Genomic DNA, 57,671 nt, shown 5'->3' on the forward strand with positions numbered 1-57,671 from the left:
TAAAATGACGTTTGCTTCGTTCACGTCTTCTGTCGCTTCATAACCTAAACTTTCAAAAATACCAGCCATTACTTCTGTATCGTGGACATTCATTTGGCAACCGAACGTACGGATTAAAAATTTACGACCATTCCCCATACCTTCAAACTGTGGGTTGATATTAAATTTTTCGTACTCGACTTCTTCTTTACCGCGCTTTTTCGCATCTTTTAATGAAGGTGCTTGAAAATACGCGCTATAGTCTTTCGTCGGTTGTAGTGGTTTGAACGGCTTCGCCTGATCGTTCAATTTACGTTGTTCTTCGTTCATCGTTTATATTCCCCCTCAAATCATCCTTCTTATTATACGGAATTCGTGGGCGTTTGGAAACGATTTAAGTCAAGTACGCCTGTTGCATCGCTTTGTAGTCAAGCTTCCCTGTATGCAAATGAGGCAATTCCTCTACGCTATAAACGGCGACTTGGCTGTCATGTAATGTGTAGCGCTGTGTTAAAAACTGTTGAATGACGAATTCATTCGCACCGACGACGACGGCAACGAGTTGCGTATCATTGCCGACACATGCCACAGTTACACCGAATTTTTGCGCAATCGTTTTTTCCACGTCATGTAAATTGATACGCAATCCTTTAATTTTAATAAAACTTTTCAACCGTCCGATAAGCGTCGCATATCCTTCGTCATCAATCGTCGCAACATCGCCTGTCGCCAAACGACCTCCGTACTCATCATCTTTTGCTAAATCTTCTGCACCTAACGCATAACCCATCATGACATTTTTACCGTAGTAAATTAATTCCCCATTTTCCGCCACTTCAAATCGACCACCTGGTATAGGAACACCAATCGTCCCAATTTTGTCCGCTAGTCTGTCATACGGCACATACGCGATACGTGGAGATGCTTCAGTTTGACCGTACATCACATAAAAACGACGATTCGTTTGCATCGCATATTGATTAAATTTATCGACTAAATACGTATCTAAATGACCGCCCGCTTGTGTCATCACTTTTAACGATGGCAGTGACATATCAAAAAAGCCAAGGCGATTCAACATTTGATACGTGAACGGCACACCTGCAATTGATGTACCTTCGAACTCTTTTAAAAAATACCAAAATGACGGTAGTTTCACACTTTTTGTCGTTAGTAACATCGTCGCCCCGACTTGCAAGTGACTGTTTACAATCGAAATACCGTATGAATACGATAGCGGTAAATTAATAACGGGACGATCTTCGTCTGTTATTTGTAAATAGTCGACAATTGATTCCGCGTTTGCTTGTATATTTTGATACGATAAGCGCACATATTTCGGACTACCCGTCGTCCCAGATGTACTCAATAGTAACGCTAACTGCGGATGCACATCGTATGTCGGTAAAACGCGTTTTTTCCAAAATTGCTCCGTAATTTCATCGTATGCATCATGGCTCACTGCTCCGAGTAAAAATGCAGGTGCGTATCGGTCGACGATTTGTGCTAACACATCTGCCTCTATTCCATCGTTTAATAACATGACCGCATGCCCTGCTTGTAACGCTGCCACGTAATGGACAATCGTTTTATAATCATTGCGGCAAACGATGCCGACAAGTCCTTTTTGCGGCAATGTTAACATGCTGACGATATGTGCAGCATCTGCAGCTAAATCAGCATATGTATAACTAGCCGTCGCTTTTTGTACGGCTATTTTATTTGAAGCTTCAATTTCAAAAAACATACGAATCCCCCATTCATTCAATATGTACATTTTAAGTCAATTTTCTTAATTTTCATACTTTTATCTATATAAAAAAACTGAAACCCCGAAAGATTTCAGTTTTGACGTTATACACTTGCCATTGATGTCGCACGCATTTGCTTGTACATATGCACCCCGTAACGAATCGTTACATACGTCACAAGTGCAAAGGCAATGAATATTTCTACGCTGACGAGTAATTGTGCCACGACATTCGTCACTTCTAAATACGACAAAACATTCATTAACGCTGTCGCACTAATGACGAATGGAAATGTTAATGCCGCGTACGTTGGGAAAAATGGTAGTTTTAAAATGTTCGGTAGTTGTGTTAAAACGTAGCCGTACAATAGTTGTGCACACGTAATACCGATTATGACGACCACCGCTTTTGGTGCTGAAGCATGGGCGATATAACCTGCTGTAATGAGCGAGGCTGGTGCTGCTAAAATACCCATTAGCGGACGTGTTGGCGTCGGTAACCCATATGTCGCTATTCGCTTGAATAATAGCGGAATGAATAGTAGCGCAAAGCCAATACAAGCCCACGTCACAAAGGTCATCAGCATCGATAAACGGTCTCCTGCTGTAAGCGGCATGACGCCCATTCCGATATACATAATGAACCAACTTGGATAAACATCTTTTAAATGCACTTCTACTTTGACGACGAAGCGGTACGTAAAGTAAATCATCAGTGCAAAATGGGCGAACATCGCTGCATACCAAATGACTTCCCAAAACGTGTGTGTCATCCATAAACTACTTAACACCATGAAGGCCATCGTCCACGTTGGCATGACTGCCACGATCATCGCATTGTACATATCGTTTAAAATGGCCTCAGGTGCCAAGACGATTTTTAATATTAATCCTATAACAATGACACTACCGACGGCAATCATCACGTAACTAACGGTCGTCATATTTATTGATAATAATAATTTAGCAAATGAAAAGAGAGCGAGTACAACGCCTCCGATAGGCAATGGTAAACATTGAATTTTTTCTTTCATCATCGTTCAATCCTTTCTCGTTGCCTTTAGTATATAAGTTTTTCTTTCATTTGAAAAATACATCATTTAAATTATAATTATTGGAAAAGCCAATAATTAAGAGGTGCATACATGCTAGAACATTTAAAGATATTCATTAAAGTATATGAACAACGTAATTTTACGAAAGCATCAGAGTTGTTGTTCATTTCACAGCCGACGATTTCTACACGCATTAAGCAACTCGAACAACAATTGCAAACGCATTTTTTTATTCGAAAGGGGCCAAAAAGTATCGTGCCGACAGAAGCTGCGCATACGTTTTATCAATATGCTTTAAAAGCTGTTGATGATTTCAATCAAACAGTTGAGGCACTTCACGAAGAACCACGCACGCGTTGTCATATCGCTTGTTCGAATACGATTGCCATTCATTATTTCCCGCAAACTTTCCCATCGCTCGTCGCACAATTTCCGGCGGTCGATTTTAAATTATCGCTCTACAACTCTGCTGAAGTCGTAGAAGGCGTTAAACAACACCACGTCGACATTGGACTGATTGAAAAACCGATCGACACTTATCCGCTTCAAAAAACAGCATTAACGACTGATGAACTCGTATTAGCAGGTAATGTTGATAGTCCGTATTGGCTCATGCGCGAAACCGATTCCGGCGTTCATTTTTTTAATGAGTTGTACATTGCTGAACATAATATGAACGTGCAATTTATTTATTTAAATAGCAATGAAGTAATCGTCGAGTTGTTGAAACAAGGTTTTGGTAAAACGATTTTATCGAAAAAAGGATTACCAACGTCCATTCCGACAGAGAAGCTTTCTGAACGTTATTTGCGAACGCTTTACGTATTGTCACGCGAAGACTTACCACCACAAACAGCCGATGTATACAACGCTATCGTACAAGCGTTTTCAAGCATATAAAAAGGCACTGCGCTAATAATGCGCAATGCCTTTTTTTCGTCTTACATAAATTCTTTCATTAACTCGTCAAGTTTATCTTCGCCTAGTTCAAGGTCCGCATATGTTAATGCTTCTTCTGAATAGCCGATTGCTTTATCTTGATAAGAAGTTGTTTCTGTATCTTGATAAATGATACCTGTTACAAGACCTTCATGTTCCATCACCGTTTGCATCGCTTGCTCACGGTTTGAATTGTCATAGCCTTCGATATCTGCTAATTTTGTTAAGTTTTCTTTGAACCAATCGTATGTGTTTACTTTGTTGTATGTTACACATGGTGAGAATACGTTGATGAATGAGAAGCCTTTATGTTTCATACCTGCTTCGATCATCGCTGTCAGTTCTTTTAAGTCTGTTGAGAAGCCTTGTGCCACGAATGTCGCACCTGCAGAAAGTGCCACTTCAAGTGGTTTTAACGATGGCTCAATTGCGCCACCTGGTGTTGATTTCGTAATGAAACCAGCAGCAGAACGTGGAGACGTTTGACCTTTCGTTAAACCGTAAATTTGGTTATCCATGACGATATATGTCACGTCGATGTTACGACGGATTGAGTGAATTGTATGACCCATACCGATAGCGAAACCATCACCGTCACCACCAGTGGCGATAACGTTTAAGTCACGGTTCGCAAGTTTAAGTCCTTGTGCGATTGGTAACGCACGACCGTGAATACCGTGTAAGCCGTAAGCATTAATATAGCCTGATAGACGACCTGAGCAACCGATACCTGATACGACCGCAAGTTCATGCGGTTGTAGTTCTAAGTTTGCTGCTGCACGTTGAATCGATGCTTGTACCGAGAAATCACCGCACCCTGGACACCAGTTTGGTTTAATTGTATTACGGAAATCTTTAAATGTTACCATCTGTTAGCAACTCCTTTACGCGACCTAACAGTTCGTTCGGTAAGAATGGTGTACCATCATATTTTGTTAGGCTCACAATTTTGTCGTGGATACCCATGTTCATTTTCATAATGCTCGCAAGTTGACCTGTCGCATTGTTTTCAACGACAACAACCTTTTTCGCTTTGTCAGTTAATGCTTTTAGTTCTTCCACTGGGAATGGGTGAATTAAACGAATGTGGGCATGGTTCGCACGAATGCCTTGTTCGTCTAATACTGGACGAATTTCTTCAATCGCCCCACGTGTCGAACCGAAACCGACGATTAATACGTCTGCTTCGTCATTTGGCGCATCTGTGTAAACAGGTGTTTCAAATTCGACGTAGTTTAATTTACGGAAACGTTTGTCCATTTGCGCTAAGCGATTTGCTGGCGCTTCAGAAGGTGTACCGATTTCAGAGTGTTCAACACCTGTTACGTGGTGAATACCGTATTGTTGACCTGGTACGACACGTGGTGATACACCGTCTTCTGTTACTTCATAACGTTTGAAGTATGCTTTTTCTTCAAGCTCAGGAAGTTCTCCTAAGTTTAATTTACCGCGTTTAATTGATACTTTGCTGTAATCAAATGGTTCTACTGTTTGCTTACCAAGTGATAGTTGTAAGTCAGATAGTAAAATAACCGGTAATTGTAATTGATCAGCGATGTTAAACGCTTGAATTGTATCGTAAAATGCTTCTTCACCTGTAGATGGTGCGATAATTACTTTCGGAATTTCACCATGTGTACCGTAAAGCATTGCGAATAAATCTGATTGTTCTTGTTTTGTTGGTAAACCAGTTGATGGGCCACCACGTTGCGTATCAACGACAACGAGTGGTGTTTCTGTCATACCAGCTAAACCAAGACCTTCCATCATTAGTGACAAACCAGGACCAGCTGATGCCGTAAATGCACGTGCACCACCGTATGAAGCACCGATTGCCATTGTGACAGCTGCGATTTCGTCTTCTGTTTGAACAACGACGCCGCCGACTTTTGGCATTTTTTTCGTTAAGTACTCCATAATTTCTGAAGCAGGTGTAATTGGGTAAGCACTCATCACACGAGAGCCTGCCGCAAGTGCACCTAATGCAATCGCTTCATTACCGATCATGAATAAACGATGTTTACCATCGCCTGCTGCAAGCTCGAATTGCCCTTCTTCTTTGCCAGCTTCCGCTAATAAATCGTGCATGATTTTGTGCCCTTGTGCGATTGCTTCCATGTTGTTAGCAACGACTTCTTCACCTTTACGGCCAAAGATTTCGTCGACAACGCTTTGGAATACTGTATCTTCTAAGTTCATTAATGCAGCTGTCGCACCGATTGCGACCATGTTTTTCATTAATGTTGTACCTAGTTCTTTTGCTGTTGCTGTGAAAGGTACGATATACATCGTTGCTTCACAGTCTTCCGGTTTTACCGGTTTGAATTTTGCATCGGCTAAAATGACGCCATCTGCATGTAATTCTTTATAGTTAACGTCGATTGTTTCTTGGTCAAATGCAACAAGAATATCGTTATCGTCTGGAATCGTATGCACCGCAGTTGTGCGTACGTTAATTTTATTGTTCGTATGGCCACCTTTAATACGAGAAGAGAAATGACGGTAACCGTATAGGTGATAACCTAGACGATTCATCGCTGTTGAGAAAATCTCACCAGTTGATTCGATCCCTTCCCCTTGTTGCCCACCGACTTTCCATGAAAGTTGATGTAACATGATTAAACATCTCCTTAAAGCAGGGTATTTTATATATTTTTGTCCTTCATAAGTTTATCACGAAGCTACTTTAGAAACTATTGTAAATCATTGAAATCAGCGAATTTCAGACCTTTGACGGAAAATTTAGGATTGAATATCGAAATAAAACTTAATATTCTAACTTTTTATGCTTTTTATGTGTTTAAAAATGCTAAAAAGGGAATTATAGAAACTAAACAAAGGATGTGAAAAGAAGAAGTTGGATAGGATATACATGAAAACAACTTATGAATCGAGGTGAAAGCTATTGCGAGCGTCGCAATAGCACCAGTTATGATGAAACTTTTATGGATTCCGATTACAATGTTTGTTGTCTCATTAACTGCTTATATGGTCGCAACGTGGAGCCCAGATAACGCTTATGCACTGCGCATCTTCATTGGTCAAGGGGTTATGCTTCCATTCTTCTTCTTCGTATTATTGTTCCTATGGAGATTCAATATACTGTTCAAACGTCCTAAAACAAAACGCCCTGCAGTATCTTAAGGCAAAAAAAGAGGCTCGTTCCGATATGGAACGGCCTCTTTTTTATCGACAATTATCCTTTGAATGGATTGTCTGGATTAATGTAAATGCGTTCAAATTGTAACGCTTTACCTGTTTGATCGTCTAATTCAACGAAGAAACCGCTTAGTACAGCGTCGCCTTTCAACGGTACTTCAAAGCGTACTGGCATATTTGTTTGGAAACGATATAAAACGCTCTCTTTTTTCATGCCTAATACTTCGTTGTAAGGGCCTGTCATACCGACATCCGTAATATAAGCTGTGCCACCTGGTAAAATGCGTGCGTCTGCTGTTTGCACGTGTGTATGCGTACCGACCACACAAGATGCTTCTCCTGCTAAATGCCAACCGAGTGCAATTTTTTCACTCGTTGTTTCTGCATGAAAATCGACGAATACAAGTGGTGAAATTTCTTTCGCTTCTGCCACTAATTGTTTGCCGACTTTAAATGGATCGTCATGTGCTGGTAAAAATACACGGCCGTGTAAATTGATCACTGATAACGTTTTACCGTTTTTCTCTACTGTTGTCATCCCTTTACCTGGTGCTTCTTCAGAGAAGTTTGCAGGGCGCACTAAGTAGTCTGCATCATCAATAAAATCGAAAATTTCGCGTTGATCCCACGTATGGTTACCCATCGTCATCACATCGACACCCATCATTAATAAATCTTGATAAATGCGACGTGTTAAACCGCGTCCTTTCGCTGCGTTTTCTGCATTCGCAATAACGACGTCAATGTCGTATTTACGTTTTAATTTTGGTAAATAGTGCGCTACTGCATCTAAACCGATATCTCCTACGATGTCACCGATAAATAAAACTTTCATTATATATGCTCCTTATATTACAAGTTACGTTTACTTTACCACACTTCACGTCATTTAAGTAGCGCACGAAAAAAAGAGGCCGCGCACGAAGCGACGACCTCTTTCATTTATTTCGCGTATTCGACAGCGCGTGTTTCGCGGATTACCGTTACTTTAATATGTCCTGGGTAATCAAGTTCATCTTCAATACGTTTGCGAATATCTCTCGCTAAACGGTGTGAAGCTAAATCATCGACAGCGTCCGGACGAACGATAATACGGATTTCACGACCTGCTTGAATTGCGTATGATTTTTCGACACCTTCATAAGACTCTGAAATTTCTTCCAGTTTTTCAAGGCGACGAATATAATTTTCTAACGTTTCACTACGAGCACCTGGACGTGCAGCTGATAATGCATCGGCTGCAGCAACAAGTACAGCAATAACAGACGTTGCTTCTGTGTCACCGTGGTGAGAAGCGATACTGTTAATAACAACTGGATGCTCTTTATATTTCGTTGCAAGTTCAACACCAATTTCAACGTGTGAGCCTTCAACTTCGTGGTCAATTGCTTTACCGATATCGTGTAGAAGACCTGCACGTTTTGCGAGCATGACATCTTCTCCAAGTTCAGCAGCAAGTAAGCCTGTTAAGTGTGCGACTTCGATTGAGTGCTTTAAGACGTTTTGGCCATAACTTGTACGATATTTCATACGACCTAAAATTTTCATTAAGTCTGGGTGTAGATTGTGAATACCAAGCTCGAACGTCGTTTGTTCACCTGTTTCGCGAATTTGCTCATCGATTTCACGACGAGATTTTTCGACCATTTCTTCAATACGTGCTGGGTGAATACGGCCATCTTGTACTAATTTTTCAAGTGCAAGACGTGCTGTTTCACGACGGATTGGATCAAAACCAGATAAAATAACGGCTTCTGGCGTATCATCGATAATTAAATCGATACCAGTAAGTGTTTCGAGTGTTCGGATATTACGACCTTCACGACCGATAATACGACCTTTCATTTCGTCGTTCGGTAAGTTCACGACAGAAACAGTCGTTTCAGCCACGTGGTCAGCAGCAAAGCGTTGAATTGCTAATGATAAAATTTCGCGTGCTTTTTTATCAGCCGTTTCTTTCGCGCCTTGTTCAGCTTCTTTCGTCATGACGGCGATATCAGTCGTCAATTCAGTTTCAACGTCTTTTAGAATAATGTCTTTTGCTTCATCACGCGTTAAAGCTGAAATGCGTTCAAGTTCCGTGCTTTGTTTAGCAACAAGCTCTTCCACTTTGCTTTCCATCTGTTCAATATGCTGTTGTCTTTCAGCTAGAGACGCTTCTTTGCGTTCTAAAGCCGTTTCCCGATTATTCAGAGATTCATCCTTACGATCTAAGTTTTCTTCACGCATTAACAAGCGATTTTCTTGTTTTTGTAATTCAGAACGACGATCACGGATTTCATTTTCTGCTTCTGTTCGAAGTTTGTGAGTTTCATCTTTTGCTTCTAACAGTGCTTCTTTCTTCAGTGCTTCCGCTTCTCTCTTACCATCTTCGATAATCATTTCTGCGGAGCTCTTAGCACCTGACACTTTTGAATCATTCACTTTTTTCATGGCGAAATAGATAACAGCGGCACCGACGATGAGTCCAAGCAAAGCGGAGATTATGATTTCCATCATTCGAACACCTCCTCTTGCTATTTTAAAAAAACATTTTCAGTCGGCTATACATTACATTGTGCAATATACTGCCTATTTCATTTCAGTTGAGAAATAATACAATTTCATTGTATAGATGAAAAAAAGGACTGTCAAGGATTCACAGTATTTGGATATTCTTTTCTTTCTGTTCGATAACTATTTTTTTATCATAAAAACCAAATGACTTTTTGCTTATTTTTCCATAAAGAGAGAGCTGCCCTATAAGTTTTACCTTACAGGACAGCTCTACTCATAAATTTGCCAAATTATGCTTTGTCTAGGCCTAATTCTGCTGCTAATTCTGGATCCATTTTTTCGTCTTCCTCTTCAGCAACTTCAAATTCATCCCCTGCAATACCTGCTGCAGCGCGGATTTTTTGTGCGATTTCTTCACAAATTTTAGGGTTATCTAGTAAGAATTGTTTCGCATTTTCACGGCCTTGACCTAAACGTTCATCGCCATAAGCGAACCAAGAACCTGATTTTTGGACGATTTCTTTTTCTACACCAAGGTCGACAACTTCACCGACGTAAGAAATACCTTGACCGTACATAATATCAACTTCTGCTACTTTAAATGGTGGTGCCACTTTGTTTTTCACGACTTTGATTTTCGTACGGTTACCGACCATTTCACTACCTTGTTTAATTGTTTCAGCACGGCGTACTTCTAAACGGATTGAAGAGTAGAATTTTAACGCACGGCCACCTGTTGTTGTTTCAGGGTTACCGAACATTACACCGATTTTTTCACGAATTTGGTTAATGAAAATAGCGATACAGTTTGATTTATTAATGATACCAGAAAGTTTACGTAATGCTTGAGACATTAAACGAGCTTGAAGACCCATATGAGAGTCACCCATTTCGCCTTCGATTTCGGCTTTCGGTACTAATGCTGCTACTGAGTCAATGATGATAATGTCGATGGCACCACTACGTACTAATGCTTCAGCGATTTCAAGTGCTTGTTCACCTGTATCTGGTTGAGATAGTAGTAATTCATCAATATTAACACCTAATTTTTGTGCGTATGCTGGATCAAGCGCATGCTCTGCATCGATAAACGCTGCTTGGCCACCATTTTTTTGTACTTCTGCGATTGCATGTAGTGCAACGGTTGTTTTACCTGAAGACTCTGGACCATATACTTCAATAATACGGCCTTTCGGATAACCGCCTACTCCAAGTGCCATATCAAGTGTTAAAGAACCACTTGAAGACGTTGATACTTTGCGATCCGCTTGTTCTCCTAATTTCATTACTGAACCTTTACCAAATTGTTTTTCAATTTGTTTTAATGCCATATCTAAGGCCGCTTTACGATCGTTCAATGTATTTCCTCCTTCATTACACTCACTGTTGTGTCTATAAATACTATACTGCAAATCAGACAATTTCTCAAGAAAAAAGCGAACATTTATTCGCTTTTTTTTCTACTGTTCTGTAATTATAGGGTCTTTTTCATCGAGATTCAAACGAAACGACCTCGTTTTAACCGTTATTTTTCAATTTCTCATATCCACATTCATCGAGTAATTGAATGATGCGATAGAGCGCATTTTTAACGGTAATAAGACGGTTTACGTTACGTTTTTTTCCTAAGTTCAGTTCATATGAACGTACATGTTCATGAAATTTAATACCGATCCAAATCGTACCTGCCGGACTACCATCGTGTGCATCCGGCCCAGCTGCACCTGTTAAGCCAACGCCAATATCTGCCTCATATTTCTCCGCAACAGCAATCGCCATCGCTTCTGCACATTCTTTGCTGACGACTGTATATTTATCTAAATACGCACGATCAATGCCGAGTTGTTTTACTTTCATATGTTCGTTATAGACGACAGCGCCTCCTTGTAATGCTGCACCGACACCGCTATTTTTCGCAAGCTCTGCCATAAATAGCCCTGCCGTTAGACTTTCTGCTGCCGCAATCGTTAATTCATTGTCGATTAACATACGTGTTAACTTAGAAGAAAGGGAGTCATCGTTCGTGCCGTAACAATATTTCCCGACGCGCGATAAAATATCTTCTATTACCGATTGCATCAGTGCTTTTGCCGCCGCTTCGTCGTGTGCTTGTGCTGTAATACGTAATGTCACTTCACCGTCTCCTGCCAGTGGTGCGACAGTCGGATTCGTCAAATCTAGCAAATCTTCCACTTCTACTTCAAGCGCTGACTCACCGATACCGTAAAAACGTAACACGTGAGAAATAATTTGCGCGCCTTCTGTAACAAGTGACGCTAAGCGCGGTTTCGCTTCATATTGAAACATCGGTTCTAACTCGCTCGGTGGACCTGGTAATAAAATGTAGTGACGACCATCTTTTTCATAAAACATCCCTGGCGCCATTCCGTGATGATTCGGTAAAACGTCACAACCCGCTAACACGAGCGCTTGTTTTTTATTGTTTTCTGTCATCGGACGATTACGACGTGCAAAAAATGATTCGATACTATCTATCGCAATGGCATCGTATTCTAATGGAACGCCTAAATGATTCGCAATCGTTTCTTTCGTTAAATCATCTTTCGTTGGTCCTAAACCACCGCTAAATATAATTAAATCGGCGCGTGACTCTGCAATGCGAATCGCTTCTAATAAACGACCTACGTTGTCCCCTACAACGGTATGGTGGTAAATAGAAATGCCAAGCTCCGATAGCTGGCTTGAAATAAATCGTGCATTCGTATTATTAATTTGGCCGAGTAATAACTCAGACCCTACTGCTATAATTTCTGCGTTCATACTTTTCCCCCTAATAAAAAAATACTTCCTATACGTATTGTATAGGAAGTATTCAACAAATGGGCATATTTTACATCGAATCTAATAATAGACGACGGTTTTTCCAGAAATAATCTAAACCTGATAGTAATGTAAAGAAGAACGCCACATATAACATAATTTGATCAAATGGAATGTTCCACATTTCAAAAATAATATTGTGTAATAGTAAGAACGACAATGCGACCATTTGTGACCATGTTTTTAATTTCCCAAGGTTACTTGCCGCAATAATCACATTTTGTTCAGCACCGATTGAACGTAAACCTGTTACGGCAAATTCACGTGCTACAATGACGATAATCACCCATGCAGGTGCTACTCCCCATTGAACTAAAATGATAAATGCTGCTGTTACTAACAATTTATCTGCTAGTGGATCAAGGAATTTCCCCATGTTTGTCACTAAATTATACTTACGTGCTAAATGACCATCAAAGAAGTCTGTAATAGATGCAATGATGAAAACAATGGCACCTACTAAATGTTCGATTGGCATCGTTGCGCCTAATAGCTCAATGTTACCCCAACCGAAGTTTACAACCATTAAAATAACGAAAATCGGAATCATGACAACACGAGAAACAGTTATTTTGTTTGGTAAATTCATTTTGTTCACCCTTTTTCAAAGAAAATAGCCATCAAAAGATGACTATCCTCTGAATTATTTCGTTTTAACGACGATATTTTGTGTCGGACGGCTAGATGCAGGTACTAATAGTTTTACTTCTTTATTGTTAATAAATACTTTCCCTGCAGCGGCAGCGCCTAAACGGATACGAATGCTTTCTTGACCTTTTGCGTCAAATTCTAATTTGTCGCCGTTTGCATACATTTTACCCGCTACTAAGTTTGCACCATTTTTATCTGTAATACCAACCCAGTTGTCACCTGTCATTTCTACACGTACTTTGAATTTTTTCGTGTTTGATAACGTGTAGTTTGTTGTTGCGCTGTCACCAGCGTCTTCACCTTTAGAAATCGTACCTGCTTTTTTCTTTTCTTTCGCAGCTTTTTCTTTTTCGGCTTTTTCTTTTTCAGCTTTTGCTTTTGCTTTTGCTTTTTCTTTCGCAGCCTTTTCAGCAGCAGCTTTTTCTTCTGCTTCTTGGTCGACTACTTCTTGCTCTTTGCTGTCATCTTTTGTTGCATCTGTTTTTGTTGTTTCAGTTTTTGCTGTTTGTTCTTGTTTAACATCTTCTGTTACATCATTGCTTGCACGGTTTTGCATTAAGAACCATACGATTGCGATGACAACGACAACGATAACTGCAACTGCAATTTTCGGCATTAAATCCGATTTCTTTTTTGTCGTTTGCGCTTTATGCTTCACAGCTTTTTGCGCAGGTTGTGATGAACGTTGATTTGAACCACCTTTTGGCTGTTGAATCGACGTTGCTGTACCAGCAGATACCTCTGCTGCTTTGTTTGCAGGGATTTCAGATTTATACGTTTCTAAAATCTCATTTGCATCTAGTCCGACTGCTTCTGCATATTGCTTAATAAATGCACGTACATAGAAAGCGCCAGGCATTACGCTAAAGTTGCCTTCTTCGATGGCAGACAAATAGCGCTTTTGGATTTTTGTGATTTCTTGCAAATCTTCTAAACTATACCCTTTGGCCAATCTCGCTTCTTTTAAGCGAGTACCTAGTTCTGCCAAGCTAAACACCTACCTGTTAAAAGTTAAAGTCTCCAAAACCACCGAAACCACCTGAACCATTGAAAAAGTCATTTTTCGACTGTTTTTCAAGAGTTTCGTATGTAATTTCTTCCTCTGGATGATGTCTTAATTCGATTATATAATCAAAATCTTCGAGCGAGTATTGCGAATGTTGTACGAAAATATCCGGGTGTTCGACGACTTTAATCGTCGGTAATTGCATCGTCTCTCGCACGAGCTGTTGATGCTTTTCATCGCTTGAACGACGCGTAACAGCACCGTCAATAATGAACACGTTATTGGCGCTATATTCATCGCCATGCAGCTTTTGTCTGAGCGTTTGCTTAATCATCGTGGACGATAAAAACAGCCATTTTTTGTTTGCACAAACACTAGCTGCTACGATCGACTCTGTTTTTCCGACGCGTGGCATCCCACGAATCCCGATTAATTTATGCCCTTCCTTTTTAAAAAGTTCAGCCATAAAATCGACCAAAATCCCTAATTCATCACGTACGAAACGAAATGTTTTCGTCTCGTCACCTTCACGTTGAATGTAACGACCATGACGAATCGCTAGGCGGTCTCGTGTCGTTGGTTTTCTAAACTTTGTCACACGAATCATTTCCATCGTAGATACAATGTTGCGAAAACGCTCAATTTGTTCTGCTTTCTCAGCACGAATTAACATGCCGCGGCGCACTAAATCAACGCCATTAATCGTCACAATATTGACGCGCAACATCCCGAGAAGTGATGCAATATCCCCTAATAGACCAGGACGGTTTACTTGTATTTCGTATTCAAAATACCATTCGTTCATATAAGGTGCTCCCTTCATATATAACGATTAAAACATTTCTATGTTTCATAATAGCGGATTTTGTAACAGATTAAAAGAAAAAAAGGAAATCTACGGCAAAACGATGCGATTTATAAAAATAGATATCTTTTTAAATAGGAAAAGGTTTCATCATTATAAAAAAATAACGCATCTTTCAAATGAAAGATACGCTACATTGTTAAATATACCAGCCACCGTTTACACGAACGATTTGCCCCGTCATATAATCTGCTTTTCCCGACAGTAAAAATGTCACGAAATGCGCTACTTCATCCGGTTGACCCGCGCGTGCCATCGGAATCGACGACACGACTTCTTCAAATTCTTCAGGTGTTAAGTGACCATTCATCGACGTTTGAATCATTCCTGGCGACACCGCATTGACTTTCATACCGTTAAAGGCTACTTCTTGTGCATACGCTTTGACGAAACTATGCACCGCGCCTTTAACTGTTGAATACATCACCTCACCAGCGCCACCTGCTTCGCCCCAAATAGAACCAATCATCGTCACATAGCTCGTTTCATGCCGACGCAATTTCGGCGCTAATTCACGAATGACTTCTACAGGTGATTGTACGTGTACCATCCAAAGCGCTTGCATATCTTCTGCTGTCGTATCGTCAATTAGTTTGTAAAGCGCTTGTCCACTCGCCACAACGATTGCTTCAACGTCAAAAACAGACTGTGCGATTTTTTGCGCAGCACCTGGCACATTTAATTCTGCTTGAACCATCATAAACTCTTGTGCCGGATAAGCCTCAATTAGTTCATTTGCGAGCGCTGTCACAGGATTGCGGTTATATTGTAAATAAAGACTCCATCCTTCTTTTGCAAGCTCTCTCGCTGTCGCTGAGCCGATTGCGCCAGAAGCACCTAATAGTAAACAAAAGCGTTTCATTACGCTTGTTCCTTCGTTGGTGGTTCAATGATGAATGTTGATTGTTGCGTCTCACCTGTAATAGACGTTAATGCTTCTTTCACATCGGCTACTGTTAATTCTTCGATAACAGGTACGATGTCAAATAAGTTCATATCGTTAAATTTATAACGTGTGAATTGGTTCGCAATAAATTCGATTGAATTTAGCGCACGCAATGTAAAACCGATTTTACGACGTTTTACGCGGTCTAAATCTTCCTGTGTGAACGGTAGTGCTATTGCCGCTTCGTTCATCACATCTTTCACGGCGCTTAATAGTTGTTGTGGGTGCGCCGTATCTGAACCGACCATCGCAAAGCCGAAACCTTTTTCTAATGAGAAATCGTATGAGTACGATTCATCGATCCAACCGTTTTGATAAATGTCTTCATAAAACTTAGAAGAACGGCCATATAACAAGTCTAAACCAAGTTCAATAGCAAGTTCGTGTTTCATCATGTCACGACCTTGTAGGCTCACTTCACGCGCTTTAAATGACACGTATGCTTTCGGCTTTTGCACGTCCATTTGAAGCTTACGGTCTGCAACGGCAACTGCTGATGGTTCTTCATCAAATAAGCGTTGAATTGGTGTTGCAGGTGCAAATGTTTTCGCGTTTTGATTATCGCGAATCGTTTGCATCATTTCTTCTGGTTCTACGTTACCGATTGCGAATAATAACATATTTGATGGGTGGTAGAACGTGTTATAGCATGTGTATAAATGTTCTGCTGTAATGCCATCAATTGATTCAACCGTACCTGCGATATCAATTTTCACTGGGTGATTGTGATAAAGGTTTTCGATTGAACCGAAGTATACGCGCCAATCTGGTTGGTCGTCGTACATTTGGATTTCTTGACCGATAATCCCTTTTTCTTTGTTCACCGTTTGCTCTGTGAAATAAGGTTGTTGTACGAAATCTAGTAATGTATTCGTGCTTTCTTTAATATGGTCTGTCGCAGAAAATAAATACGCTGTACGTGTAAATGACGTAAAGGCGTTTGCAGACGCACCGAATTGGCTAAATTTTTGGAACACATCGCCGTCTTCTTTTTCGAACATTTTATGCTCTAAAAAGTGTGCGATACCGTCTGGAACAGTGATGGCTTCTTCTTCACCTAGTGGCACGAATGAACGGTCGATTGAACCGTATTTTGTTGTAAATGTTACAAACGTTTTTGAAAAACCTTTTTTCGGTAAAATGTACACATCTAAACCGTTGTCTAATTTTTCGTAGTATAGTGTTTCTTCTAATTGATCAAAGTGGATTTTTTCCATTACTCTGCATCCTCCCCGCTTAAGAAGTAAACAGCCTCTTTATTTAATTGTTGTGCCATGCGAACGACGTCATCTTTCGTAACGGCATCCCATTTTGCACTCATATTTTCAACTGTAAATGCTTCTGGTAGCTCACGATATTGATTGTATAGCTCGATTTGACCGCGTGCAGAATCAAGCGCTTCTTTTAATTGATTTTTTAGCATCGCTTTCGTTTGGGAAATTTCTAAATCTGAAATATCACCTTGGCGAATGGCTTCAAGTTGCTCGTCGATTAAACGACGTGCTTTTTCTTCATTTTCTGGTTCAATACCTGACATCACATACATTAAGCCGTATTGTGCAGAATATGAACTTGAGCAATAGTATGCTAAGCTTTCTTTTTCACGCACGTTCATAAATAATTTCGCGTGTGGGTATCCGCCAAAAATCCCGTTGAAAATTTGCATTTTCGGGAAATCTTCGCTGTCGAAACGTACCGGTGTTGAGTAACCAATATGTAACTTCCCTTGACGCGTATCAAATGTTTCTTTCGTATAAGCAGCTGTCGCTGTTGATTGTGGTAATGCTGCCGCTTTTTTCGGCGTACGACCTTCAAATGGGAATGCTTGTTTTAATGCTTCAACCATTTGTGCTTCATCGATATCACCGATCACAAAAATGTCGACTTCATCTTCTTTGAGCATTGATTCGTACGCTGCTTTTAAGCTTGCAGGTGTAATTGCTTTTACCGCTTCAACCGTACCATTGACAGATGTTGATACAGGATGGTTTGGACGAAGAATTTCTTGTAAACGTTTTTGTGCATAACGTGATTTATCATCAAAAATCGATTGAATACGTTCAACGACCATCGCTTTTTCACGTTCAACGATTGACGCTTGGAACGTATCGCCATCAAAGTTCGGTTTAAATAAAACAGTGTGCATTAAATCTAATACTTGCTTTAATACATCTCCCGCTTTTAAATAGTGATCGTTCACAGTCTCTACATTTAATAGTACGATTTGTTCGTTACCGTGTTTTGTCGTATCTAAATAAAGGACTGTACCATATAAATCGTCTAAATGCATACGCATCGCAGCTGCTGATGGAAATTCCGCATTACTATGTTGTAACACATTCGTCAGCACAGTACGATTCGCTGCCTCTTCTGCATTTAATGGACGTTTTAATTTAATTGAAAAATTAATCGTTTTAAATTGCTCTGTTTTACGCGTGAAAATATTGACACCTTCCGCGATTTCCGTTCTATTAAACATAAAATCACTCCTAAGTTATAGGTAAAACACCATTAGTAACACTATATATGACAATTCTGACGTTTTGCAACTAATGGTAGTTAAAAATACGTAAAAAAAGGAAATGAACACTTACATTTCCGTCTTTCCACATGAAAAAAGCTATCCGCATATGGCGAATAGCTTTTTTTGTCGCAACTAGCGTTTCCCTTTAATATAAGGTTTACCAGATGCTTTTGGTGCATTTGCTTTACCGATAAATCCAGCAAGCGCTAAAATTGTTAAGACGTAAGGAAGGATTAATAAAACCACTTCTGGGACATCTTTTACGTACGGAATTGAAGCACCTGCGATACTTAGTGATTGCGCTAAACCGAAGAATAGTGCTGCACCAAGCGCGCCTAGTGGATGCCACTTACCGAAGATCATCGCAGCGATGGCCATGAAACCTTGACCTGAAATCGTTAGCGCACTGAAGTTACCAGCGATTGCTTGTGCGTAAATCGCACCACCGATACCACCAAGTGCACCTGAAATCATCACTGCAACATAGCGCATTTTCGATACGTTAATCCCCATCGTATCTGCAGCGATTGGATGTTCACCAACGGCACGTAAACGTAAACCGAATGGCGTTTTATAAATGACAAACCATGCGATAAATGCGATGGCAATTGCTAATACAGATGTAATGTGTAAATCGTGGAAGAACATTTTACCGATCACTGGAATGTCACCTAACACTGGGACATCGTAACGGTTGAAACGTTCTGAAATTGAATCTGTTTGACCTTTATCGTAAATCATTTTAACTGAGAATACAGCGATTGCTAATCCTAACATGTTCAGCGCAACCCCGGTTACCGTTTGATCGGCACGGAATGAAATCGCTGCGACTGCTAATAATAATGAGAAGATTGCGCCGACAACCATTGCGACGACTAATCCTACCCATGGTGTCCATCCGGCTAATTGATCCGCAAACGTTAAGTTAAAGACAATACTGATGAAGGCACCGATAATCATGATACCTTCTAGCCCGATATTGACAACACCTGAACGCTCAGTAAATACACCGCCAATTGCTGTAATAATAAGGGGCGCTGCGTAGTAAATAGCAGAAGGAATAATGAAGTATAACACATCTAAAAAGCTCATGTTATTTTCCCTCCTTTACTTTCGAGTTGTCTTTTTTCTTACCCATTTTTTCTAAGAAAATACGGATGACATAGCCTGCTGCTACGAAGAAGATAATTAACGCGATAACGATTGATACGATTTCTGTCGGAATACCCGCTTCGTTTGGCATGTTTAAACCACCATTTTTCAGTGCACCGAATAAAATCGCACCGAGTAATACACCGAATGGTTGGTTTGCACCGAGAAGTGCGACGGCGATACCATCAAAACCGATACCTGTTGCCGCATTCATTTTCATCATGTTACCGAATGTACCGAGCGCTTCCATTGAACCACCGACACCGGCAAACATACCTGAAATGACCATTGCTAAAATGATGTTGCGGCTGACGTTCATGCCTGCATATTCAGAGGCATTTTTGTTGAAGCCAACTGCTTTTAATTCATAACCTAATGTCGTTTTCTCTAAAATGAACCACATGACGATGACTGCTAAAATCGCAACGACGAAGCCCCAGTGTAAACGTGAGAACTGTGTTAATGATGCTAACCAGTCAGACGCTAGTGAAGCAGAGTCATGGATTTTTTCTGTTTTTTCGCCGCCACCGCTAATTTTTGAAATCGCGGCATTGGCCGTGTGTAATGCGATATAGTTCATCATGATTGTCACGATTACTTCATGCACTTGTAGTTTTGCTTTTAAAAGACCTGGAATGAATGCCCAAAGTCCACCGGCTACAGCTGCTGCTAAAATCGCGACTACTGCGTGTAAACCAGTTGGTAATTCGAATGCTTGACCGACATATGCCGCTGCAAGCCAACCCATAATTAACTGACCTTCAACACCGATGTTGAACATCCCTGTACGGAATGCAAATGCAACCGCTAAACCAGAGAATACGTACGGTGTAATCGTACGAACTGTTTCACCGATATTGTATGAGTCCCCAAAAATACCATTCCATAATGCTGTATAACCGTCTACTGGGCTAAAGCCAGATACGAGCATGACAATGGCACCAACGATTAAACCTAAAATAACGGAAATAACCGGTACGAGAATATTGATCATACGATTAGACACTATTCTCCACCTACCTTATCTAATGTTGGTTTTTTGACAGATTGTCCTGCCATTAATAAGCCGAGTTGTTGTTCGTTTGTTTCTTTCGGTTTCACCGTATCAATAATGTGACCATCATGGATAACGGCGATTGTATCTGAGACGTTCATGACTTCATCTAATTCAAACGAGATGAGTAAGACCGCTTTTCCTTTATCACGTTGTTCAATTAAGCGACGGTGAATAAATTCAATCGCACCGACATCTAAACCACGTGTCGGTAGCGCAGCAATTAGCAACTCTGGGTCACGATTGACTTCACGACCGATAATCGCTTTTTGTTGGTTACCACCTGAAAGTGCACGTGCTGGCGTTTGAGCGCTTGGCGTACGTACATCATATTCAGTAATAATTTTTTCTGCGAGTTGGTCGATTTTTTTGTAATCGACGATGCCACCTTTTGAAATCGGCGCTTGATAATACGTTTGTAGCGCGATGTTATGGCCAATTGGGAAGTCTAGCACAAGTCCATGTTTATGACGGTCTTGTGGGATATGCCCAATACCCGTTTCTGTAATTTTACGCGGTTTTAAACCGGTAATATCTTGACCTTTTAAGGCAATCTTTCCTGAAGATACCTTTCGAAGACCAGTAATCGCCTCGATTAACTCAGATTGTCCATTACCATCAATCCCAGCAATCCCGACGATCTCACCAGCTCGGACGGTCAAGTCTAAATCTTTTACGCGATCGACACCACGATTGTCTTTCACGTTTAAGCCCGCAATTTGCAGTACAGGCTCTTTCGGTGTTGCTTCTGTTTTTTCTGTTTTGAATACAACTTGACGGCCAACCATCATTTCCGCCAGTTGATCTGGATTCGTTTCCGCCGTCGTTACAGTGCCAATCCCTTGGCCTTTACGAATAATCGTTACACGATCTGAAACTTCCATAATTTCTTTTAACTTGTGCGTAATTAAAATAATTGATTTACCTTCTGAAATAAGGCGTTTCATAATTTGAATCAATTCACCAATTTCTTGTGGCGTTAGCGACGCTGTCGGTTCATCAAAAATTAAAATTTCTGCGCCACGATAAAGCGTTTTTAAAATTTCTACACGCTGTTGCATCCCAACTGAAATATCTTCAATCTTTGCGTTGGCATCAACGTTTAAACCGTATTGCTCTGAAAGCTGTTGCACCTTTTTCGCTGCCGCTTTAATGTTGATCGTCCCGAATTTTGTCGGTTCACTACCTAAAATAATGTTCTCTGCCACCGTAAAGTTTTCAACTAACATAAAGTGTTGGTGAACCATGCCGATTCCTAAGTCATTCGCTTTGTTTGGATCCGAAATATTTACTTCTTCACCGCGAACTTTAATCGTTCCTGCTTCTGGCTGATATAAGCCGAAAAGCACGTTCATCAGCGTCGATTTCCCTGCACCGTTCTCGCCCAGTAGTGCGTGGATTTCTCCTTTTGCTAGTTGAAGGGTGATATTATCATTCGCTACAAAATCGCCAAATTGCTTGCGAATATTTAGCATTTCGATCACATATTCCAATGTGCTCACTCCTTCAGACTCTATTTGAAATAATAATGGTTGTTTGAGCGGTTAATTAAATTAACACATGCAAAAAATTCGAACGAATTCGAATTTTCGCATCTAATAATTTAAAAAGAAATGAGGGCAAGGGTATGCCCTCATTTAAAATACCGGACAAGTCGCGGCAATACTATTTTTTAGGTTTTTCTGGAACTTCGATTTTGCCATCAACGATATCTTGTTGCGCTTTATCGATTTCTTTTTGTGTTTTATCAGAAATTGCACCGTGAGAATCAGCAAGACCTACACCGTCATCTTTCAGACCGTAAGTAACTGTTTCGCCACCTGGGAAATCGCCATCTTTCGTGCGTTTGATCATATCTTCAGCAGCTACGTCAACACGTTTTAATACAGATGTCATCACGATATTTGTTTTGTCATCCACTTTACCTTCGTCGTATTGGTCACGGTCTACACCGATTGCCCATACGTCGTTACCAGCTTTTTTCTGAGCGATTGCTTCAGTGAATAAACCTTGACCTGTACCACCTGCAGCGTGGAATACGATATCAGCGCCGCCATCGTACATACGTTTTGCGATTGTTTGACCTTTCGCAGCATCACCGAATGAACCAGCGTATTGTACATCAACTTTTACTTTTGGATCAGCAGCTTTTGCACCAGCAACGAAACCAGCTTCGAATCCGTCGATGATATCACTTTCCATACCACCTAAAAATCCGACTTTACCAGTTTTAGATTCTAACGCTGCTGCAACACCTGCTAAGTAAGAAGCTTCGTTTGCTTTGAACATAATTGACGCAACGTTATCGTAATCAGGAACGACTGAGTCGATGATCGCGATTTTCGCATCTTTTTGTTGATTAGCTACTTCTTTTACTGAATCTTCAAGTTTGTAACCTACTGCGAAAACAAGATCGAAGTTACGGCGTACTAGGTTGTTGATATTTGTTGTAAAGTCAGAATCTGAAGCAGATTGTAAGTAGTCGTAACCACCGTCACCTTTTTCAACGCCTTCTTCTTTACCCCATTTTTGAATACCTTCCCAAGTTGATTGGTTAAATGAACGGTCATCGATACCACCAGTATCTGTTACCATTGCTACAGAGAAGCCATCTTTTTTGTCTTTGCTGTCGCTACCTTTAGAATCATCATCTGAACCACATGCAGCTAATAAAGTACCTGACGCTAATAATGCTGTTAATGCTAAACCAATTTTACGCTTTTTCAATTTGGAGTCCTCCCAAAAAGTGAAATTTTAGATTTATTTAAATATTTGTATTGCCTACGATAGCAGAAATGCAACATCTGACGTTATACACGTTTTCTTACTACGTGGAAACTGAATTTATCAGCTCGGAAGTAATTGCGTGAATAAAGCACCATGCGATCGTTATCATCGTAATGGTACTGTTTTAATACGAGTAAAGCTTGATCTTCTTTACAGTTTAAAATAGGAGATACTTCGCTATGATAGCCAATCGGATCAATATACGTCACCGCATACGATACGTGAATATCTCCCGTTTCTTCTAGCGCCTTGAAAATTGAAGGATTTTCTGTCGTTAGAAAGTTCGCCGGTAAATAACGCTCCGGTACTTGATCTATACAATAGACGACTGGCTCATCGTCCGCTGTGCGAACGCGTTTGATCGTCATAATATTGTCATCTTCATCGCATTGAAAGCGTTTTATATCTTCTTCAGTCGAAATGGCTGCCGTAGAACCAATATAGATTGTCCCAGGCGCCATACCTACTTCTTCAATCATTGAAGAAATACTCGAAAGTTGTTCAATACCAGATGTGAATACGGGTTTAGGATTGACGAAAGTTCCTACACCATGCCTGCGAACAATGATATTTTCCTCTTCCAACAGTCGCAATGCTTCACGAAGCGTTGCACGACTGACTCCAAGTGATTTTGAAAGTTCAAATTCAGACGGTAGTTTTTCGTTTTCCTTAAAAACCCCGTTCTCAATATCTGCTTTCAAATGATCAATCACTTGCAGATACAGATGACGATGATCTGATTTTATTGCCATGTCAAATCACCACCCATCAGTCATCAGACATCAGACGTAGAACATTTCTGCTAATCAGACAATACTATATCATTTTTGTATTCAGAAATAAATAGATTTATCAAAAACTGTGCTAAAACAGCAATAAATTTCTGAGATTTATAATTTTTCACGCTATTTTATAGTAAAAAAATGCAGGGTTTCCATGAATTACCCTGCATATATGCCTTTTTTACTTACCTATTAAGATTTGACGCGGTTTGCTTTTTTCTGCTGGACCAACAACTCCATGTTCTTCCATTTGATCCATAATTCTCGCTGCACGCGCATAACCTATTTTTAGCTTTCTTTGTAAAAATGATACAGATGCATTATCCTGTTCTACAACAAGTCGCACCGCTTCGTTAAACAACTCATCTGTGTCATCATCGACTGTTGGCGCAATATCTTCGTCTGTTGGAATCATTTCTTCTTGGTACTGTGCTTGCTGTTGGCTAATGACATAACTCACGATATCTTGTACTTCTTCATCAGACACGAACGCACCTTGTACACGTACTGGTTTTGATTCGCCTGATGGTAAGAATAACATATCGCCTCGTCCGAGCAAACGTTCAGCACCGCCTGTATCTAAAATTGTTCGTGAATCGATTTGAGAAGATACAGCGAAAGCAATACGTGATGGGATATTCGCTTTAATGACACCGGTAATAACGTTTACCGATGGACGTTGCGTTGCGATAATTAAATGGATACCCGCTGCACGCGCCATTTGTGCTAAACGCATAATTGAATCTTCTACATCTCCTGCTGCAACGAGCATTAAATCGGCTAACTCATCGACAATAACGATAATAAACGGTAAGTGTGGATGTTTTTCACCATTTTCTTCGTTGAAGCGGTCGATATGTTTATTATAGCCTTCAATATTTCGCGTACCAGTATGTGAGAATAGATCGTAGCGACGTTCCATTTCACTCACTACTTTTTTCAGTGCTTCAGAAGCTTTACGTGCATCTGTCACAACGGGTGCTAATAAATGGGGAATGCCATTATACACACTCAATTCAACCATTTTTGGATCAATCATCATCATTTTCACTTCATGTGGTTTTGCACGCATTAAAATACTAACGATAATACTGTTAATACAAACAGATTTCCCACTCCCTGTCGAACCGGCAACGAGTAAATGTGGCATTTTGTTGAGCTTCGTTAATTTAGCCTCACCAGCAATATCCCGGCCAAGACCGACGACTAATTTTTCATCTGGTTTATTGCTCGGTGATGCTTCTAAAATGGAACGTAAGCTAACCATCGAAATTTCTTTGTTTGGTACTTCAATGCCGACTGCTGATTTCCCCGGAATTGGAGCTTCAATCCGAATGTCTTTCGCCGCTAATGCGAGCGCCATATCATCTTGTAAGTTTACAATCTTACTTACTTTCACACCACGCTCTGGAAGCACTTCATATTCTGTCACAGCAGGTCCTAAATGAACTTCTGTCACATTCGCCTGTACGCCAAATGCATCGAGTGTCTGTTCGATAGTGCGTGCATTTCTTTCAATGACTTCAAACTCCGCAGATTGATCTTTCACAGGAGGCGACTCGAGTAAATCCATACTCGGTAATACATAAGCCTCATTTTGTACTATACCCGCTTCCGACATCGACATATCCACTTCTTTTGTTTCTTCGACTGTTTCCGTTTCAACTTGTGGCGATTTGACAACTTCTTCTTTCGCAATTTTTTGTGTATAAGCCGATATATTAATTTGTGGCTTCGGCTTGTCTACTTCTTCCACTAATACCTCTTTAACAGAAGCAGCTCCCTGTTTTCGTTCACGTTTCACGCTAACAGGCTGTTCCTCAGAAGATGTAAATGTTTTTTGCGCGCGTTCTTCTTTACGTTCTTCGCGTTCATACATCACTTCTGCACGACGCTTCGCAATTTCTTCACGCCATTTCGGTGTTTGCTCGATTAAATATGGAACGAGTGCTTTACCTGTCACTAAAATCGCACCAATGGCAATCAATAAGCACGCAATCATTTTAGAACCAATCGTATCGACGAGGCTATGAGATATTGCATATAGCACCATACCGACAAGACCACCACCTAAAAAGCCATCTGGTTCGATATACGCTTTTTCGTAAACGATCGCATTCCAACTTTCTTTTAAAATGCGGACGTCTTTCGGTAACTCCTGATTATACAGTGCATCGAACATCGCAATATGACTAAAAATCGTCAAACTACCGATGACACATAGCACACCCCAAACGTAGCGGTCTTTAAAGGCTGGCAAAGCACGGACGATCATCATATAAATAGCAAAAGCAATCATAAATAAAGGTACAATCATATACCAATTGCCGATAAGCAATTTACTCGCACCTTGGAAAAATCGACCGATAAGCCCAAATTGAAACATCGTAATAAAAGCGAGCGCTAAAATGACGAGTCCAATAATTTCATACGATAACGGTGGCAAACTGACTTCCGATGTTTGTTTCGGTTTTTGTTTTGCTTGCGTTTTCTTTTGAGTGGGCGCCTTTTTTGCTGTAGATTTTGCACGCGTGCGCGTTGTTGTAGACGTTGATTTTTTAGACGCCATGCTGTCACCTACTTTCTGTTCTTATTATAACGTGTCGTAAAAATGAAAAAAAGGATTCCCTCGCAGCGCGCGGAAATCCTTTTGAATTTGTATTAATATTCCATAATGATTGGGATAATCATTGGACGACGTTTTGTTTTTTGGAACAAGTAGCCGTTTAACGTATCGCGGATTTCTTGTTTAATGTTTGTCCATTCGTAAGAACCTTTAGATACATATTTTTCAACAACTTCACGAACAAGTTTCGCAGATTCATCCATTAACTCTTCTGATTCACGTACGTAGACGAAACCGCGAGATAAAATTTCTGGACCTGAAGCGATTTTTTTCGCTTTACGGTTGATTGTCACAACGACGATGAAAATACCGTCTTGTGATAATAATTTACGGTCACGTAATACGATGTTACCAACGTCACCGACACCGATACCATCGATTAACACGTTACCCGCAGTTACGCGGCCAGCCATGCGCATTTTACCGTTTTTGTATTCAACGATATCACCTTTATCAGCAATAAAGATTTGTGATTTTTCCATACCGATATCTTGCGCAAGTTTTGAGTGCGTAATTAACATACGGTATTCACCTTGAATCGGAATGAAGTACTTCGGTTGCATTAAGTTTAACATTAATTTTAAATCTTCTTGTGAACCGTGACCAGAAACGTGAACCTTTTTATCCGCTGAGAATACTTTCGCACCTAGTTTTGATAATTCATTCATCGTATCAGCCATTTGTACTTCCATACCTGGTGATGGTGTGAAAGTAATTAAAACCGTATCGTTTTGTTTAATACGTAAATCGCGGTGGTGTTTACGGATAATTTTTTCTAATCCTTCAAGTGGTTCACCTTGATTACCTGTAATAATTGCGACGATTTCATCATCTTCATAATCTGCCATTTTATTCACTGGAATAATGGCTTCTTGGTCGATTGATAAGTAACCTAGACGCATACCAACTTCGAAAATTGTTTCTAAGCTGCGGCCAACGATTGCAACTTTACGACCTGATGCAATCGCTTGGTCGAATACTTGTTGAATACGTACAAAGTTTGATGCATAAAGTGCCACAAGAATGCGGCCTTCTGCTTTATGGAATGTTTTTTCTAAACGTGTTTTAACAACATTTTCAGAAATTGTATAGCCTTCTTTTTCAGCTTCTGTTGAATCTGACATTAAGATAAAGACGCCTTCTTCACCTAACGCTGCCATTTTCGCGATATCAGGACGGTATTTACCTTGTGCTGATTGGTCGAATTTGAATTCGCCTGTGTGTACGATTGCACCTTCTGAAGTATGGAACACGATCCCTAATGAATCAGGAATACTGTGTGTCGTATGGAAGAACGTCACGTAAGTCGTTTTAAAGTTCATACGGCTTTTGTTTGTTACTTCAAAGAACTTCACTTGATGCGGTGCTGGATTTTCTTTTAAATGCTCTTTCGCTAATGCGATTGTTAAACGTGAACCGTATACTGGCGCGTTCACTTTGTTTAATAAATACGCAATTGAACCGATGGCATCTTCATGACCGTGCGTTAAGAAAATCCCTTTTACGCGATTTTTATTTTCTACTAAAAAGCTTATATCTGGAATGACATAGTCAATTCCAAGCATTTCGTCCTCTGGGAACATTAATCCACTATCTACTACGAAAATATCATCGTCGATTTCAACAACGTACATCGCTTTACCGATTTCACTCACGCCACCTAGTGGAATAACGCGAATCGTTTCATTTTTAACTTTTGCCACTTCTTTTCCTCCTAAAATATATCCCGTACAGCAACCACTTACACTCATTATAATTGTTTAACCAATATTACACAATTAAAAAAAGACGCTTTTCTCTCGGATATACGCCATTTCCACAAAAAAAAGCGGTCGGAAATGTATTCCCGAACCGCTTCCGAAAAATCACGCTTGATTGCCTGCTTATACAGTTGCGAATGTTTTTTGTTGTTCGAAGTACGCATCCCATACAACATCGAATGCAGCTTTTTCTTCATCTGTTAATGAGACGATCGGTAAACGAACGTTTTCATTACATAGCCCTAATTTAGAGAGCGCGTATTTTACTGGCGCTGGGCTAGGTTGTGCAAATAGCGCACGGATTAATGGTAATAATGCTTGGTGAATTTTCGCCGCTTCTGCGTGGCGACCTTCTTTAAATAACGCAATCATTTTTTGCATATCGTTACCGACAACGTGGGCCGCAACAGAAATGACACCGTGACCACCAACTGAAAGAAGTGGTAACGTAATGCCGTCATCACCGCTATATACTTTAAAGTCATCTGGTGTTGACGCAAGAATTTCTGACATTTGATCTAAGTCACCGCTTGCTTCTTTAATGATTTGGATGTTCGGAATTTGTGCTAATTTCGCAACAGTTTCTGGCGCAATATTGATACCTGTACGACCTGGAATGTTATAAAGCATAACCGGCACCGTTACAGATTGTGCAATATCTTCAAAGTGAGCGAAAATACCACGTTGGTTCGGTTTGTTGTAATAAGGTGCAACAAGCATGACACCGTCTACACCGGCAACTTCCGCTTTTTGTGCCATAATTTTTGAGTAGTATGTCTCGTTATCGCCAACCCCCGCGATCACTGGTACACGACCATTTACACGATCCACTGTATATTTTAAGACATCTAGTTTTTCTTCCGTTGAAAGTGTTGGTACCTCCCCAGTCGTACCTAACACAACGATTGTGTCTGAGCCATTTTCAATTAAATGTTCAATCATACCTGCTAAATGTTTGTAATCAACCATTCCGCCGTCTTTCGTAAATGGTGTGACCATTGCTGTTCCGATATTACCTAAATCCATTTATGCCATCCCCTTAATTTTTATAGTAAGCCGTCTTCTAACATTGCTTCTGCAATTTGAACTGAGTTAAGCGCTGCACCTTTTAGTAAGTTATCTGATACAACCCATAAGTGGAAACCTTTTGGATTGTGCAAATCTTTACGGATACGTCCGACGAATGTTTCGCCTTTGCCTTCTGCTTCAAGTGGTGTTGGGTATTCTTGGTTTGTTGGGTCATCTTGCAAAATCACGCCTGGCGCGTCTTTTAATACATTACGAATATCTTCTACAGTGACATCATCGCGGTCTACTTCGATAAATATTGATTCTGAGTGACCTGCGACAACTGGAACACGTACACAAGTTGCTGCGACTGGTAAATCAGGCGCGTGCATAATTTTTTTCGTTTCGTTAATCATTTTCATCTCTTCGTATGTAAAACCGTTCTCTGTAAATACATCGATTTGTGGTAATACGTTACGAGCGATTGGGAAATGGCGTTTGTCGCCTTTCACTGGTAAAATGTTTGCTTCAACATTTTTTCCTTCATCCCATTTTAAGCTTTGTTCGTGAAGCTCTTCGATGGCACTCACGCCTGAGCCTGATACAGCTTGGTATGTTGATACGATTAAGTTGTTTAAGCCAAATGCTTGGCGAATTGGTTCAAGCGCCACCATCATTTGGATTGTTGAACAGTTTGGATTTGCAATAATGCCGTTATGTTCTTTAATGTCTGCGCGGTTTACTTCTGGTACGACAAGTGGCACATTTGGATCCATGCGGAATGCACTTGTGTTATCAATTACGACAGCACCGCGATCTGCTGCTGGTTGTGCCAACGCTTTCGAGATGGAACCCCCTGCAGAAAATAACGCTACGTCTACCCCTTCAAACGCTTCTGGTGTCGCTTCTTCAATGACGTAAGTTTCACCATTGAATGATAACTCCTTACCAGCAGAACGCTTTGATGCAAGTAACTTCAGCTTCCCAACAGGAAACTTTCTCGCTGAAAGTTGCTCCATCATTTTTGTTCCTACTGCACCTGTAGCACCAACGACTGCTACTGTTAATTGTTTCGTCATCATTCATCTCTCCCTATGTTTATCAAAAAACTTATAATTGGCGTTATTGTAACACAATAATTCAGTATTGTGTATAATAATTCGACTATTTCGTCTATTCCGTCATTTTAAAGCGCTTTCGTGTATTTTTGCGTAAAAAAAGAGCTTCAGTTTCCCGAAGCCCTTCTCGTTATTTACTTTTAATAACAGATCGTGCATGTTCTTTCGATAATACACGGTCAATGACACGCGCCACACTGTCTGCTGTGACCGCATGTAATTCTTTTAACGAATCTTCAACAGAGCGATGTTCTCCGTATGTCATTTCATTACGTGCGTTGCGGTTCATATAATCAAAGCTCGTTTCAAGCCCTAATAGTAAACCACTCTCTAATTGCGTTTTTGCACGCGCAATTTCTTCATCTGTAACGCCATTTCGTTTCACATCTTCTAATACAGCTAAAATCGTTTGTTCCATGTCATCTAATTGCTTCATTGATGTACTACCGTATACCATCCAAGCACCCATATCTTCATAAGAAGAATAATAAGAATACACGCTATACGCTAGCGCTTTTTCTTCACGTACTTTTTGGAATAAGCGTGACGACATTGAATCTCCTACGATGTTGTTTAACACGAGTAAGCTCACGATATCCGGGTCATCTACAGCAAGTCCTTCAAAACCTAGTGCTAAATGCGCTTGTTCAATCGCCATTTCACGTTCTACACGATTCGGTTGGAATTGTGGCTTCGTATGTGTCACTTGTGGACGAGCCGTATTTTTAAACTGATTAAATGTTTCAACAACGTACTGTACAAGCTCATCATCGACATTACCAGCAAGTGAAATGATGACTTCGCTCGGTGTGTAATGCTCATGCATAAATTGTTTGATTTTTTCTTTCGTAAATGTTTTCAGCGTTTCTTCCGTACCTAAAATCGGTGCCGCCATTTGCGTACCACGGAACATCGCTTGCCATAAACGTTCATCGACGTTATCTTCTGGGTCATCTTCGCTCATCGCAATTTCTTCTAAAATGACTTGGCGTTCTTTTTCAATATCTTCCTCATGGAACGTCGAATTGAAAAATAAATCTGCTAATAATGCAATCGTTTTACGTGCTTCATAATCTAATGAAACCGCGTAATAACACGTTTGGTCTTTTGATGTAAATGCATTCGTTTGCGCACCTAAGCGGTCAAATTCTTCGGCAATTTGTTTCGCTGAGTACGTATGTGTACCTTTAAATAACATATGCTCGATAAAATGCGTTAAACCGTTCTCCTCTGGCTTTTCATAACGTGAACCGACGTTAACGAAAATGCCAATAGCCACTGAACGCATCTGTGGCATATTTTCTGTAATAATGCGAAGTCCGTTGTCGCATACTAATTTTGTTGTCATAAATTTGTTCGCTCTCCTTTTACATACCTTCGCTTACTATAGCATAGTTACGCACTAGCGGCATATAAAAGCGATTGACGTAAAAAAACAGCACCTCAGAAGATGCTGTTTTTTTGATTCATTATTTTAATTTGTTTAGCTCTGTCACATTTGTAACGAGGTTTTTCTGATCTTCTGTTAATGCAACATACGCTTTTTGTGCGCTTGCAATCGTTGCTTTACGCTTCGATTTTGCAGCAGAAACAATTTTTCTTTCAACTGCGGCCGCTTTTTTATAGTCATTTTCTTTACCGACATATTGTTTGTATACTTCGCCATTCGGTCCTTTTGTTAAAATCGCTTCATCCGCATCTTTTAATGCATTGAATGCTTTCGCATATGCATAAATTTCTTGTGCAGTCGCGATAGTTTTTGTTAGCTCTGGTAAAGTATCAGCAACTGTCCATTTACCATCTTTATAATAAGCAACTTTTGCTTCATCACCATCTTTAAACGCAAATTCATAATTACCTTTTGGAATCGTAAATTTTCCTTTAGAGAATTTCACATCGTTCGTAATAGACGTAATATCTCCTTTTGCTGTATAGGCAAGTTTCATTGATTTTTTCGAAGCTTCGGGATCATCCATTTTGTCATACATCACCGCAACTTTATCGATTTTTAAATATGCTTTATATTGTTTCAGGGCATTTTTATCAATCGCATATTTTTTTTCATCGGCTGTTAGCGCGATATAAGCTGCTTTCGCTTTATTGAAAGCTTCGACAAAATTAGTTGCCTGTGCAACGTCTGCTACTGCTAAATTAAAATCTTTTCCTCTTTTGATAGAATCTTTTACAAAATCATCATCCTCAAGACCTTCTAGAGTTGTAACATCGACTAATTTTGCCGCTTCTGGATTTTTATTTTGTAAAGTTGTATATGCTGTACGTGCTTTTGAAATTGCTGAAAGACTTGGTACCATAACAGGTTCTGCTGTTTTAGTTGTTGTTTCGGTCTTTGTCGTATTACCATCTTGTCCAGTTACATAATCATAATAAAGCTTTTTATTTTTATCATTTTTCTTTTGAACTTCTAATTTATTAAATTTCTTTTGCACTACTAATGCAGCAGAAGCATTTTTTTGAAGTGTTTTATCAGTTAACTCAGTAACTTTTTGCTTTTTAGCGCTATCTAATAAAATATCTTCTTTTTCTGTTTTAGACAATTTTTTATAAGCTTTATTGAAGGCAATAATTTTGTCTGCATTTTTCACAACATCTGATGTCGCACTAAATGCTTCTTTTACGATTGCTTCATTTAAATATGCTGTATATTGCTTTTTCACTTTGGCATCTAAATAAGATAATTGGGTTTTAGTCAATTTATTGTATGCATCTGTCGCTACTTGAACTTTATTTACAAATTCACTATCGGTTGAAGCAGTAGCAATATCATCCATTTTACTTTCAAAAGCTGCTACATCTTTATATACACCATCTGTTATTTCTTTTACTAGATTTTCTAGATAAGTGTAATCTTTAACTTTAACTTTTTGCTCAGATGTTAACGCATCATATGCGGTTTTAGCAGCTAAAATATTTTTTACATAATTTTTATTCGTGCTTAACGTCGTGCGTGCTGTTTTAATCTTTTTATCAACTGCATCAGCTTTCTTTTGATTTTCCTCATCGCTTAATACTGTAAATTGCACATCTGTATTAATCGTCCATTTACCAGCTGCAATAGATTCAAGTGGTGATGCAAATGTATATATGACGTTCCTATTTGCATCTGTAGATGTTAGTGCTGGTGTTGTGACTGCAATTTCTTCACCTTTCGGATTTTTGACAGAAAGTTCTTCTTCAGTAGCAATGTCTACATCTTTTGGTAATTTTAACGTCACACCGCTCGTTGTAATATTTACGACTTCGATACCTTTATATGTGTCGATTTTTGCGCGTTTTACTTCGTATGGTAAGTTTTCAACCGTCCATTTACCATATGCAAATCCTGCAGCAAAAGTATAAGTAACTTTCTTTTTATTCGTTTCGTCAATCTTATAATCTTCTAATTTTACAGTTCCACTAGCATTCGTAACAGCTAAGTCTTCAGCTAGTATGACAGTATCTGCTTGTACTTCTTCTTTATAAATAACGACTATTTCTGTTTTACTAATTTTCTCTACCTTAGAAATTGTTTTTTTCTCTAATATTGTGTTATCTGCACCTTCTGTACCAGTAACATTTGATTCTTTCGGCGATCCCGTTTCTGTCGCAAACGCACTTTGTCCACTTGATAATGCGATGGCTGTTGCCGCAACTACGGCTAATGGAATATGTTTTTTACCCATCTTTTTTCCTCCTTTTAATTAAACATTAGTACTATTATCGTTTGATTTTTATAAAAATGAAGGTTATTTATATACAAAAAAAGGTAAGCCATTTACAAATGACTTACCTTTTTATAAAAACTGCGCAATTTTTATGCTTCAGCTTTTTCTTTTTCTTCTTGAACGACGATTTTACGTGATAAGTTGACACGATGTTTTGCATCGATTTCGATACATTTCACGAGTAACTCGTCACCCATTTTTAATACATCTTCTACGTTATTCGTACGTTCTTCTTGAATTTCAGAAATGTGAAGGAGACCGTCTTTACCTGGGAAAATTTCTAAAAACGCGCCGAATTTTTCGATACGTTTTACTTTTCCTAAGTAATATTCACCAACGTGCGCTTCACGAACGATTGCTTCGATCATTTCTTTCGCTTGCTGAATCATATCGCTATCAACAGATGAGATGAAAATTGTACCGTCTTGTTCAGTATCAATTTTCACGCCTGTTGCTTCGATAATTTTATTAATTTGCTTACCACCAGGTCCGATGACGTCACGGATTTTTTCTGGTTTGATTTGCATTTTTTCAATTTTCGGTGCGTATGTTGATACTTGTTCACGTGGACCGTTTAATGTCGCAAGCATTGAATCTAAAATAATCATACGACCGCGTTTTGCTTGTTCAAGCGCTTCCTCAAGAATTTCACGGTTAATACCGTCAATTTTAATATCCATTTGAAGCGCTGTAACACCTTTCGCAGTACCTGCCACTTTAAAGTCCATATCGCCAAGGTGATCTTCCATACCTTGAATATCTGTTAATACTGCGTAGTTATCGCCTTTTTTCACAAGACCCATCGCAATACCAGCAACAGGCGCTTTTAGTGGTACACCTGCATCCATCATTGCAAGACATGAACCGCAAATAGATGCTTGAGAAGTCGAACCATTTGATTCAAGTACTTCTGATACACAACGAATTGTGTATGGGAAATCTTTTTCATCTGGAATAACTGCAAGTAGCGCACGCTCACCTAGCGCACCGTGACCGATTTCACGACGGCCAGGGCCACGCATTGGACCAACTTCACCGACAGAGAATTGTGGGAAGTTGTAGTGGTGCATAAAGCGTTTATTTTCTTCGACGCCTAAGCCATCAATGATTTGTACTTCAGATAACGAACCTAATGTACATACTGAAAGTACTTGCGTTTGACCACGTGTGAATAAGCCTGAACCGTGCGCACGAGGTAGTAAGCCTGTTTCAGAAGATAATGGGCGAATTTCGTCTAGTTTACGACCATCTGGACGGATTTTTTCGTCTGTAATTAAACGACGTACTTCATCTTTCACCATTTTATCTAACACTTGAGATACTTGTTTTAATTGATCTTCTGCATCAGCCGCGTCACCGATTTTTTCAGTATAAGCTGCTAATACTTCCGCTTTTACTGCTTCGATTGCTTCATCACGTGCGTGTTTTTCATACGTTTGAATCGCTGCAACCATTTTCGTTTCGTAAGCTGCATTAATTTCTGCCACTAAGTCAGCATCAAGCTCATGTAACTCTACAACCATTTTTTCTTTACCACATTCAGCAGCAATTTTTTCTTGGAACGCAATCACTTTTTTAATTTCTTCATGACCGAAAAGAATTGCTTCAAGCATTGTTTCTTCAGGCACTTCTAACGCACCCGCTTCAACCATGTTAATTGCATCTTTCGTACCGGCTACTACAAGATTAATTAATGATTGTTTTTCTTGTTCGACTGTCGGATTGACGATAAATTCACCGTCGATTAAACCAACTTGTACGCCCGCAATCGGACCGTCGAATGGAATATCAGACACCATTAATGCTAGAGAAGAACCTAGCATTGCCGCCATTTCTGAAGAGCAGTCCGGATCTGCTGACATAACCATTGAGATCACTTGTACTTCGTTACGGAAACCGTCTGGGAATAATGGACGGATTGGACGGTCGATTAAACGAGATGTTAAAATCGCTTTTTCAGAAGCGCGACCTTCACGTTTCACGAAGCCACCTGGAATCTTACCTGCCGCATACATTTTTTCTTCATAGTTAACTGTTAATGGGAAGAAATCTGTTTGCTTCGGTTTTTTAGATGCTGTCGCATTACATAATACAGCTGTTTCACCGTAGCGAACCATGACTGCACCATTTGCTTGCTTTGCTAGTTGGCCTACTTCAACTTGAAGTGGACGACCAGCCCATTCATAGGTATAAACCTTTTTTTCGCTCATTGGAAAATGAACCCCTCTCTCAAAATATCGGCTAGTGCCATTTTTTATCTATGTAATATCATATTTTATCAAAAGTCATCCGTTTATACACCTTTTAACGTGTATAAGCCTGTTTTAAAACATAAGAAAAAGCGGGGCGAGCCCGCTTTTGTGTGCTGAATTAAATTCTAGCGACGTAAACCTAATTTTTGGATAGTTTCGCGGTAACGAGTTACATCGTTTTCACGAAGGTATTTTAATAGGTTACGACGACGACCTACCATTTTGAATAAACCGCGACGAGAGTGGTGGTCTTTTTTGTGTGTACGTAAGTGATCGTTTAATAAGTTGATTTCTGCAGTTAATACAGCGATTTGTACTTCTGGAGAACCAGTATCACTTTCGTGTGTGCGGAATTCCGCGATGATTTCGTTTTTACGTTCTTTTGTTAGAGCCATTTGCTCTACACCTCCTAAAAATAATAAAAACCCCCATTTACTGAGTTCATCGTTGGAGAATCGATTGACCAAGTAATGGTTGCCCGTGATTAAATCACTTACAGAAGTGTATCATATAAATACTAATAGACGCAACTATTTCATATGAAAAAAAGGCCTACACACGTAGTGTAGCCCCTTCGTTATCAATGCTTATACTTGTTGTGCGAAATACTCCACGCATTGCTGTTTATCTGCTTGGAGTTGTGCAATTAATGCATCAATACCGTTGAACTTTTGTTCATCGCGCAGACGTTTATACCAATCGATGACGACTTCTTCACCGTAAATATTGCGTTCGAAATCGAAAATGTTTACTTCGATCGTTAACACTTTTTCATCTGGATTTTTAAATGTCGGTTTGTAGCCGATATTGCACATACCTTCATACCATTCGTCTTGCACTTTCATTTTTACAACGTACACGCCATTACCTGGTGTATATGTACCTTCTGGTAGTTGTACGTTCGCTGTTGGGAAACCGATTTGACGACCGCGTTTATCACCATGCACGACAACGCCTGGTGTTTGATATGGACGTCCTAGAAGCGTTTGCACTTCTTCCATATTACCTTGTTTTAAAAGGCCTCGAATACGTGTAGAGCTCACTTTATCATCCCCGTCCTCTAGTTTTTCGACTACTTGTACAGAAATTGCCTCTCCGCAAAGTTGTTTCATAATATCCATATTACCGCAGCCTCGGCTACCGAATGTGTAGTCAAATCCCGCTGTGACATGTTGTACGCCTAAATCACGCACAAATAATTGTACGAACTGCTCTGGGCTTAACTTTGCAAAATCTGAAGTAAAACGTACGACGAATAATGTATCGACGCCGATTGCTTCTAAAATTTCGATTTTTTGTTGAAGTGGCGTAATGTAAAAGACTGCTTCTTTACGTCCACCTAGCACGAGCGATGGATGCGGATCAAATGTCATGACCGCAAGTTTCGTATTCGTTTGTTGTGCGACTTCTTTCGCTGCATTGATTACCTTTTGATGACCTCTATGTACGCCGTCAAAAAAGCCTAATGCGAGTGAATAAGGCCCATCCACTTCATCTGGATGAATATGATGTGGATACATCAGTTGAATCACTTGCATGGAAATTCACTCCTAATCTATGTTTGGAAACATCTTTTCAGGTTTCATCACGCCGTCTTTTGTCGGATGTTTCACATATACTGCAACGGCTTTTTGTTGCTCCGTAAACACTATTTTATCATGTTCTGCTAATTTTGGGTGCATCGGAAGTGGCATACCATTTTTAATTTGCTTCATATTTTTTGCTGTCACTTCTTCTTGTGGAAAATCGACAAGTGCTGTTTCTAGTGGACGAATAGCTTCATCTAAACGCGCTTCGTCTGCAAGTACTTGTAATTCAGCTAATGTCACACATTGTGCACGTTCGTAGCTACCTGACATAACACGCGTTAATCGCGCCATATGTGCTGGGTAGCCAAGTAACTCACCCATTTGTACAGCCAGCGTACGAATGTAAGTACCTTTACCACAATGAATGCGTACAGAGAATGTCACTTCTTCACCTTCAAAGACATCTTCTTCACTTAATAGCTCGATGCCATAAATGTTTACTTGGCGACTTGGACGTTCTACCGTTTCACCTGCACGTGCGTATTCATACAATTTACGACCGTTTACTTTTACCGCAGAATACATCGGTGGTGTTTGCGTAATCGTACCTGTTAACTTTTCAAAAACAGCTTGTAAATCCTCACGTGTAAAACGTTTCGCTGCTAAATTTTCATCAACGACATCGCCTTCTGCATCTTCTGTCGTTGTTGAACGACCGATTGAAATGATGGCTTCGTATGTTTTCCCTGCATCTGTAATATACTCTGCTAGGCGCGTTGCATTCCCTAAACAAATCGGTAATACGCCATCAACACCAGGGTCAAGTGTGCCCGTATGGCCGACTTTCTTCATTTTTAAAATTTTTCTTACTTTAAAGACGCAATCATGAGATGTCATGCCGCGCTCTTTCCATAAAGGTAAAATACCGTTAATCATGTGTAAGTTCTCCTTTTGTTGCGATTCATACTTTAGCATAGCTTTTTGCACTGTTCTTTTCAATAAAAAAGACTAAGGAGCACGATGCCCCTTAGTCTTTTATGCATTAATAATCTTTTTCAGATTCATGTAGTTGACGCAATAATTGGTCAATCTTATTACCGTATTCAGTAGAAGCATCAAATTCGAATGATAATTCTGGTGTGATGCGTAGACGAATACGTTTTGCAATTTCAGAACGGATAAAGCCTTTCGCTTTTTCAAGACCTTTTAACGTGTCTTGTTTTTCACGTTCGTTACCTAAGCTCGTAATATATACCGTAGCTAGTTGCAAGTCACCTGTTACTGCAACATCTGTAACAGTGATAAAACCTACACGAGGATCTTTTAATTTACGTCCGATAATGTCGCCAAGCTCTTTTTTCATTTGCTCAGCAACGCGGTTTGCGCGTACTTGTGACATATCAGCTTTCACCTCACTATAAATACTCGATATGAATTTGTGTACATTCCCATTCAGGGTTTGTCTCTAAAAATGCGACAGCGCGGTCGATTTCACGTTTCGCTGCTTGCGTACTAGCCGCTACAGCGACGAGCGCAATTTCGGTACGCTGCCACACGTCTTGATGATTGATTTCCGCTACAGAAACGTTAAAGCGTTGTTTCGTACGCATTGTCATACGTTGCAATACAGCCCGTTTTTCTTTCAGCGAATGTGCTGTTGGAATAAAAAATTCACAACTAGCGTAAACAATCATTAGCGTTTAATTTCTTCCATCACGAATGCTTCGATCACGTCGCCAACTTTAATATCGTTGAAGTTCGCGATTGTGAAACCACATTCGTAACCTTTTGCTACTTCTTTTGCATCGTCTTTGAAACGTTTTAATGAAGATAATTCGCCTTCAAAAATAACGATTGAATCACGGATAACACGTACGCCTGCGTCACGAACTAATTTACCTTCAGTTACGTAAGCACCAGCGATTGTACCGATTTTAGAAACTTTGAATGTTTCACGTACTTCAGCGTTACCGATAATTTTTTCTTCGAACTCAGGATCAAGCATACCTTTCATCGCTTGTTCGATTTCTTCGATTACTTTGTAGATGATACGGTGTAAACGAATGTCTACGCCTTCAGCTTCTGCTGCGCGTTTTGCGTTCGTATCAGGACGAACGTTGAAACCGATAACGATTGCGTTAGATGCTGCTGCAAGCGCGATATCAGACTCAGTGATTGCACCAGCACCAGTGTGGATGATTTTCACGTTTACGCCTTCAACATCAATTTTCATTAATGATGCAGCCATTGCTTCTACTGTACCTTGAACATCGGCTTTAACGATTAAGTTAAGTTCTTTCATTTCGCCTTGTTTCATTTGTTCGAATAAGTTATCTAAAGTTACGCGAGAACCTTCGTTACGGTGTTCTTGGATTGCAAGTGTTTGACGAGCTTCCCCAACTTGACGTGCGCGTTTTTCGTCTTCGAATACGACGAATAAGTCACCAGCTTGTGGTACATCGTTTAAACCAGTGATTTCAACTGGTGCAGATGGACCTGCTGTTTTTACACGACGGCCAAGATCGTTTACCATTGCGCGGACACGACCGAATGTGTTACCAACAACGATTGGGTCACCAACGTTTAATGTACCGTTTTGTACTAATAAAGTCGCAACAGAACCGCGGCCTTTATCAAGTTGTGCTTCGATAACAGTACCCATCGCTAAACGTTTAGGGTTTGCTTTTAATTCGCCTACTTCAGAAACTAAAAGGATCATTTCTAATAGTTGGTCGATACCGTCGCCTTTAAGTGCAGAGATTGGTACGAAGATTGTATCGCCGCCCCAATCTTCAGGAACTAAACCGTGTTCTGTTAACTCTTGCATTACGCGATCAGGGTTTGCAGATGGTTTATCCATTTTGTTTACCGCTACGATGATTGGCACTTCTGCCGCTTTCGCATGGTTGATTGCTTCAACTGTTTGTGGCATTACACCATCATCAGCTGCAACAACTAAGATTGTTAAATCCGTGATTTTCGCACCACGTGCACGCATTGTTGTGAACGCTGCGTGTCCAGGTGTATCAAGGAATGTGATTTTTTTGTCGTTAACTGTTACTTGGTAAGCACCGATATGTTGTGTAATACCGCCTGCTTCGCCTTCAGTTACTTTTGTGTTACGGATTGAGTCAAGTAAAGTTGTTTTACCGTGATCGACGTGACCCATGATTGTAACAACTGGAGGACGTTCCATGATGTCTTCTGGGTGTTCTTCTTCGTCTTCGAAGTAAGTACTTAAGTCAGTACGGTCAATACGAATTTCTTCTTCTACTTCTACACCGTAGTCAGCACAGATTAATTCGATTGCATCTTTCTCAAGCTCGTTGTTGATTGTTGCCATGATGCCTAGCATGAATAATTTTTTGATAATTTCAGATGGTTCGCGACCTAATTTTTTCGCTAACTCACCAACAGATAATGTTTCATAGAAAGTAATTTTTTCTGGTAATTCTTTCTTCACTGGTGGTACAGGTGTTGGACGGTGTTTACGACGTTGTCCACCGTTGATACCTGGACGACGACGTTGGTTGTTACGTCCGCCTTGTCCTGGGCGTCCGCCACGGTTATTATTGTTGCGGTTATTAGCGCTATTGTTGTTAGGTTTAGATGATGAATTATTAGTCATACGTACTTCCTTACTTGTTATTTAGTTTTTGTCTTTTTACGATGCAGGTTTTTTCGCCATCCCTGACATCGTAGGACGAGTTCCTGGCTGTCCTTTCGGCTGTATAATGATGGCCTTTTTAAGTGGTCAACACCAGTATCTCATAGACAGACAACTTACGCTAACTCGTTGAAGTACTGCGATAGCTTTTTCGCAAAGCCGTTATCCATGATTGCTAGAGATACACGCGATTCACGTCCGGTCGCATGGCCTAAAGCTTCACGCGTACCAAATGTGTAAATCGGAACATTATAATATGCACATTTGTCATGCATTTTCTTTGTGGTGTTATCAGAGGCGTCCGTTGACACAATGACTAATTTCGCACTGTTTGAACGAACCTCCTTGATCACTTGTTCTTCGCCTGAGACGACTTTTCTTGCACTAGCAGCGATTCCTAGTAAGTTAAAAATGGCTTGTTCTGGTGTCATTTTACGATTCCTTTCGAATTACTGCGAGTAAGTCTTCATAAATTTGTTCTGGAATGTTTGCTTCCAATTGGTGTTTTAAGACGTTTTTGCGTTTTGCTTCAGCTACAGCATGTTCTGTTTTTGAAACGTAAGCACCACGTCCAGATTTTTTACCAGTTTCATCGACTGAAACTTCGCCTTCTTTTGAACGCACGATGCGAATCATCTCTTTTTTCGGATGCATTTCGCCCGTTGCGACACAACGGCGTAATGGTACTTTGCGGTTCGTTGGCATATTGTCACCTTCCCAAATTCGGACGAATTATTCTTCGTCGCCGTCTTGGTATAAATCGATTGCTTCTACTTCTTCAACAGGTACGAAAGTAGAGTTTTCATTAGGGTAGATACCTAATTCACGTGCATCTGTTTCAGATTTAATATCGATTTTCCAGCCTGTTAATTTCGCTGCAAGACGAGCGTTTTGACCACGTTTACCAATTGCAAGTGATAATTGGTAATCAGGTACGACAACAGTTGTTGATTTTTCTTCTTCGTTAACTTGTACGTCTAACACTTTTGAAGGGCTAAGCGCGTTTGCAACGAATACGATTGGATCTTCTGACCATTCAACGATGTCAATTTTTTCACCGTTTAATTCGTTAACGATTGTTTGTACACGAGCACCTTTTGCACCAACACAAGCGCCGACTGGGTCTACTTCTTCATTATGAGCTAATACTGAGATTTTAGAACGATCGCCAGCTTCACGAGCGATTGATTTAATTTCTACTGTACCTTCGAAAATTTCTGGTACTTCTAACTCGAATAAGCGACGAAGTAAGCCAGGGTGAGTACGTGATACGAATACTTGTGGTCCACGAGTAGAGCGTTCTACTTTCGTGATATACACTTTGATACGATCATGTGGTTCGTAAGTTTCGCCTTGGATTTGTTCGTTTTGAGGTAATACAGCTTCGATTTTGCCGATGCCTACGTAAATGTTACGTGCGTCCATACGTTCTACAACACCGTTGATAATATCATCAGCGCGGTCTACGTATTCTTCGTAGATTAAACCGCGTTCTGCTTCACGGAAACGTTGTGTTACGATTTGTTTTGCAGTTGTTGCAGCAATACGACCGAAATCGCGAGGGACTTCTTCTTTTTCGACTACATCGCCAAGTTCGTATGCAGGGTTGATGTCTTTTGCATCTTCAAGTGAAATTTGTAAACGTTCATCTTCTACTATACCAACAACATCTTTACGAGAGTAAAGGCGCATTGTACCTTTTTCTAAGTTTAAGTCTACACGTACGTTTGCAGCTTGGTCATAGTTCTTTTTGTAAGCATTGATTAATGCTGCTTCGATTGCGTCTACGATAATTTCACGAGAAATCCCTTTTTCTTCTAGTGCGCTTAACGCACCAACAAATTCCTTACTTTCCTTACTCATTATGTTTTTCACTCCTACAATATTTAAAATTCTTTATGTTTCGAAAAATCGATTGCAAGTCTAGCGTTCGCAATTTTGTCTTTCGGAATGAGAACTTTTACTTTTCTAGTTTTAATTAGCATATCAACTTCAGCGCCTTCTTCTGTATAAGAAGTAAGGTAACCTTCAAACACTTTCATACCGTTGATTGCTTCGTATGTTTTCATATGAACGAATTGGCCGATTGCTTTAATGTAATCTGCTTCCTTTTTCAATGGACGTTCTGCTCCTGGTGAAGATACTTCAAGGAAATAGTTTTGCGAAATAGGATCCTCTTCGTCTAACTTCTCACTTAATCTTTCACTTACTTGGGCGCATTGATCGATATCGATGTGGCCCTCAGGAGTATCAACATAGACGCGTAAAAACCAATCGCGTCCTTCTTTCACAAACTCAACATCGACAAGTTCTAAATTTAACTCCTCAACGATAGGCATTGCGAGTTGCTCAATTTCAGACGTAACTTTACTCATACTCTCCTCCTGACTAGCTATTGTTATAGACAAACAGAAAAGAGCGGGAAAACCCACTCTTTTGCCGTCGTGCTATCAACAAATAATTACTTAAAGCCTATCATAAATAGCGTCACAATGCAACTGTAGCGCCTAGAACAGTGATAATTGGTTCGCTTCTGGTAAGCCTTCTAAACAACCGAGACGATCCATGTAGTCAATCAACGTTTTAGAAACGCGACCACGAATTTGTAAATCTTCTTTTGATAAAAATTCGCCTTCTTCGCGCGCCTTCACAATTTGCTCTGCTACACTGTTACCAAGACCCGGAATCGCATTGAATGGCGGAATTAAACTTTGACCATCAATGACAAACTCTGTTGCTTTTGAACGATATAAATCTACTTTTTGGAAATGCATGCCGCGCTCGCACATTTCAAGCGCAAGTTCAAGCACTGTTAGTAAGCTTTTATCTTTTACAGAAGCGTCTAAACCTTTATCGGTAATTTCTTTCATTTGTGCTTTAATCATTTCTGGACCATTTACCATCGCGATAAGGTCGAAATCAGATGCACGAACTGTGAAGTATGCACAGTAATAAAGAATTGGTAAATGTACTTTAAAGTATGCGATACGAATCGCCATTAAAACATACGCTGCAGCATGGGCTTTCGGGAACATGTATTTAATTTTCTTACATGATTCGATATACCATTTTGGAACATTTTCAGCCATCATCGCAGCTTCCATTTCTTCTGTTAAACCTTTACCTTTACGCACGTGTTCCATAATTTTAAACGCAAGTGACGGTTCAAGTCCTTGATAAATCAAGTACACCATAATATCATCACGACAACCGATTACTTCTTTTAATACACATGTACCATCTGCGATCAAATCACTCGCATTGCCGAGCCATACGTCGGTACCGTGTGATAAACCAGAAATTTGCACAAGCTCTGAGAATGTAGACGGTTTCGTTTCTTCTAACATGCCTCGTACGAATTTCGTCCCGAACTCTGGAATGCCGAGCGTTCCGGTTTTACACATAATTTGGTCGACTGTTACCCCTAATACTTCTGGGCTTGTGAAAATTTTCATCACTTCAGGATCATCTGTCGGAATCGTTTTTGGGTCGATGCCTGATAAATCTTGAAGCATACGAATAACAGTCGGATCATCGTGTCCGAGAATATCGAGTTTTAAAATGTTATCGTGAATTGAGTGGAAATCAAAGTGTGTCGTGCGCCATTCTGCATTTTGATCATCGGCCGGATATTGAATCGGTGTGAAATCATAAATGTCCATATAACTTGGTACGACGATAATACCACCCGGGTGCTGACCAGTCGTACGTTTAACGCCTGTACAACCTTGAACTAAGCGGTCAACTTCCGCGCCACGGAAATTAATGTTGTGGTCTTGTCCGTATCCTTTTACGTAACCGTACGCTGTTTTTTCAGCGACCGTACCGATTGTACCGGCACGGAATGCATAGTCTTCACCGAATAAAATTTTCGTATAGTTATGCGCTTGTGGTTGGTATTCACCTGAGAAGTATGACGATAGGTAAGCTTTTGATGTAATCTCCAGCTTTTCCCCCGTCCCACACCGTACGTGAGGCTTTCACACTCATACGGCGTTCCATCGTTAGTTTTGTTGAAAATTATAGACTAAGTTTTGGATTTCCTACTTCCGTTCTTAATCTATTTAATTTATTTATTGCTTTCACTTCGAATTTACTTAATATCTTTTGATACTCCTTATTTTTTAAAGGGTCTATATTATGAATGAGCATATGATATTTCTTATTAATAATAATTAGATTATCATATTCATCGGTACCGCCATGTACTGTCGGCTTTATATGATGACATATCGCTTGATGAGGGGTTAATCTCTCACCTGTGATACAACAGCATCCTTTTTGTGCTACATATCTGCTCAACCGATTATTTTCGTACAGTGTACTTTTTGATTTATATATTCCTTTACGAAACATTTCTATTTCTCTTACGGACACATATTTTAACTCTCGATGAATTACTTTTCTATCAGCCTCGTTATAAATAGTGAATTCAGGCTTTCGCTGTCCTCGTATATCATGTCGAACTGCTTCGATAGGATAGACCAGCAATCCATTGCTTTTGAATCTCGGATAATTGTAATCTCCATAAAATTTATCAATCACATTGTTCGTTTCTTTTGTTTTCACAAAAATGTTTCGCACTATGAGTGATTTAATATTTGGATGAATATTGTGCCTTATCTCATTAAAATCTAGAGATATTCGGGTAGCGATTTTATAGTAATTTTGCATTCCTAATATATTCGCATTAAAATTCATCACTTTTTGAGGAGTAGGACTTTTTCTTAGCTTAATTAATTGATGCCGTATTACACCTTGTACCTTCGTTTTGGCTTTTGGGTCCATTTTAGAATTGACGATATAGCCTGTTTTAGCATTACCTTTTTGTACCGCTCTAAACCTTATCCCTAAAAAGTCTGTACCGTTTTTACGCAAATTTGTGATTTTACTTTTTTCTTCACTAACTTCAAGCCCTAGACGTTCTTTTAACCATTTTTCAACAGCTATTTTTATCTTTCGAGCATTTTCATATGAATTCGTAAAGATTTTAAAATCATCTGCGTATCGGACTAAATACATCGGTTTTAACTTTGTCTTTTTTAGAGCATCCGTTTTATTACGTTTTAGCTTATAGGGTACGCGTGTAGGTTTTGTTTCCCATTGGTTTGAGACCCACCAATCTAACTCATTCAATACTACATTTGCGAGTAGCGGAGATAATATACCTCCTTGTGGTGTTCCTTTCGTTGGTACTCCTTCACCTGTAATCTCAGCTTTCAGCATCTTTTTAATGATTACTAATACTTTTTTGTCCCGAATACCAATTGTCCATAATTGTCTCATAAGCTTTTTATGATTTACGTTATCGAAGAATCCTTTGATATCTATATCAACAACGAAATGTTGATGACTATGATTCACCATGTGATAGCATCTTGCAAGTGCATCATGTGTGCTGCGTTTCGGTCTAAAACCATAACTTTGTGGATGAAATTTTGCCTCTGTAATCGGCTCTAATACTTGTAAAAACATTTGTTGTATTAATCTATCCTCAATAGTAGGAATGCCTAGAGGTCTCATTTTCCCATTTGGTTTAGGTATGAACACTCTTCTTACCGCGTGTGGTGAATAATTATCTAGTCTTCTTCGAATAAGGCTAATTAGTTGATCAACATTCATTTTGTTTAAATGTTTAATAGTGTGTCCATTTGTTCCTTTCGTTTTACTTCCTGTGTTACTTTTAAGATTACGAAAGGCGAGCAAGATATTTTCTTCAGAAATAATTAAATCATAGAGTTCTGTAAAATAACGACCACGCTTGCTTTCTTTATAAAGAGTATCAAATGTTGTTTGCAACCCAAAGTACTCGTTGTTTCTTAACTTTTGTATCATTAAGTCAGTCAACTAATCACTCCCTTAGAAGTTTTCGTTCTCTTTAGTCATACTAGAATCTGACTTGTGTAGGTTTAGTTTCAACACTAACGACTTGTGCCCTTCCCTCTGAAATGTTTTATCCTCCGACCTATTTGTTATTCAGTCATCATCGGCATTTCTTCAACGGTACTATGGCACTACTGCACCCCGACAAAGTAAGTTATAGCTATATGCCTTTCCTTACACCGTATTCACTGGAATGCAACTTCCTCATACGTTCGGTGGCTTCACACGTTCCACTATTTCTATCTGTACATCTTTCCTTAGGTTCCCCCTAAATTCCGCTAGGCTTGCATGTGCCTGTAACACAAGATGGATTTTCATAACCAAACGCTTACTCATCCACACCTAGAAGTCCTCATTTGGACCCCGTAGCATTTCTACTACGTGACATTCACGAAAAGTCAGTCGAGGGTTCGTCCCAGTGAGTTCTACTGATTCTAACCATAGAAAGTTTATAGACGCCAGACCTATCATTCACAGGATTTGATATCCTTTTCCACAGCCGTACTGTTTGGGTGAACTTCAGCCTACTTTAACGAGCTTCATACAAGTTTCAGTTTTGCAGTCATCCGCTTGCATGTCGTAGCTTCAGCGAGTGTGTTTCAGGACGTTACCCCATCATTCCACACTTCGAAATAGCAGTTCTCCTAGATTAATCTAGTGGCTAATCTTTTCAATTAGCAACGTGTCGCACTCAAATCAATATCAGGTACCTTATCCCCTTTAAATCCTAGGAACGTTTCAAACGGAATATCTTGTCCATCTTTACGATACGGCGTACCACATTGTGGACAGTCTTTATTCGGTAAGTCATACCCTGACGCAACAGAACCATCTTCAAAGAACTCTGAATGTTTACAGTTTGGACAAACGTAGTGCGGTGCGAGTGGATTTACTTCGGTAATCTCCATAAATGTCGCCACGAGTGACGAACCGACCGAACCACGTGACCCTACTAAGTATCCGTCTGATAACGATTTTTTTACAAGTTTCGCTGAGATTAAATAAATAACGCCGAACCCGTGACCTAAAATCGATTTCAATTCTTTTTCAATACGTTTTTCCACGATTTCTGGTAAGTTTTCACCGTAAATTTCGTGTGCCATCCTATACGTACGGCGTGTTACTTCTTCGTCAGAACCTTCGATTTTTGGTGTATATAAATCGTCTTTAATCGGCACGACTTTATCAATTGATTGCGCAAGTGCTTGCGAATTCGTCACGACGATTTCTTTCGCTAAATCTTCACCTAAAAAAGCAAAATCTTCGAGCATTTCATCGGTCGTACGGAAATGACTTTCTGGTAACTCCGTACGATTCAGTGGGTTCGCACCACCTTGTGAACGAATTAAAATTTTACGGAAAATCGCGTCTTCTTCATGAATGTAGTGGACATTACCAGTCGCAATCACTGGTTTATCAAGCTTTTTACCGATTTTAATGACTTTACGCACGATGTCTTCTAAGTTCCATTCATCTTTAATTAATTCACGTTCGATGAGTGGTTTATAAACACCTTTTGGATGCACTTCTAAATAATCGTAAAACTTCGCAATTTCCATCGCTTCTTCCACCGATTTTTGCATCACAGCAGTGAAAAACTCACCATCTGCACAACCCGAACCAACGAGTAATCCTTCACGATATTTTTCAAGCGATGAACGTTTAATACGTGGTACACGATAAAACGTTTCGGTATGCGCTTCACTAATTAATTTGAACATATTTTTCAAGCCATCTTGTGTTTGCGCTAAAATCGTACAGTGTGTCGGACGTGAACGTTTATACGCATCGCCGCCACCGACGAAATTGTTAAATTCGTCATGCCATAAAATATTTTTCTCTTTTACAGCTTCTTTTAATAAATGTAGCAATAAATAACCTGTTGCTTCAGTATCGTAGATGGCACGGTGATGTTGTGTCAGTTCGATATTGAATTTTTTACATAGCGTATTCAGACGGTGATTTTTCATCGTCGGATAAAGCATACGCGCTAACTCTAACGTATCAATTACCGAGTGGTCGAAGTGATCGATCCCCGCTTTTTTATACGCTTCATATAAGAACCCGATATCAAATGATGCATTGTGTGCCACGACGATACTATCGCCGATAAAATCATGGAACTTCGCAATCATATCGACGACTTCTGGTGCATCTTTTACCATATCATCGGTAATGCCTGTTAACTCAATCGTCGTAGAAGACAATGGGTGATGAGGATTTGAGAAGCTTTCAAACTTATCGACGACTTCACCATCAATAATTTTGACAGCCGCAAGCTCGATAATCGTATCGTACGCTGCGGATAAACCGGTCGTTTCTACGTCAAATACGACAAACGTTGCGTGTTCTAGCTCAATGTGACGCGGTTCGTACGCGATTGGCACACCGTCATTTACTAAGTTCGCTTCGACACCGAAAATCGCTTTAATACCATTTTTCTCAGCTGCGCCATACGCCTCTGGAAATGCTTGTGCACCACCGTGGTCAGTAATCGCAACCGCTTCATGTCCCCATTTTGCTGCTTGCGTTACAAGTGCTGCAGGTGACGCTGTTGCATCCATTTGACTCATATTTGAGTGCATGTGTAATTCAACACGACGTTCACCTTCTGGAGCTTTATCTTGACGAATTTGCGGGCGAATTTCTTGCATATCTTGTGCCATCATAACAAGATCGCGCACGAACGTATCGTTTTGAATCGAACCACGCGCGCGTACCCACATACCTTTTTTCGCCTGTTGCATAATAGCTACGTCCTCTTTATCACGAGAGAACATTTTCACTAAAATCGAATCCGTATAGTCACTTACTTTCATTGTCATAAGTGAGCGACCACTACGCAATTCTTTTACTTCTACATCAAAGACAAAGCCTTCAATCGTTACACGACGTTCTTCATCTTGAATTTGTTGAATTTCCATTAATGTATCATCTGGTTTCATCGCAATCCCTAATTGGAATGGACGATCTGCAGCTTCAGCGCTAACGCCTGCTTCTTTTTCTTGTTCACGTTTTTGCATTTCTTCTACAGCTTGTTTCGCAAACTGCTCTTCTTCAATGCGACGCTTCTCTAAAAATTGTTGTTGTTCTGCAGCAAGTTCTTCTGTCGCTTCACATAATGTGAAATCAACAGGTAGTTTTGGGAAACCGTAGTACGTATAGTTTTCACCGATTTTATCCGTATATTTATGCTTATACGCATCTAGCTCAAAATCGCGCTTACACGTTAAGCTTAATTTTTGACCATTCCAAGCTGGTAATTGTTCTGCTAACCCTTGACGCAGCGGTGGTGAAATTGCTTCTAAATCATTCACAACTGTCATCCAATAATCTTGTACTAACTCTTCTGTTACGTTCGGCGTTGCCGTCGTAAATTGTAAATTCACTTGTGCAATATTTGCAAAAGCTCTTTCAACGTTCATCTTGAAAATTTCATACACTTTGTACGGTAAAATATTTGGCGTTTTTAACGTAAACTGCCAAACACGATTTGTTTTATGCACCGTCATACGTGTCATTTCTGCCGCTTCAAAAAACGGCATATAAATATCATCTGTCAGACCAATTTGTTGTAAAAGAATCTGAAAACGTTGTCTCGCCTCATGTTCGTTTGACATGGTAGCACCTACTTTCTTTTAACGTTCACTCTCTATTGTACGTGAAAAAAGAGGTTCATACATCTTTTCCGCACAAAAAAATAGGCAAAGCCATTGAAGACTTTGCCTATTGGCCATATCATTATTTTGTTGTTTTAAATAAGTTATTTAAACGGTCGATTAATTCTTCTTTCGCCCATTCAAATGTTTCGCCAGTTTGACGAACTTTTACTTCAACGATGCCTTCAGCAGCTTTTTTACCAACTGTTACACGTACTGGTAAACCGATTAAATCTGAATCAGCAAATTTAACGCCCGCACGTTCTTTACGGTCATCATGTAAAACATCATAACGGTAAGAAGTTAATAATTTGTAAAGGTCTTCTGAAAGTTCATTTTGTGCTTCGTCTTTTGTGTTTACTGTAATTAAGTGAACATCGTAAGGCGTTACTTGTTGTGGCCATGTGAAGCCGTATGCATCTTGGTATTGTTCTGCCACTGCAGCCATTACACGAGATACACCGATACCGTAACAACCCATGATAAATGGTTGGTTACGACCGTTTTCATCTAAGAACATCGCATTCATAGATTCAGAGTATTTTGTGCCAAGTTTGAATACGTGACCAACTTCGATACCTTCAGCGAATTTGATTGTACCTTGACCGTCTGGAGAAGGGTCGCCTACTTGAATGAATCGGATATCTTCATAAGCATCGATTGCGAAGTCGCGGCCTGGGTTCACACCAGTGAAGTGGAAACCGTCTTCGTTTGCGCCTGCAACACCATTGCGTACAGATTTCACAGCGTGGTCAGCAATCACTTTTACGCCAACTGGTAATTTGATTGGACCTAGTGAGCCAACGTGGCTACCGATTAATTCCACGATTTCTTCATCTGTTGCAAGTTCTACAACTTCAGCTTCTAATGCGTGTTTTAATTTAATATCGTTTACTTCGTGGTCGCCACGAGCAAGTACAACGACTAATTCTTCGTCTACTTTGAATACCATTGTTTTAATGATATTGTCAGCTGGTACTTCTAAGAAAGCAGATACCTCTTCGATTGATTTTTGATCTGGTGTTGCCACTTTTTTAAGTTCGACCATATCGATTTCTGGTGCATGGTATTCTACTTTTACTTCAGCCATTTCAATGTTTGCTGCGTAGTCTGATGCATCAGAGTATGCAATTGTATCTTCGCCGATTTCAGATAACACCATGAATTCGTGTGTATCTTTACCACCGATAGAACCTGAGTCAGCGATAACCGCACGGAAGTTTAAGCCAAGACGTGTGAAGATGTTTTTGTACGCTTGTACCATATCTTCGTAAGTTGCATCTAAGCTTTCTTGTGTTGCGTGGAATGAATAAGCATCTTTCATAATGAATTCGCGACCACGTAATAAACCGAAGCGAGGGCGTTTTTCATCACGGAATTTTGTTTGAATTTGATAAAGTGTTAACGGTAATTTTTTATATGATTTAATTTCATCACGTACTAAAGCCGTAATCACTTCTTCGTGTGTTGGGCCTAATGCGAAGTCACGGTTATGACGGTCTTTTAAACGCATTAATTCCGGACCGTAATGTTCCCAACGGCCAGATTCTTGCCATAGCTCAGCTTGTTGTAATGCTGGTAGTAACAATTCGTTACCGCCGACAGCATCCATTTCTTCACGAACGATTTGTTCAATGTTTGCTAATACTTTTTTACCTAGTGGTAAGTAAGAGTAAACCCCTGAAGTACTTTGGCGGATAAAGCCTGCGCGAAGTAGTAATTGATGCGATTTAACGTCAGCATCTGCTGGCACTTCACGCAAAGTTGGGATAAATGTTTTTGATTGTTTCATGTTTAACCTCACCTTTGAATATAATTGACTCTATTATACTAGACTACGAGCCATTTGGTATGTTTTTAAGCAAGAAAAGTTCATCTGCTAAGCAAATGAACTTTTCTTCATCGTTTAAAAGAAGAATCGTTGTATATCATTCCACGTAACTGCAACCATTAAGACCATCAGACACGCAAAGCCAATAAACGTAATGACCCCTTCTTTATTTTTATCAAGTGGTTTACCACGCACAAGTTCATAGAAGAACAATGCAAGACGGCCGCCATCAAGCGCTGGGAATGGTAATAAGTTCATAATCCCTAAGTTGATACTTAACGCCGCTGACCAGCTTAATAAAGTAATAAAACCGTATTTCGCTACTTCAGACGTTGCTTCGTAAATACCAACTGGGCCTGATAACGCATCTAGCGTAAAGCCACCTGTAATTAATACGACTAAAATTTTCACGATCTGTACGAGCCACATCCATGTTTGTTCGAAACCGTACGGAATCGCCTTTAATGGATTTTTATCGTACGTATTGGCATATTGAATCCCAATTTGACCGATTTTTTCTTTATTCACGGTTACTTCTTTCGGCGTGACCGTTACTTTCTCTGCTTTGCCATCTCGTTCAATCCATAGTTCAATTGCTTTCCCTGGGTTTTGTTGAATGACAGTCGAAAGTTGATCATACTTTTCAACTTCCTTACCGTTTACAGATGTAATTAAATCATCTTGTTGTAAGCCAGCTGTTGCCGCTGGACTATCGTCGACGACTTTTGCAATCAATGGCTCATTTGTCGGAATCCCTTGTACAAAACCAATAATCACAAAAATAATAATGGCTAAAATAAAGTTAAACAATGGACCTGCAAAAATCGTCATTGTGCGCTTGCCGAGTGATTTTGCATTAAATGTACGGTCGTACGGCGCAATTTGTGTTTCTTGGCCATTTTCTTCGACGATACAATCGCGTGCTACGTTGTAACGAACGAGTTGTTCATCTTCGTCATAGCCTTCCACCCATAGTTCTTTTTGAAGTTCTGCTTTCTCTACTTCTAAAAACAACATATCCGGCAGCTGTTTGTTTTGATTCATTACGAGACGATCAATTTCATCTCGGTCATTTAATGTGAAGCCGATTCGGTAGCCGGGTTGTAACTCAATTTGATCAAGATCATCTCCAGCCATACGAACGTAACCACCCATCGGTAATAGACGAATCGTATAAATCGTTTCACCTTTTTTAAAGCCGAGTAGTTTCGGACCAAAACCAATCGCAAACTCTCGAACCATGATGCCAGAACGTTTCGCAAAAATAAAGTGTCCTAACTCATGGAAAAATACGATCAACCCAAATACGAATATAAATGCAATAGCTGATTGCATCAAATCCCACCTTCACCATGGAAATTTTGTAGAAGTCGCTAAAATGATCATATGCCCTCCAGCACATCATCAATCAATTTATTTTATCATGCCTTGAACAATTTTTCTCGTTTGCTTATCTACGGCTAAAATTGTTTCTAAATCAGGATTTTGAATATTGTCATGTTGTTGCATGACGCGGTCAATCATATCTTCAATTTCTAAGAATGTAATTTTTTCTTGTAAGAACGCGCTAACAGCTGCTTCATTTGCTGCATTCATCGCTGTTAAAATCGTACCGCCTGTGCGACCTGCATGATAAGCAAAGCCTAAGCAACGGAAACGTTCCATATCGACATTTTCAAAATGAAGTTGACCGATTTTTGCTAAGTCTAAACGTTCTGCTGTTGAGCGTGGTAAACGTTCAGGGTAGCTTAACGCATATTGAATTGGCGTACGCATATCTGCTGTACCAAGTTGTGCCATAACGCTTGAATCATGATATTCAACCATTGAGTGAATGATAGATTCACGGTGAATTAACACATCAATTTTATCGTAAGGCATATCGTATAATACAGCCGCTTCAATGACTTCTAACCCTTTGTTCATCAATGTTGCTGAATCAATCGTAATTTTCGCACCCATTGACCAGTTCGGATGATTTAATGCTTGTTTGACTGTAACGCCTTCAAGTTCTGCACGTGTTTTATCACGGAAGCTACCACCTGAAGCAGTTAAAATTAAACGTTCAATTGATTTGCGATTTTCACCGTTCATTGATTGCCACAATGCAGAGTGTTCACTATCTACTGGTAAAATCGGTGCATCGTATTTCGCTGCTTCCGCCATCACTAAGTGACCTGCTGTTACGAGCGTTTCTTTGTTCGCAATCGCAATCGCCTTTTGTTGTCGAATCGCCGCAAGTGTCGATTCTAATCCGATGCTACCTAATACAGCGTTTAATAACACGCTTGAATCACTATGTATTGCAACATCTACTAAACCTTGCGTACCGTACGTGACATCTAAAGAAGGAAACTCCTTTTGTAATTCACGTGCAAGTTCTTCTGTTTGCATAGACACTAATTTTGGTGAAAATGCGCGCACGATTTCTTTTGTTTTTTCAATATTTTTACCTGCAGCAAGTGCTGCAATGTGAAATTCATCTGGATGATCCTTCACGATATCGAGTGTTTGTTGACCAATTGAGCCAGTCGCACCTAATAAGCTGATCGATTTCATAGTTATGATCCCCTATCCAACAAAATGTAAAAAGTGTAATAACGGTAATACGAATAATAGACTATCGAAACGGTCTAAAATCCCACCGTGACCAGGTAAAATATTCCCTGAATCTTTCACGCCATAATGACGTTTAATTGCTGATTCGACTAAGTCGCCAAGCTGACCGATAATTGACGCTACGACCGTTACGATCAATAAGACAGCCCAATTGACGTCTAATCCTGAAATCAGTTCGAAAATAGTCACTGCAATTACAGCAATGACAATCCCACCGACAAAACCTTCAACTGTTTTCTTCGGTGAAATTTCAGGCCATAGTTTATGCTTACCTAATTTACGTCCCACAAAGTAAGCACCTGAATCTGTTGACCATACGACAACAAGGGCGAAGACGATGTATAATAAGCCATCTGTTGCTTCACGTGTTGCTGTGAAATAATAAAAGCCGACCCCTACATAAAAGATCGATACTAATAAAAAGCCGACATCATCAAATGTAAATTGATTTTTCTTTAGAACGACATAAATTAATAACAATGCTGTCATCATAATAAGCCATTCTAGTTTTGAAAAGCTCGTTGCATCTAAAACATATTTTTCCCAATGTGCTGGCATTAACATCGCGAATAAAGCGATTAATGATAAAAGCCCTGGCACTGAAAATAGTGATAGTTTGCGCATTTTGAGCATTTCGAAAAGCCCTATTGCTGCGATGACATACATCAAAATTGTTAACGGTGTACCACCGTAAATAACAAATGGTACGAATAACAGCGCAGCAATAACGCCTGTGATAATACGCGTTTTCACGATTTATTCTCCTTTCAATCCACCGTAACGGCGATTGCGCGATTGATAGCTTTCGACCGCCTCTAGCAAGTTCCCCTCGCTAAATTCTGGCCAATGTACGTCCGTAAACCAAAATTCGCTATAAGCAAGCTGCCATAACAAAAAGTTACTTAGACGAAGTTCTCCACTCGTACGAATGAGTAAATCTGGATCTGGTAACGCAGCTGTCATTAAATTGCTCGAAATCGTCTCTTCAGAAATATCGTCCAAGCTTAACGTTCCATTTTGAACTTGAGCGACAATTTCTTTGACGGATAACACAACTTCTCGACGGCTACCGTAATTCATTGCAAAATTTAGAACCATACCAGTATTGTCCTTCGTTGTATCCATCGCATTTTGAATTGCTTTTTGTGTATGCCCTGGTAGACTGTCCATTTCACCAATTAATGAAACGCGAATATTTAATTCCATTAATTCTGGTAAAAATGATGTTAAAAATTCTTCTGGCAAACGCATTAAAAATTCTACCTCTTTGCGAGGACGCTTCCAGTTTTCTGTTGAAAATGCATACAATGTTAGGACGCGCACACCGATTTTGTTCGCACAACGTGTAATTGTACGCACATTTTTCATGCCTTCATGATGTCCTGCTACGCGCGGTAACGCACGTTTTTGTGCCCAACGGCCGTTTCCGTCCATAATAATGGCAATATGTTGCGGTACGCTGTTCGGATCTAATTTTTGCATGCGATCTTCTAGCGTAGCGTTCTGTTTATCTGTCTTTCTCCATCCGAGTTTATCTAACATTTAAAATCCTCCACTAGCTTGCATATCGGAACGTATACTTCATCTATCATATCAAAAATAACAATTCATTTCCTCTATATCACGAAAAAAAGACGCCCCTATTACATAGAGGACGTCTTTTGAAATTAGAAAGTTCTATTAAACTGATAGAATTTCTTTTTCTTTTTCAGCAGTTAATTCATCAATTTGTTTGATGTAATCATCAGTGATTTTTTGAACGTCATCGCCGTAACCACGTAAGTCGTCTTCAGTGATGTCGCCAGCTTTTTCAGCTTTTTTGAAGTCATCGTTTACATCACGACGGATGTTACGAATCGCAACTTTTGCTTCTTCAGCTTCTTTTTTCACAAGTTTAGATAAATCTTTACGGCGTTCTTCTGTAAGCGCTGGAATTGTTAAGCGGATTACGTTACCATCATTTGTTGGTGTAATACCAATATCTGATTTTAAGATTGCTTTTTCGATTTCA

At 39.8% G+C, this 57,671-nt stretch carries 46 protein-coding genes and 2 pseudogenes (2 of these 48 cut by a window edge); 2 read left to right on the plus strand and 46 right to left on the minus strand.

Going from position 1 to position 57,671, the window contains the following annotated elements; all coding sequences use genetic code 11:
- The 3 genes from miaB to KMHG_RS01585 all read right to left on the minus strand — a co-directional run.
- A protein-coding gene (gene miaB, locus KMHG_RS01575) for a tRNA (N6-isopentenyl adenosine(37)-C2)-methylthiotransferase MiaB (protein WP_010286246.1) crosses the window boundary here: on the minus strand, window positions 1–309 show its start. Its footprint begins 1,209 nt before the window's first position; the window shows 309 of its 1,518 coding nt (coding positions 1–309); its start codon is at window positions 307–309; the stop codon falls past the left edge of the window.
- Window positions 310–373: 64 nt separating this feature from the next.
- A complete protein-coding gene (locus KMHG_RS01580) occupies window positions 374–1,726 on the minus strand; it encodes an AMP-binding protein (protein WP_010286249.1) in 1,353 nt (450 codons plus the stop codon).
- Between the two features lie 107 nt (window positions 1,727–1,833).
- The gene (locus KMHG_RS01585; protein WP_010286251.1) at window positions 1,834–2,766 is read right to left on the minus strand and encodes a TDT family transporter; all 933 of its coding nucleotides are present in this window, start codon (window positions 2,764–2,766) and stop codon (window positions 1,834–1,836) included.
- 108 nt (window positions 2,767–2,874) lie between these two features.
- Between KMHG_RS01585 and KMHG_RS01590 the strand changes: the two genes are divergently transcribed.
- Window positions 2,875–3,684, plus strand: coding sequence for a LysR family transcriptional regulator (locus KMHG_RS01590; protein ID WP_010286253.1), 810 nt, complete (start codon window positions 2,875–2,877; stop codon window positions 3,682–3,684).
- A 41-nt stretch (window positions 3,685–3,725) separates the two neighbouring features.
- On the opposite strand, the gene KMHG_RS01595 is transcribed toward KMHG_RS01590, so the two are convergent.
- Window positions 3,726–4,592 (minus strand): 2-oxoacid:ferredoxin oxidoreductase subunit beta, encoded by an 867-nt coding sequence (locus KMHG_RS01595; RefSeq protein ID WP_010286255.1) that lies wholly within the window; start codon window positions 4,590–4,592, stop codon window positions 3,726–3,728.
- Window positions 4,579–6,339, minus strand: coding sequence for a 2-oxoacid:acceptor oxidoreductase subunit alpha (locus KMHG_RS01600; RefSeq protein ID WP_010286257.1), 1,761 nt, complete (start codon window positions 6,337–6,339; stop codon window positions 4,579–4,581). Before KMHG_RS01600 ends, KMHG_RS01595 begins: the two co-directional genes overlap by 14 nt.
- A 315-nt stretch (window positions 6,340–6,654) precedes the next feature.
- Between KMHG_RS01600 and KMHG_RS01605 the strand changes: the two genes are divergently transcribed.
- Entirely contained in the window at window positions 6,655–6,867 is a 213-nt protein-coding gene (locus tag KMHG_RS01605) for a hypothetical protein (RefSeq protein WP_010286259.1), read from the plus strand.
- Window positions 6,868–6,919: 52 nt separating this feature from the next.
- On the opposite strand, the gene KMHG_RS01610 is transcribed toward KMHG_RS01605, so the two are convergent.
- The 41 genes and pseudogenes from KMHG_RS01610 to frr form a co-directional block, all read right to left on the minus strand.
- Complete coding sequence (locus KMHG_RS01610) at window positions 6,920–7,717, minus strand: TIGR00282 family metallophosphoesterase (RefSeq protein WP_010286260.1); 798 nt, start codon at window positions 7,715–7,717, stop codon at window positions 6,920–6,922.
- A 107-nt stretch (window positions 7,718–7,824) separates the two neighbouring features.
- Window positions 7,825–9,378: a ribonuclease Y gene (gene rny, locus KMHG_RS01615; RefSeq protein ID WP_026021969.1), complete on the minus strand. Its 1,554-nt coding sequence runs from the start codon at window positions 9,376–9,378 to the stop codon at window positions 7,825–7,827.
- A gap of 290 nt (window positions 9,379–9,668) precedes the next feature.
- Window positions 9,669–10,736: a recombinase RecA gene (gene recA / locus KMHG_RS01620; RefSeq protein ID WP_010286262.1), complete on the minus strand. Its 1,068-nt coding sequence runs from the start codon at window positions 10,734–10,736 to the stop codon at window positions 9,669–9,671.
- 160 nt (window positions 10,737–10,896) lie between these two features.
- Window positions 10,897–12,159 (minus strand): competence/damage-inducible protein A, encoded by a 1,263-nt coding sequence (locus tag KMHG_RS01625; protein ID WP_010286263.1) that lies wholly within the window; start codon window positions 12,157–12,159, stop codon window positions 10,897–10,899.
- A 70-nt stretch (window positions 12,160–12,229) separates the two neighbouring features.
- Window positions 12,230–12,808, minus strand: a complete 579-nt coding sequence (gene pgsA / locus KMHG_RS01630; RefSeq protein ID WP_010286264.1) for a CDP-diacylglycerol--glycerol-3-phosphate 3-phosphatidyltransferase — start codon at window positions 12,806–12,808, stop codon at window positions 12,230–12,232.
- 54 nt (window positions 12,809–12,862) lie between these two features.
- Window positions 12,863–13,858 (minus strand): helix-turn-helix domain-containing protein, encoded by a 996-nt coding sequence (locus tag KMHG_RS01635; protein WP_010286265.1) that lies wholly within the window; start codon window positions 13,856–13,858, stop codon window positions 12,863–12,865.
- Between the two features lie 16 nt (window positions 13,859–13,874).
- On the minus strand, window positions 13,875–14,681 hold the full coding sequence (locus KMHG_RS01640) for a DUF3388 domain-containing protein (protein ID WP_010286267.1): 807 nt from the start codon (window positions 14,679–14,681) through the stop codon (window positions 13,875–13,877).
- 199 nt (window positions 14,682–14,880) lie between these two features.
- The gene (ymfI, locus tag KMHG_RS01645) at window positions 14,881–15,603 is read right to left on the minus strand and encodes an elongation factor P 5-aminopentanone reductase (RefSeq protein WP_010286272.1); all 723 of its coding nucleotides are present in this window, start codon (window positions 15,601–15,603) and stop codon (window positions 14,881–14,883) included.
- Window positions 15,603–16,904: an EF-P 5-aminopentanol modification-associated protein YfmH gene (yfmH, locus tag KMHG_RS01650; protein WP_010286274.1), complete on the minus strand. Its 1,302-nt coding sequence runs from the start codon at window positions 16,902–16,904 to the stop codon at window positions 15,603–15,605. Before yfmH ends, ymfI begins: the two co-directional genes overlap by 1 nt.
- Complete coding sequence (gene yfmF, locus KMHG_RS01655; protein WP_010286276.1) at window positions 16,904–18,166, minus strand: EF-P 5-aminopentanol modification-associated protein YfmF; 1,263 nt, start codon at window positions 18,164–18,166, stop codon at window positions 16,904–16,906. Before yfmF ends, yfmH begins: the two co-directional genes overlap by 1 nt.
- A gap of 177 nt (window positions 18,167–18,343) precedes the next feature.
- Window positions 18,344–19,303 (minus strand): ABC transporter permease, encoded by a 960-nt coding sequence (locus tag KMHG_RS01660; RefSeq protein ID WP_010286277.1) that lies wholly within the window; start codon window positions 19,301–19,303, stop codon window positions 18,344–18,346.
- Window position 19,304: 1 nt separating this feature from the next.
- Window positions 19,305–20,369 carry an ABC transporter permease gene (locus KMHG_RS01665; RefSeq protein ID WP_010286283.1) on the minus strand — a complete coding sequence of 355 codons (1,065 nt, stop codon included), beginning with the start codon at window positions 20,367–20,369 and terminating at the stop codon, window positions 19,305–19,307.
- Entirely contained in the window at window positions 20,369–21,910 is a 1,542-nt protein-coding gene (locus KMHG_RS01670; RefSeq protein ID WP_010286285.1) for an ABC transporter ATP-binding protein, read from the minus strand. The genes KMHG_RS01665 and KMHG_RS01670 overlap by 1 nt, the downstream gene beginning before the upstream one ends.
- A 172-nt stretch (window positions 21,911–22,082) precedes the next feature.
- Window positions 22,083–23,144 (minus strand): BMP family lipoprotein, encoded by a 1,062-nt coding sequence (locus KMHG_RS01675; protein ID WP_010286287.1) that lies wholly within the window; start codon window positions 23,142–23,144, stop codon window positions 22,083–22,085.
- Between the two features lie 83 nt (window positions 23,145–23,227).
- Window positions 23,228–23,956 carry a GntR family transcriptional regulator gene (locus KMHG_RS01680; protein WP_010286289.1) on the minus strand — a complete coding sequence of 243 codons (729 nt, stop codon included), beginning with the start codon at window positions 23,954–23,956 and terminating at the stop codon, window positions 23,228–23,230.
- 211 nt (window positions 23,957–24,167) lie between these two features.
- Window positions 24,168–26,555, minus strand: a complete 2,388-nt coding sequence (locus KMHG_RS01685) for an FtsK/SpoIIIE family DNA translocase (RefSeq protein ID WP_010286291.1) — start codon at window positions 26,553–26,555, stop codon at window positions 24,168–24,170.
- Between the two features lie 92 nt (window positions 26,556–26,647).
- Window positions 26,648–28,315: a ribonuclease J gene (locus KMHG_RS01690; protein ID WP_010286295.1), complete on the minus strand. Its 1,668-nt coding sequence runs from the start codon at window positions 28,313–28,315 to the stop codon at window positions 26,648–26,650.
- A 180-nt stretch (window positions 28,316–28,495) separates the two neighbouring features.
- A complete protein-coding gene (dapA, locus tag KMHG_RS01695) occupies window positions 28,496–29,398 on the minus strand; it encodes a 4-hydroxy-tetrahydrodipicolinate synthase (RefSeq protein ID WP_010286298.1) in 903 nt (300 codons plus the stop codon).
- A gap of 20 nt (window positions 29,399–29,418) precedes the next feature.
- Window positions 29,419–30,459 (minus strand): aspartate-semialdehyde dehydrogenase, encoded by a 1,041-nt coding sequence (locus KMHG_RS01700; protein ID WP_010286301.1) that lies wholly within the window; start codon window positions 30,457–30,459, stop codon window positions 29,419–29,421.
- Between the two features lie 169 nt (window positions 30,460–30,628).
- Entirely contained in the window at window positions 30,629–31,846 is a 1,218-nt protein-coding gene (locus KMHG_RS01705) for a M16 family metallopeptidase (protein ID WP_010286304.1), read from the minus strand.
- Between the two features lie 121 nt (window positions 31,847–31,967).
- Window positions 31,968–34,178, minus strand: coding sequence for a hypothetical protein (locus KMHG_RS01710; RefSeq protein ID WP_010286305.1), 2,211 nt, complete (start codon window positions 34,176–34,178; stop codon window positions 31,968–31,970).
- A gap of 131 nt (window positions 34,179–34,309) precedes the next feature.
- Window positions 34,310–36,430: a polyribonucleotide nucleotidyltransferase gene (gene pnp / locus KMHG_RS01715; RefSeq protein WP_010286306.1), complete on the minus strand. Its 2,121-nt coding sequence runs from the start codon at window positions 36,428–36,430 to the stop codon at window positions 34,310–34,312.
- A gap of 167 nt (window positions 36,431–36,597) precedes the next feature.
- Window positions 36,598–36,867 carry a 30S ribosomal protein S15 gene (rpsO, locus tag KMHG_RS01720; protein ID WP_010286308.1) on the minus strand — a complete coding sequence of 90 codons (270 nt, stop codon included), beginning with the start codon at window positions 36,865–36,867 and terminating at the stop codon, window positions 36,598–36,600.
- Between the two features lie 192 nt (window positions 36,868–37,059).
- Window positions 37,060–38,010 (minus strand): bifunctional riboflavin kinase/FAD synthetase, encoded by a 951-nt coding sequence (locus KMHG_RS01725; RefSeq protein ID WP_010286309.1) that lies wholly within the window; start codon window positions 38,008–38,010, stop codon window positions 37,060–37,062.
- A 12-nt stretch (window positions 38,011–38,022) separates the two neighbouring features.
- A complete protein-coding gene (gene truB / locus KMHG_RS01730) occupies window positions 38,023–38,937 on the minus strand; it encodes a tRNA pseudouridine(55) synthase TruB (RefSeq protein ID WP_010286310.1) in 915 nt (304 codons plus the stop codon).
- 106 nt (window positions 38,938–39,043) lie between these two features.
- Window positions 39,044–39,400, minus strand: a complete 357-nt coding sequence (gene rbfA, locus KMHG_RS01735) for a 30S ribosome-binding factor RbfA (RefSeq protein ID WP_010286311.1) — start codon at window positions 39,398–39,400, stop codon at window positions 39,044–39,046.
- 16 nt (window positions 39,401–39,416) lie between these two features.
- Window positions 39,417–39,695, minus strand: coding sequence for a DUF503 domain-containing protein (locus KMHG_RS01740; protein ID WP_010286312.1), 279 nt, complete (start codon window positions 39,693–39,695; stop codon window positions 39,417–39,419).
- Window positions 39,695–41,629, minus strand: coding sequence for a translation initiation factor IF-2 (gene infB, locus KMHG_RS01745; RefSeq protein ID WP_010286313.1), 1,935 nt, complete (start codon window positions 41,627–41,629; stop codon window positions 39,695–39,697). Before infB ends, KMHG_RS01740 begins: the two co-directional genes overlap by 1 nt.
- 155 nt (window positions 41,630–41,784) lie before the next feature.
- Window positions 41,785–42,099 carry a YlxQ family RNA-binding protein gene (locus tag KMHG_RS01750; RefSeq protein ID WP_010286314.1) on the minus strand — a complete coding sequence of 105 codons (315 nt, stop codon included), beginning with the start codon at window positions 42,097–42,099 and terminating at the stop codon, window positions 41,785–41,787.
- Window position 42,100: 1 nt separating this feature from the next.
- On the minus strand, window positions 42,101–42,373 hold the full coding sequence (gene rnpM / locus KMHG_RS01755; protein ID WP_010286315.1) for an RNase P modulator RnpM: 273 nt from the start codon (window positions 42,371–42,373) through the stop codon (window positions 42,101–42,103).
- A gap of 27 nt (window positions 42,374–42,400) precedes the next feature.
- Complete coding sequence (nusA, locus tag KMHG_RS01760; protein ID WP_010286317.1) at window positions 42,401–43,531, minus strand: transcription termination factor NusA; 1,131 nt, start codon at window positions 43,529–43,531, stop codon at window positions 42,401–42,403.
- 23 nt (window positions 43,532–43,554) lie between these two features.
- The gene (rimP, locus tag KMHG_RS01765; RefSeq protein ID WP_010286321.1) at window positions 43,555–44,043 is read right to left on the minus strand and encodes a ribosome maturation factor RimP; all 489 of its coding nucleotides are present in this window, start codon (window positions 44,041–44,043) and stop codon (window positions 43,555–43,557) included.
- Between the two features lie 132 nt (window positions 44,044–44,175).
- Window positions 44,176–45,579: pseudogene (locus KMHG_RS17230) on the minus strand (PolC-type DNA polymerase III); the annotation flags it as partial.
- A 109-nt stretch (window positions 45,580–45,688) separates the two neighbouring features.
- Entirely contained in the window at window positions 45,689–47,515 is a 1,827-nt protein-coding gene (ltrA, locus tag KMHG_RS01775; RefSeq protein ID WP_010286325.1) for a group II intron reverse transcriptase/maturase, read from the minus strand.
- A 725-nt stretch (window positions 47,516–48,240) separates the two neighbouring features.
- Window positions 48,241–51,171: pseudogene (locus KMHG_RS17235) on the minus strand (PolC-type DNA polymerase III); the annotation flags it as partial.
- A gap of 121 nt (window positions 51,172–51,292) precedes the next feature.
- Window positions 51,293–53,002, minus strand: coding sequence for a proline--tRNA ligase (locus tag KMHG_RS01790; RefSeq protein WP_010286328.1), 1,710 nt, complete (start codon window positions 53,000–53,002; stop codon window positions 51,293–51,295).
- A 114-nt stretch (window positions 53,003–53,116) separates the two neighbouring features.
- Entirely contained in the window at window positions 53,117–54,376 is a 1,260-nt protein-coding gene (gene rseP, locus KMHG_RS01795; RefSeq protein ID WP_010286330.1) for an RIP metalloprotease RseP, read from the minus strand.
- Window positions 54,377–54,454: 78 nt separating this feature from the next.
- Window positions 54,455–55,600 (minus strand): 1-deoxy-D-xylulose-5-phosphate reductoisomerase, encoded by a 1,146-nt coding sequence (locus tag KMHG_RS01800; RefSeq protein WP_010286332.1) that lies wholly within the window; start codon window positions 55,598–55,600, stop codon window positions 54,455–54,457.
- 12 nt (window positions 55,601–55,612) lie between these two features.
- Window positions 55,613–56,413, minus strand: a complete 801-nt coding sequence (locus KMHG_RS01805) for a phosphatidate cytidylyltransferase (RefSeq protein WP_010286333.1) — start codon at window positions 56,411–56,413, stop codon at window positions 55,613–55,615.
- 3 nt (window positions 56,414–56,416) lie between these two features.
- Entirely contained in the window at window positions 56,417–57,202 is a 786-nt protein-coding gene (uppS, locus tag KMHG_RS01810) for an undecaprenyl pyrophosphate synthase (protein WP_010286335.1), read from the minus strand.
- A 138-nt stretch (window positions 57,203–57,340) separates the two neighbouring features.
- Window positions 57,341–57,671: the 3' portion of a ribosome recycling factor gene (frr, locus tag KMHG_RS01815; RefSeq protein WP_010286336.1), read on the minus strand. Its footprint extends 227 nt past the window's final position; only the last 331 of its 558 coding nucleotides appear in the window; the start codon falls outside the window, past its right edge; it ends in the stop codon at window positions 57,341–57,343.

The organism is Kurthia massiliensis (genome assembly GCF_000285555.1).
Lineage (GTDB): Bacteria > Bacillota > Bacilli > Bacillales_A > Planococcaceae > Kurthia > Kurthia massiliensis.

Bases quoted from the DNA above. Each gene is read 5' to 3' on its own strand.
- KMHG_RS01725 (WP_010286309.1), bottom strand. From the start codon at position 38,010: ATGCAAGTGATTCAACTGATGTATCCACATCATATTCATCCAGATGAA.
- pgsA (WP_010286264.1), bottom strand. From the start codon at position 12,808: ATGAATTTACCAAACAAAATAACTGTTTCTCGTGTTGTCATGATTCCG.
- uppS (WP_010286335.1), bottom strand. From the start codon at position 57,202: ATGTTAGATAAACTCGGATGGAGAAAGACAGATAAACAGAACGCTACG.
- rnpM (WP_010286315.1), bottom strand. From the start codon at position 42,373: ATGCCAACGAACCGCAAAGTACCATTACGCCGTTGTGTCGCAACGGGC.
- rpsO (WP_010286308.1), bottom strand. From the start codon at position 36,867: ATGGCTCTAACAAAAGAACGTAAAAACGAAATCATCGCGGAATTCCGC.
- KMHG_RS01590 (WP_010286253.1), top strand. From the start codon at position 2,875: ATGCTAGAACATTTAAAGATATTCATTAAAGTATATGAACAACGTAAT.
- pnp (WP_010286306.1), bottom strand. From the start codon at position 36,430: ATGAGCGAAAAAAAGGTTTATACCTATGAATGGGCTGGTCGTCCACTT.
- rseP (WP_010286330.1), bottom strand. From the start codon at position 54,376: ATGCAATCAGCTATTGCATTTATATTCGTATTTGGGTTGATCGTATTT.
- nusA (WP_010286317.1), bottom strand. From the start codon at position 43,531: ATGAGTAAGGAAAGTAAGGAATTTGTTGGTGCGTTAAGCGCACTAGAA.
- KMHG_RS01680 (WP_010286289.1), bottom strand. From the start codon at position 23,956: ATGGCAATAAAATCAGATCATCGTCATCTGTATCTGCAAGTGATTGAT.
- KMHG_RS01700 (WP_010286301.1), bottom strand. From the start codon at position 30,459: ATGACGAAACAATTAACAGTAGCAGTCGTTGGTGCTACAGGTGCAGTA.
- KMHG_RS01595 (WP_010286255.1), bottom strand. From the start codon at position 4,592: ATGGTAACATTTAAAGATTTCCGTAATACAATTAAACCAAACTGGTGT.
- truB (WP_010286310.1), bottom strand. From the start codon at position 38,937: ATGATTAACGGTATTTTACCTTTATGGAAAGAGCGCGGCATGACATCT.
- yfmH (WP_010286274.1), bottom strand. From the start codon at position 16,904: ATGGAAAAAATCCACTTTGATCAATTAGAAGAAACACTATACTACGAA.
- KMHG_RS01600 (WP_010286257.1), bottom strand. From the start codon at position 6,339: ATGTTACATCAACTTTCATGGAAAGTCGGTGGGCAACAAGGGGAAGGG.
- KMHG_RS01585 (WP_010286251.1), bottom strand. From the start codon at position 2,766: ATGATGAAAGAAAAAATTCAATGTTTACCATTGCCTATCGGAGGCGTT.
- rimP (WP_010286321.1), bottom strand. From the start codon at position 44,043: ATGAGTAAAGTTACGTCTGAAATTGAGCAACTCGCAATGCCTATCGTT.
- KMHG_RS01750 (WP_010286314.1), bottom strand. From the start codon at position 42,099: ATGACACCAGAACAAGCCATTTTTAACTTACTAGGAATCGCTGCTAGT.
- KMHG_RS01605 (WP_010286259.1), top strand. From the start codon at position 6,655: ATGATGAAACTTTTATGGATTCCGATTACAATGTTTGTTGTCTCATTA.
- yfmF (WP_010286276.1), bottom strand. From the start codon at position 18,166: ATGTTTAATAGAACGGAAATCGCGGAAGGTGTCAATATTTTCACGCGT.
- KMHG_RS01640 (WP_010286267.1), bottom strand. From the start codon at position 14,681: ATGAACGAATGGTATTTTGAATACGAAATACAAGTAAACCGTCCTGGT.
- infB (WP_010286313.1), bottom strand. From the start codon at position 41,629: ATGACTAATAATTCATCATCTAAACCTAACAACAATAGCGCTAATAAC.
- KMHG_RS01625 (WP_010286263.1), bottom strand. From the start codon at position 12,159: ATGAACGCAGAAATTATAGCAGTAGGGTCTGAGTTATTACTCGGCCAA.
- rny (WP_026021969.1), bottom strand. From the start codon at position 9,378: ATGGAAATCATAATCTCCGCTTTGCTTGGACTCATCGTCGGTGCCGCT.
- KMHG_RS01610 (WP_010286260.1), bottom strand. From the start codon at position 7,717: ATGAAAGTTTTATTTATCGGTGACATCGTAGGAGATATCGGTTTAGAT.
- KMHG_RS01740 (WP_010286312.1), bottom strand. From the start codon at position 39,695: ATGATTGTTTACGCTAGTTGTGAATTTTTTATTCCAACAGCACATTCG.
- KMHG_RS01685 (WP_010286291.1), bottom strand. From the start codon at position 26,555: ATGGCGTCTAAAAAATCAACGTCTACAACAACGCGCACGCGTGCAAAA.
- KMHG_RS01710 (WP_010286305.1), bottom strand. From the start codon at position 34,178: ATGGGTAAAAAACATATTCCATTAGCCGTAGTTGCGGCAACAGCCATC.
- KMHG_RS01660 (WP_010286277.1), bottom strand. From the start codon at position 19,303: ATGAGCTTTTTAGATGTGTTATACTTCATTATTCCTTCTGCTATTTAC.
- KMHG_RS01790 (WP_010286328.1), bottom strand. From the start codon at position 53,002: ATGAAACAATCAAAAACATTTATCCCAACTTTGCGTGAAGTGCCAGCA.
- ymfI (WP_010286272.1), bottom strand. From the start codon at position 15,603: ATGAAACGCTTTTGTTTACTATTAGGTGCTTCTGGCGCAATCGGCTCA.
- dapA (WP_010286298.1), bottom strand. From the start codon at position 29,398: ATGGATTTAGGTAATATCGGAACAGCAATGGTCACACCATTTACGAAA.
- KMHG_RS01705 (WP_010286304.1), bottom strand. From the start codon at position 31,846: ATGACAACAAAATTAGTATGCGACAACGGACTTCGCATTATTACAGAA.
- KMHG_RS01580 (WP_010286249.1), bottom strand. From the start codon at position 1,726: ATGTTTTTTGAAATTGAAGCTTCAAATAAAATAGCCGTACAAAAAGCG.
- rbfA (WP_010286311.1), bottom strand. From the start codon at position 39,400: ATGTCACAAGTACGCGCAAACCGCGTTGCTGAGCAAATGAAAAAAGAG.
- KMHG_RS01800 (WP_010286332.1), bottom strand. From the start codon at position 55,600: ATGAAATCGATCAGCTTATTAGGTGCGACTGGCTCAATTGGTCAACAA.